Raw genomic sequence first — 56125 nt, 5'->3', positions numbered from 1 at the left:
AGCACCCCCCCACATGGCCGAGCCCCACAGTCCCTGGACCGTGGGGCTCGGCTGTCGGTCGTACGGGAGGTCACTCGACGGTGATTGCCCGCTCCGGGCAGGCCGACTCCCCTTCCCGGGCGTCCCGTTCGAGGTCTCCCGGGACCTCGTCGTCGAAGGGCAGGGCGTAGCCGTCCTCGTCCAGGCGGAACAGCCCGGGTGCCGCCGCCGCGCACCGGGCATGGCCGGAGCACGACGACCTGTCGATGGTGATCTTCACTGAACGGCTCCGTTCTACGGCTTGTTGGTCGATCCTGCGTCGACGGTGAACTGAAGGCCGGTGACATATCGCGCCTCTTCCGAGGCGAGGAACAGGACCGCGTTCGACACGTCCCGCGGCTCGACGTACGGGGCGTGGGTGTTCATCGCGGCCAGGGCGAACATCGGCTCCCGCGCGGAGAGTTCCTCGATCGGCACGCCCACGGTGATGCCCGTGTCGCTGACGCCGGTGGGGTGGACGGTGTTCACCCGGATGCGGTGCGTGCCCAGTTCGTTGGAGAGGGCCTTCATCAGACCGACCACGCCGTGTTTGGCGGCGACGTAGTGGGCGTACGGCACATGGCCGCGGATTCCGGCCGCCGAGCTGATCATGATGACCGAGCCGCCGTTGCCCGCCTCGATCATCCCCGGGAGCGCCGCCCGTGCCGTGTTCCAGGCGCCCTTGAGGTTGACGTCGACGACGACGTCCCAGGCCTCCTCGGTCAGCTGCCAGGCGGAACCCGAGCTCATGACGCCTGCGTTGGCGACGACCACGTCGAGGCGCCCGAACTCCTCGTGCGCGGCGTCGACGGCGGCCCGCATCTCGGTGATCGAACGGACGTCGGCCTGGACGGCGACACATCGCCGGCCCGTCGCCCGCACCAACTCGGCGGTCTCCTCCAGCTGTTCCTTCGACGCGAGCGAGTAGGGCAGCGCGTCGCTGATGTCGTGGCAGACGTCGGTGACGACCACGTCCGCGCCTTCCTCGGCCAGCCGTACCGCGTGGGAGCGGCCCTGGCCGCGCGCCGCACCCGTGATGAGCGCGACCTTGTTCTCGACTCGCCCCATGGCAACCTCAGTTCTTCGAGTGGTCGGTCAGGTTCGTGGAGTGCGTCGGGTTCGTCAGATCCTCGGCGGCCTCGCGCAGGGCGCGCAGCCGCCTCCGGAGGAGCTCACGCTCGGCCTCGGCCTCGTCGTCCGTGCCGAGTCCGGCGAGGCGTACGTCCGTCTCGGCGATCTCCGCGAGGAGCCTGCCGTGGGCCTCCTCGCGGGTGAGCAGGTCCAGGTCGGTCCAGTCGGACCGCTCGGACTCCGGCCGCCTGCTCATGCGGGGAGGTTGTAGAGGCGGCGGGCGTTCAGCTCGACGATCTTGTGCACCTCGTCGTCCGGTACGTCGGCGAGGACCTCTGCGGCGTAGGCGCGGCTCTTGGGCCAGTACGAGTCGGAGTGGGGGTAGTCGCACTCCCAGGTGATCTTGTCGACGCCGACGTGGTGGCGGACCTCGACGCCGAAGCGGTCGTCGATGAAGCAGCCGTGGAAGTGCTTGTGGAACAGCTCCGAGGGCCGGACGCTCTGGTTGACGTTCTGGTAGAAGCGGTGCCGCTCCCAGGTGCCGTCACTGCGCTCCAGCAGGTACGGGATCCAGCCGATGCCGCCCTCGGACAGCCCGATCTTCAGCTTGGGGTGCTTGTGGAGCACCGGGGAGAAGAGCAGGTCGGCGGTGGCGTACATGGCGTTGGTGCCGAACAGGGCGATGGTCACCGCGAACGGCGCCTCCTCGGCCGTCTTCGGCGCCTTGCCCGAGGTGCCGAAGTGCAGGCACAAGGGCATGTCGGTCTCCTCGGCCGCCGAGAACACGGGGTCCCAGTGGTCGGTGTGGAAGGAGGGCAGGCCGCGCGGGGCCGGGTTCTCCGGGAAGGAGATCGCCTTGGCGCCCTTGGCTGCGGTCCGGTGGATCTCGGCGACGCACGCCTCGACGTCCCACAACGGCAGGATCACCAGGGGGATGAGCCGGCCGGGCGCGGTGGCGCACCACTCGTCGAGGACGAAGTCGTTCCACGCCTTGACGCACAGCAGCGCGAGTTCGCGGTCCTTGCCGTCCATGAAGACGTGGCCCGAGAACCCCGGGAAGGACGGGAAGCACAACGCCCCCCAGACCCCGTCGAGGTCCATGTCGCGCAGACGGGCCTTCGGGTCGTAGCAGCCCGGGATCATCTCGTCGTAGCGCGTCGGTTCGAGGCCGAAGTCCTCGGGGTCCTTGCCCGCCACGGCGTTGAGGCCGATGTAGGGGTAGATCCGGTCCTCGTAGACCCACACCTCGGCGGGCGCCCGGCCCTCACCGCGTGGCTGCTCGACGCTCCGTGGGCCCGCCTCCCGGTACTTCGCGGGCAGGCGGTCGGACCACAGTCGTGGGGGCTCGATCAGGTGGTCGTCGGTCGACAGCAACTTCATCCATGGCTGCAGCGGCATCCTTGCGCTCCCTCGGTCTCGGAGACTCTCCAGCATCGACACATTGCGTGTACTGATCGGGTCTCACTCAGTGGAAGAAGAAGATGAAACCCCTTGCTTCTCACGGATCATGGATGTGAGCCAGATCCCTCCACAAGGATTCAGGCTACTCTTTTATTCGACGGAAGGAGACCCCATGGGTCGAGTGCAGGGCAAGGTCGTCTTCATCACGGGGGCGGCACGCGGCCAGGGCCGGGCCCAGGCGATCCGGCTCGCCGCGGAGGGCGCCGACATCATCGCGGTGGACCTCTGCGAGGACATCGCCACCAACGGCTACGCGCTGGCCAACGAGGCGGACCTGGACGAGACGGTGCGTCAGGTCGAGAAACTCGGGCGGCGCATCGTCGCCCGCAAGGCCGATGTGCGCGAGCCGTCGGCGCTCAAGGCCGCCGTCGCCGAGGGGGTGGCCGAACTCGGGCGGCTCGACGCGGTCGTCGCGCAGGCCGGCATCTGCCCGCTGGGTCCGGGGCAGACCGCCCAGGCCTTCCTGGACGCCGTCACCGTCGACTTCAACGGGGTGGTGCACGCCGTCGACGCGGCCCTGCCCCATCTGCCCGACGGTGCCTCGATCGTGGCCACCGGGTCCATCGCCGGGCTGATCCCGGCGACCACGGACAACCCGGCCAACGGTCCGGGCGGCCTGGGCTACTCCTTCGCCAAGCGCCAGGTCGCCGCGTTCGTTCACGACTTGGCCACGGTGCTCGCGTCCCGGAAGATCCGGGTCAACGCGCTGCACCCGACGAACGTCAACACGGACATGCTCAACAGCGACCTCATGTACCGGTCGTTCCGCCCCGACCTGGAGAACCCGACCCGCGAGGACGCGCTGCCCGGCTTCCCCGCGACGACCGGCTTCGGCATCCCCTACGTCGAGCCCGAGGACATCGCCGACACGGTGCTCTTCCTGGTCTCGGACGAGTCCCGCTACGTCACCGGTATGCAGATGCGCGTCGACGCGGCCGGATACGTCAAGCGGCGCCCCCAACTGCCCACCTTCTGAACGGGTTTCAGGCGGACGGGGGTCATGCCCCGCCCGTCGTGTCGATGACGACCTTCCCGGTGGTCCGGCGTTCCGCGACGTCGGTGAGGGCGGCGGCAACGTCGCTGAGGGGGTGGACGCGGGAGACGAGCGGGCGCATCCCGTCGCGGACCATCCCGGCGAGCGCCCGGTCACCGGCTGCCACCGTGTCCGGGGCGTACTGGCGCAGCATGCGGATCTCGAAGCCCCGTACCACCGCGTCCTTGAGCAGGACCAGGTTCAGCGGGATCCGCGGGATCCTCCCGTCGGCGTAGCCCACCGTGACGAACCGGCCGCCCCGCCGCAGTGCGCGCAGGGCGGCCTCCGCGTGGTCGCCGCCCACCGGGTCGACGACGAGGTGGACGCCGCCGTCGGTGAGTTCACGGATCCGCGTCTTCAGGTCCTCGCGGACGTAGTCGACGCCCGCCACCGCGCCGAGCTTTCGCGCGACCGTCAGCCGTTCCCGGCTCGACGCCGCCGCGACCACCCGCATCCCGAGCCTGGTCCCGACGTCGACGGCCGCGGAGCCGACCCCGCCCGCGGCACCGAGCACCGCCGCCCACTCCCCCGCCTCGCCCCGTCCGACGGTGGTCAGGGCGTGGTAGGCGGTCGCGTAGGTGACGTGGAACGCGGCGGCGTGGACCATGTCGAGTCCGTCGGGGACGGGCCGCAGGCCGGACACGGGCACCACGACCTGCTCGGCGAAGGCGCCGGTGAGGACCGCCCCGGCCACGGGTGAGCCGACCGGCGGGCCGGACACCCCGGGCCCCAGCGCGGCCACGACGCCGGCGAACTCGCTGCCGGGCGTGAACGGCAGGGGCGCGGGGACCTGGTAGCGGTCCGCCACGAGCAGTACGTCGGGGAAGTTGACGGCCGCGGCGTGCACCCGGACCAGGACCTCCCCCGGGCCGGGTTCGAGGTCGCCGAGTTCGACGACGTCCAGGCCGCCCGGGGGCCCGTACTCCGTGCAGCGTGCGGCTCTCATCGTGTCCTCTCGGCAGTGTGCGCAGTGGGCATCGCCGGGTCACGGGGCAGGCCCAGTACCTGTTCGGCGATGGTGTTGCGCTGGATCTCGGCGGTGCCCGCCCCGATCGACGAGGCCCGGGTGCGCAGGAAGCCCCACACCCAGCGCCCACGCTGGACGGCGTGCGGATCCCGGCGGCCGAGGACGCCGTACGGTCCCAGCAACTCCAGGGCGAACTCGTGCAGTTCCTGTTCGAAGGTCACGATGAAGAGCCGTGACGTCGAGGACGCCGGTCCGGGTTCGCCCTTCGTCATGATGTCGGCGATGGTCCGCATCCCGGTCAGGCGCATGATCCGCACGCGGATCTCGAAGTCCGCGAGGCGGTCGCGCACCAGCGGGTCCGCAGTCGCCCCGCGTTCGCGCGCCAGCTCGATCAGCTCGTCGAGGACGCGCCGGTACAGGGCCGCCTGGTTCATCGCTCCGGCCGCGCGTTCATGGCCGAGGCTCGTCCTGACGAGGGGCCAGCCGCCGTTCTCCGGGCCGATCCTGTCGGCCACCGGCACGCGTACGTCGTCGAAGAAGATCTCGCAGAAGTGCGCGTCGCCGGTCAGGTCCCGCAGCGGGCGCACGCTCACTCCCGGGGCGCGCGCGTCGATCAGCAGGTAACTGATGCCCTCCTGGCGGGAGTCGGGTGGTCCGGTACGGACGAGGGTGAAGAGAATGTCGGCGATGTCGGCCGAACTGTTCCACACCTTCTGCCCGTTGACGACGTACACGGCACCGGGGTCGTCGGGTCCGCCGCCCTCCCGTCGCGCGGTCGTCCGCAGGGCGGGCAGGTCCGAGCCCGCCTCCGGTTCCGAATAGCCCTGCGCCCACACGGAGTCGCCGCGCAGCATGGGGCGCAGGAAGCGCTTCTTCTGTTCGGGGGTGCCGTACTTGATGAGGGTCGGCGCCGCGATGCCGAGTCCGGTGCCGAGGGGGCCGGGCACCCGGGCGCGCGCGTACTCCTCCTGGTAGATCACCTGTCGGGCGAAGTCCAGTTCCATGCCGCCGTACTCGCGCGGCCAGCTCGGGCCGGCGTATCCGGCGTCGAACAGGGTGGCCAGCCAGGCCTTCTGCCACGGCAGCCGCTCGGCGGGGGCCTTCGGGCGGCGGCCGGGGTGATGATCGGCCAGAAAGGCTCGGAAGCGGGCCCGGAAGTCCACGTCGGTGACCACCTCTTGGGCCGGCGAGGTCACCGCGGAGCCATGCGGATGGCGCCGTCGAGGCGGACGGTCTGGCCGTTGAGGTAGGGGTTCTCCAGCATCTCCACGGCGAGGCGCGCGTAGTCGTCCGGGGTGCCCAGACGCTTGGGATGCGGGACGGACGCGGCGAGTCCGTCCCTGATGTCCTCGCGGAGGCGGCCGAGCATCGGGGTGTCCATGACGCCCGGCGCGATGGTGTTCACCCGGATCTGCCAGCTGGCCAGGTCACGGGCGGCGACCAGGGTGATGCCGTGCACGCCCGCCTTGGCCGCGGTGTAGGAGGTCTGGCCGATCTGGCCGTCGAACGCGGCGACCGACGCGGTCAGCACCATCGCGCCGCGGTCGCCGTCGACGACCTCGTTGGCGGCGAGACGGGCGGCGGCCAGCCGCAGCACGTTGTAGGTGCCGATCAGGTTGACCCGTACGACCTCGGCGAACGTGTCGAGTTCGCCGGGGTTGCGGTCGCGGTCGATGATCCGGGTGCGGTCGCCGCCGCGGCCCGCACAGTGCACGACGAAGCGCAGCGGGCCTAGTTCGGCGGCGGTGTCGAGGGCGGTCGTGACCGCGGCCTCGTCGGTGACGTCGGCGCGGACGAAGCGGGCGGCGTCACCGAGGTCGGCGACCGCCTTGACGCCCTGCTCCTCGGAGATGTCGGCGAGGACGGCCTTGCCGCCGCGCTCGATGATCCGGCGGGCGGTGGCCAGGCCCAGGCCGGAGGCGCCTCCGGTGACCAGCGCCGATGAACCGTCGATGTTCATTCCCCACTCCTCACGGGACACTTCTTGATCGGGACGGATCTTGAATGGGGCGGGACTTGAGGGGACTGGTCCTGAGCGGACGCGTCCTGAGGGGACGGGTTCACAGTCCCAGGGATTTGCTGATGATGGTCTTCAGGACCTCGCTGGTGCCGCCGTAGATACGGGTCACCCTGGCGTCCGCGTACAGCCGCGCGATCGGTGATTCGAGGATGTAGCCGTAGCCGCCGTGCAGTTGGAGACAGCGGTCGACCACCCGGCCCTGTGTCTCGGTGCAGAACAGCTTGGTCCTGGCCGCGTCGACGGGACTCAGGTCGCCGGCGACGAGTGCCGTGATCGCCGCGTCCAGCAGAGCCTGGGCCGCTGTCACCTCGGTGTCCAGAGCGGCGAGTTCGAACTTCGTGTTCTGGAAGTGCGCGACCGGTTTCCCGAACACGGTCCGGTCGCGTACGTAGGTGACGGTCAGGTCGATCGCCGCGCGGGCCTGGGCGACGGCGCCGACCGCGATGGCCAGCCGTTCCTGGGCCAGGTTGCGGCCGAGGAGGGAGAAGGCGGCGCCCTCCTCGCCGAGCAGGTTGGCGGCGGGGACGCGGACGCCGTCGAAGGACAGCTCCACGGTGTCCTGGACCTGGAGGCCGATCTTCTCCAGCCTGCGCCCGACGGTGAACCCGGGCATTCCCTTCTCCACCACCAGCAGGGACAGCCCGGCGCGCCGGTTGTCCGGATCGGTGGCGGTGCGGGCCACGACGATCACCAAGTCGGCGTGGTGGCCTCCGGTGATGAACGTCTTCGCCCCGTCGAGGACGTAGTGGTCTCCCCCGCCGGCTACGCCCTCACTGGCGGGGGTACCCCCACTTTCGCGGACCGCCTTCGTCGTGACGCCGGCGAGGTCCGACCCGGTGCCGGGTTCACTCATCGCGACCGCGGTGTACAGCTCTCCCGAGGCGAGCCCCGGGAACCAGCGGGCCCGCTGCTCGGCGTTGGCCAGCCCGGTGAAGTACGGGACGACCACGTCGAGATGGGTCCGCAGGCCGCCCAGTGTCACGCCGGCGCGGGCGCACTCCTCCTGGATGACGACGTTGAAGCGGTAGTCGTCCGAGCCGCCTCCGCCGTACTCCTCGGGGATCGCCGTGCCGATGATGCCGAGCTTGCCCATCGAGGTGAACAGTTCACGGGGGACGAGTTCGGCGCGACGCCAGTCCTCGTACACCGGGAGCACTTCGCGGGCGATGAAGTCGCGGACCAGGAGACGGAAGTCCTCATGATCCTGTTCGAACAGGGTCCGGCGCATCGAAGCTCCTTCAGTGGACCCTATTGAGTATACGTAATTACCATCCTCGGTCCAGAGCGATCAGGAAAGTGGCTGTACATGACCTCCCGCGACCGCTGCCGGTCAGTGCCACCAAGGAATGAGTGCATCCAAATGTCGCCCCATCCGGTGCCGGGCGACCCCCGCGTCGCCCTGCACGATCGCGTCGAGGATGCGCTGGTGCACGTGCTGGACCTCCTCGGCCGCCATGTCGCCGGGCAGCGGGCGGTCGTGACCGGAGGCGTGACGGCGGAACAGTTCGGTGATGATGGAGAGGAAGAGCGACAGCACCGGATTGTCGGCCAGGGCGGCCAGTTCGGAGTGGAACAGGTCGGCCTTGCGGAGTTCGTCGGCCGGGCCCTCGGTGGGCCACCGGACGGCTCTCGTGAGGCGTTCGACGACCTCGGTGTCCCCCGTCGCGTGCCGGGTGGTCACTCTGGCGATGATGCCGAGTTCGATGGCGTTGCGGACGATCCGCAGGTCGTCGGCCGTGACGCCCTGGTATTCGAGGAAGAGCGCCATCGTGTCGATACTGGCCTGCGGTTCCGGCGCGGTGACGACCAGGCCGCCGCCGGGGCCCCGGCGCATCCGGGCGACCGAGTGGTACTCCAGGAGCCGGACGGCCTCCCGCAGAACGGCCCGGCTGATGCCGTAGCGGGCCAGCAGGTCGGCCTCCGAACCGAGCACCATGCCGATCTGCCAGCCCCGCGCCGCGATGTCGTCGTGGATACGGGCGGCCACCACCTCGGCGAGCTTGGCCCGCAGACCCTCGACGAGTTCGGGCTCGATCACGTTCCCCGCGATCCGCTGCCCGCGGCGCACCCGGTGCTTCTCGATCCAGGCGGCGACCGACTCCAGGTGCGCGGTGAGCTCCGTCTGCGCGCGAGCGCCGTCGTCGGCGATCACGGCTTCGACGACGGCGCGGTGGGCCCGGTGCGAGGTCTCCTTCGCCGCGTGCATCTCGGCCTTGGTGACCCGGCGGGACGTGTGCGCGTACCGGGCGGTGAGACGGGTGAGGACGTCGATGAACAGGTGCAGCACCGGGTTTCCCGACAGCTGCCCGAGCACCGGGTGCAGCGGGTCCTGCGAATGGACCGACGGGTCGTCCCAGTGGGCGATCTCGCCGTCGAGGGTGGCACGGAGAGTGGCGATGCCCTCTTCGGTGATGCGGTCCGCGGCGAGGCCCGCGGCGATCGGTTCGAGGAGCTGGCGGGCCTGGAGCAGGTCGGTGACGCTGGTGCCGACGAATTCGAGGTAGATCACCATGGCCCGGGTCGCCGGTCCCGCGTCGGGGGCGCAGACGATCAGGCCGCCGTTCGGGCCGCGCCGCATCCGGGCGACCTGGTGGTGCTCGACCAGACGGACCGCCTCGCGCAGCACCGCGCGGCTCACTCCCAGGCGTTCCCGCAGGTCCACCTCCGAGCCGAGGGACTCCCCGACGGGCCAGCCCTGGCGGATGACGGTCGCCTCGATGCGGTGCGCGGTCTGTGCGGCGAGTTTGCCGACCGGGACACCGGCCTCGCCGTCGGCGGGTTCGCGGTCGACGGCAGTCGCCATGGGGCCAACTCCTCAGAGGGGATATTGCGGATCCCCAGTCTATTCGTCGGTGGCGCGAGTCACGTGCGAGCCCGGTGCCCGACGCCGTGACCGGATCGGTGATTCCCGGTCCGCTCCTGGTTGTCGACGGGAGACAACAGACACACTTAGAGTACCCTCATTTCGAGATCGTGCGCATGACGACGACGTTAAGGAGCCGACAGCGATGCGACTGGAGCCCACACCCGAAATCGAGGCGTTCCGGCGGAAGGTGCGGGCCTTCGTCGCCGAGCACGCACCCGGCGGCAAGACCCACTCCGGTGTGCGCTCACCCGACCCCGCGCTGATGCCGGCGATCCGGGAGTGGACCGCGAAGCTGTACGCGGCGGGCTTCCTCGGCATCGACTGGCCCGCCGAGTACGGCGGCCGGCCCGACGCCCATCCCCTCGAACCGTTCGTCGTCGCCGAGGAGATCGCCCGCGCCCGCACCTGGCCGCCGGTCGGCGCGGCCTCACTGGCCTCGGGGGCCCTGCTCGACTTCGGTACCGACGAACAGCGGGCGCGCTTTCTGCCCCGCATCCGCGCCTGCGAGGACGTGTGGTGCCAGCTGTTCAGCGAGCCGGAGGCGGGCAGCGATCTGGCGTCCCTGCGGACGCGGGCGCGCCGGGAGGGCGCCACCGACGACGACGGCGCCGTGTTCGTCGTCGACGGGCAGAAGGTGTGGACGACCAACGGTCAGCACGCCGACATGGGTTACCTGCTCGCGCGCACCGACGGTGACGCGCCCAGGCACAGGGGCATCACCGCGTTCGCGCTGGACATGCGCAGTCCGGGTGTCGGCATCCGGCCGCTGCGCGAGATCACCGGGACCACCGACTTCAACGAGGTCTTCCTCGACGGCGTCCGGATCCCGGCCTCGAACGTCATCGGCCGGGTGAACGACGGCTGGCGGGTGGCGATGAGCAGCCTCGGCCGCGAGCGTTCCGGGGTGGCCGCGCGCGGCGCAGAGCTGTCCGCCGTACTGGACGACCTGGTGCGGCTCGCGGAGGAGACGCCGGTCGGCGGCCGGCCCGCGCTGGAGGACTCCGCCACCCGGCAGACGATCGGGGAACTGGCGGCGCGGGTGCAGGTGAACGCGGCGATGATCTCGCTGGCGCAGTCACGGATGCTGCACGGCACGGAGGGGGCCGGTGACGCCCTGCTGGGCAAGATCTTCTTCAGCGAACTCAACCATGACCTGGCCGAGTTCGGGCTGCGTATGCAGGGGACCGACGGACTGCTCGTCGAGGGCGACGCGGAGGTGGTGGCGGGCGGGTGGTGGCAGGACGCGCATCTGTACTCGCGGGCGTACACCATTGCTGGTGGGGCCAACGAGGTTCTGCGGACTCAGGTTGCCGAGCGAGGGCTCGGGTTGCCTCGCTGAGCGCTCCGACGGGGGTGCGACTGGTCGTCGATCGACTGCGGCGCCGTCGTGGCCTGTCGCGCGGTTCCCCGCGCCCCTGAACGCAGCCCCTTACCGGGCGCCCCTCGTCAGCATCGCGCCCCTCCGGGTCACAACAGCTCGATGATCGTCGCGTTCGCCGTGCCGCCGCCCTCACACATCGTCTGGAGGCCGTACCGCAGGCCCTGTTGGCGCATGCGGGCCAACAGGCGGGTCATCAGGATGGCGCCCGAGCCGCCGAGGGGGTGGCCCACGCCGATCGCGCCGCCCAGGGGGTTGAGGCGCTCGGGGTCGGCGCCCGTCTCGGCCAGCCAGGCCAGGGGGACGGGGGCGAACGCCTCGTTGACCTCGTACACGCCCATGTCCTCGATGGACAGCCCGGAGCGGCGCAGTACCTTCTCGGTCGCGGGGATCGGGCCGAGGAGCATGGTGATCGGGTCCGCGCCGCTCACCGCTCCGGTGTGGTAGCGGGCGATCGGCGTGAGACCGAGGTCGCGGGCGCGCTCCGGGGTGGTGATGAGCAGGGCGGCGGCACCGTCGGAGATCTGGGAGGCGTTCCCGGCGTGGATCACGCCGTCCTCCTTGAACGACGGTTTGAGCTTGGCCAGGGTGTCGGGGGTCGTGCCGCGCCGCAGGCCCTCGTCGACGGTGAACCTGGTGCCGTCGACGTCGATCGGCACGACGTGGTCGTCGAAGACGCCCGAGTCGATCGCGGCGGCGGCCTTGGCATGGGACTCGGAGGCGAACTCGTCCAGCCGGTGGCGGCTCAGCTTCCAGCGCTCGGCGATGAGTTCGGCGCCGGCGCCCTGGCTGAACTCGAACCCGTCGTAGCGGGCGATGGCCGCGGGTCCGTACGGCTGTCCGGTGGTCCGGTGCGAGCCGAGCGGCACCCGGCTCATGGTCTCGACGCCGCCCGCCACCACCAGGTCGTACTGGCCCGCCATGACGGCGTGCGCGGCCTGGTCGACCGCCTGCTGGCTGGAGCCGCAGGCCCGGTTGACCGTGACGGCCGGGACGTGTTCGGGCCAGCCCGCGGCGAGTACGGCGAACCGCCCGACGTTGCTGGACTGGTCGCCGATCTGGGTCACACAGCCCCAGACCACGTCGTCCACCGTGCCGGGGTCGATTCCGGTGCGCTCAGCGAGGGCCTTGAGCACCTCGGCCGACAGGTCCGCCGCGTGCACCGGGGCCAGCGAGCCGTTGCGCTTGCCGATCGGGGCGCGTACGGCGTCGACGATGACGGCGTCTCGCATGGAAGGGTCCTTTCAGTCGGGGCTGTCGGGGCTGTCGGGTCAGGCAGGTCGGTCGAGGGGGGACTGTGCCGCGGCGCCGCCGGCGAGCAGTTCGTCGATGCCGTCGACCTGCCAGTCCCGGAACACCGCGCGGGTGTCCGCGCCGACGGCGGGTGCGGTCGTCGCGGGTCGGGTCGGGGTGTCCGAGAAGCGGGGTGCGGCGGCCGGCTGGACGACGCCGTCCGGCGCGGTCAGGGTCGAGCGGGCGGCCAGGTGGGGGTGGGCCGCCGCCTCGGTGAGGCTCAGGACGGGGGCCACGCACGCGTCGGTCCCCTCGAACAGCGTCGCCCACTCGTCCCGGGTGCGCTCCGCGAACCGCTTCTCCAGCAGCTCCCGCAGTTGCGGCCAGGTCGAGCGGTCGTGTTGCCGGTCCGGGTCGACGCCCAGGTCGAGCAGCTCGACCAGACACCGGTAGAACTTGCGTTCCAGCGCGCCGACGGCCATATGACGGCCGTCCCTGGTCTCGTACACGGCGTAGAAGGGCCAGCCCCCGTCGAAGCGGTTGACCCCGCGTTCGTCGCTCCACTCGCCGCGTCCGAGCTTGGCGAAGGTGCTGGCGAGGAGGTGGGCGGTGCCGTCGACGATGGCGGCGTCGACGACCTGGCCCCGCCCGGTGCGCTCGGCGGCGTGCAGGGCGGCCAGGACGCCGATCACGAGGTAGCAGCCGCCGCCCCCGAAGTCGCCGACGAGGTTGAGCGGGATCCGTGGCGGACCGCCCGCTTCCCCGATCGCGCCGAGCGCGCCCGTCAGCGCGATGTAGGTGATGTCGTGTCCGGCGGCGGCGGCCAGCGGCCCGTCCTGGCCCCAGCCGGTCATCCGGCCGTAGACGAGGCGGGCGTTGCGGGCCAGGCAGTCGTGCGGGCCGATGCCCAGCCGTTCGGTGACACCGGGACGGAATCCCTCGATCAACACGTCGGCGCGCGCGGCCAGTCGGAGGAGCGCGTCCGCTCCGGCCGGCTGCTTCAGGTCGAGGACGACCGACCGCTTCCCCCGGTTGAGCACGTCCGCCGGTCCGCCCGCGTCCGGTTCGTCCGCCCGCCCGGGCCGGTCCACGCGGACGACCTCCGCCCCGAGGTCGGCGAGCAGCATTCCGGCGAACGGACCCGGTCCGATGCCACCGAGTTCGACGACCCGGCAGCCGACGAGAGGTCCCGTCGTCATGGTCACCCTCCCAGCCCAGCTCAATTACGGATACTCAATTATGGCCACATGGCTGCACCACTGACTGAACCCACTGGCTGCACCACTGGCTGCACCGCTTGACCGCGTACGGAGTACGGCGGTCTCAGCGGCCCTTCCAGACCGCCGCCCGCTTCTCGGCGAACGCGGCGGCCCCTTCACGGGCGTCCTCCGACCGGAAGACGGGTGCCGCGATCTCGAACTGCCGCGCCCACCCCTCCTCCAGCGTCCAGTCCGAGGCGTGGCTCGCGATCTCCTTGGTGGCCGCGACGGCGAGGGGGCCGTTCGCCGCGATCGCCGAGGCGAGTGCGAGGGCGCCGTCGAGCGAACCGCCCTCGTCCGTCAGCCGGTTGACGAGGCCGACCTCGGCCGCCCGTACCGCGCTGATCGGTTCGCCGGTCAGCAGCAGTTCGAGCGCGACGGCGTACGGGATGCGGCGCGGGAGGTGGAGGGCCGCCCCGGCGCGGGCGACCAGGGACCGGCGCACCTCGGGGACGCCCAGCCGCGCGGTGCGGGAGGCGACCACCAGGTCGCAGGCCAGCAGGAGTTCGAAGCCGCCGGCCAGGGCCCAGCCCTCGACCGCGGCGACCAGGGGCTTGCGCGGCGGTGTCAGGGTGATCCCGCACAGTCCGCGGCCCTCGATCGCGGGCGACTCGCCGCGCAGCCACGCCTTGAGGTCCATCCCGGCCGAGAACGTGCCCCCGGCCCCCGTGAGGACGCCCGCCCGCAACTCGTCCGACTCGTCGAGCTCGTCCACCGCCGCCGCCACTCCGGCGGCCACCCCGGCGTCCAGCGCGTTCTTCACCGCCGGGCGGTTGATCGTGATGACCTGGACCGCGCCACGGCGCTCCACCAGCACCTCGTCGGACACGTCTACCTCCTCGAATCGTTCAACTGATCGCCGGTGACGGCGAATTGGGCAAGTTCATGGGCGACCATGCCGTCCAGGTCCCCGGCGGGCGGCGCCGGGAGGTCGACGGCGCGGTCACGGGTCGGCAGCAGCACGACGGCCGTACCGGGCGTGGTGACCTCACCCCGCTGGTTCTCGCACCGCACCTCGATGTGCACCTCGGCCCGCCCGTCCACCCGGCGTTTGTCGACGACCGTGCCGCGCACCCAGGTGGTGTCGCCGAGATAGTTGAACCTGCGGTGCTCGCAGCGCAGTTTCCACAGCCAGCCGTCGTCGCCGATCCAGTCGGTGAGCAGATGGCACAACCAGGTCTCACGCATCCCGCCGTAGTCGTACGAGTTCGGCAGCCCGAGTTCCTTCGCCCGCTCGGGTTCCCAGTGCAGCCGCTGCACGGTGTCCGGGACGTTCAACGGGTTCGGCGGATACAGTCCGGGAGCCTTGCGTCGGACGCGCGCGGCGATCCCGAAGGCGCCCGGCGGGGTGAGCTGCATGCCCCAGCCGAGATGCCAGACGACCACGTCCGTGGTGGTGAGCGGCCCCTTCACCCGGGGCTGGAGTTCGTCGCCGATCCCGACGTCCTCCCAGAAGCGGGGTTCGGCGCCGCGCCGGGTCTCGGCCGCGTAGGCGACGTCGATCCCGGCGAGCTGCTCTGGGGTGTAGGGCTCCTGCGCCAGGTGTTCCTTGGCCCGCTTCTTCGACGTGTGCCGTTCGGCGTTGATCCAGGTGCCCCGGCGCAGGGCGTGCATCTCGCCCCGCCCGTTGGCGTAGAGGTAGTCCTTGACGACGTGTGCCGTGCGTCCGCCGAAGCTGCTGGGCTTGAGGTGGACGCCCACCTGGGTCTGCAACACCCGGCAGCGGTCGCCCAGTCGGAGCGGACGCCACCACTCGAACTCCATCACCGCCTGGTAGGAGCCGAGCCCGGCGAAGGGGTCGCCCCTGAGCAGTGCCTTGGTCTCCGGGTCGGGCTTCGGGGCGGCGTCCTCCCCCATCGTGTAGAGGAAGGTGGGCGGTGCGACGAGCGCGCCCCAGCGGGTGCCGGCCGCGTGGTCCGGGTCGCAGTACAGGGGGTTGTCGTCGCCGTAGCCGTACGCGAAGTGGCGTACGCCGTCCCAGGTCACCTCGTAGTTGTGCGGGGGGTTGTGCTGGGGCTGGGGCACGCCCAGGCGGCGCCGGGAACGCTCGACCGCCTCGTCCGTCAGTACGCCGAACCGCTCGGCGGGCTTCTCCCGCGCACCCGTCCGCGTGCCTGTCCGTGCGGGCGTCTGTGTGCCTGTCTGTGTCTCTGGCTGCGTACCCGTCATCGCTGTTCCTCCTTGACGCGCTCCTGCTGTGCGAGCCGGACGCGGACCAGTTCCAGCAGTTCCACGCGGCTGACCTTGCTCGACGGGGTCCGGGGCAGCGCGTCGACGACGACGATGTGCGCCGGCACCTCGTACGGGGTGAGCCGGGAACGGCAGAGGGCCACGAGTTCGGCGGTGTCCGGGACGGGCAGGTCCGGCTCGGTCTCGACCGCCGCGACCGGTACCTCGCCGAGCCTCGGGTCCGGCAGCCCCGCGACGGCCGCCTCACGGACGGCGGGGTGGGTCTCCAGGACGCGCTGGACGGTCCCCGGCTGCACCTTGAAGCCGCCGCGGATGATCGCGTCGTCCGCGCGGCCCTCGATCCAGACGAACCCGTCGGCGTCGATCCGGGCGAGATCGCTGGTCCGCGTCCAGGCCCGGCCGCCGCGGGTGCTCTGCTCGGTGCGGACCTCCAGGATGCCGGACCGGCCGGCAGGCAGTTCGGCGCCGTCCTCGCCGGTCACCCTCAGTTCGACGCCGGCGAAGGCACGGCCGGCGCTGCCCGCCTTCCGCTCCCACCAGCGCTCGTGCAGCGGCAGGGTCCAGCCGACCACCGCTCCGGCGAACTCGGTGGCCCCGTAGGTCATGAGGACGGGGATGCCGTACTTCCGGAAGAACGCGTCGGCGAGTTCCGCCGGGCAGGGGGCGGTGCCGGACGTGACGACCTGGAGGCTCGCCAGCCGTTCCCCGGGGACGCCCGCGTCGAGCACCGCGCGGATGGCGGCCGGTACCAGGCTCGCCGCCCGCAGCCGGTGCCGTTGCACGGCGCCCACCCAGGGTTCGACGGCGAACCTGGGCATGAGAAGCATGCGGCGTCCGGTCGCGAGACAGGCGAGCGCCCGCCACAGGCCGCTGATGTGCACGAGCGGGGTGGCCACGAGCGCCGCCGACCGCGACAGCAGGCGGGCGTCCTTCGGGGTCTGCCCGCCGGAGACGAGAGCCTGGTCCAGCTGCCCGGTGCGCAGATTCACGCGTTTCGGCGGGCCGGTGGTGCCCGAGGTGAGCATCTCCACGGCGATGTCGGGACCGGCTGCCGGTGCCCCGGCGGACGGCGTGCCGCCCGCGAGCCCGATGGTGCCGTCGGTGCCGGCCTCCAGAGCCGCGCCGTGACCGGTCACCGTGCCCAACACGCCCTCACGGGCCAGGACTTCCGCACCGGCCACGACGACGGGCGGCGCGCAGCGCGCGATGTCGGCGGCGAGGCGCGCCGCGGGCTGCAAGGGGCTCAGCATCACCAGGCAGCGCCCGGAGGCGATGACCGCGGCGACCACGGCCACGTGCTCGGGCCGGTTCTCCAGGACGACGCCGACACGGCCTCCGGCGGGCAGTCCCAGTGCGTCGAGCGCGTCGACGACACCGCGCGCGGTCTCCTGGATCTGCCCCCAGGTCCACCAGTCGCCCTCGTACTCGATCGCCTCGGCGTTGGCCGGAGCCTCGGTCAGCAGCCGGGACAGGCGGTCGCGAATTCCCACGGGAGGAGCCTTTCGTCACCAGACCAGAGCTATAAAGTACACTGAATTAACGACCGTCAAGCCATGGGTCCGCATGCTTGCCGTCCAAAGTGACGAGAACCACGCTATTAAGTGACCTGAACTTGTGATGTGCGGGCGGCTGCGGAGGCCGTGCTCAGATCCCGACCAGGTTCGCCAGCCGGGCCCGGTGGGTCGCCGGGCTGCCGAAGAGCTGCTCGGACGACTTCGCGCGCTTCAGGTACAGGTGCGCGTCGTGTTCCCACGTGTAGCCGATGCCGCCGTGGATCTGGATGTTCTCCTTGGCGGCATGGGTGAAGGCGTTCGCGCAGTACGCGGCGGCGAGCGCGGCGGACACCGGCAGTTCGTCCGGTTCCCCGGCGGCCACGGACATCGCGCGGTAGGCCGCCGAGCGGGCGGCCTCGACCTGGAGAAGCATGTCGGCGCACTTGTGCTTGACCGCCTGGAACGACCCGATGGGACGGCCGAACTGGACCCGGACCTTCGCGTACTCGACCGCGGCGTCCAGACATGCCTGCGCCCCGCCGACCTGCTCGGCGGCCAGTGCCACGGCCACGAGGTCGACGACGGCCCGCAGATACCGCGTGGCGTCCCCCTCCGGACCGACCCGCACGGCGCTCGCCGCGTCGAGATCGATCCGCGCCAGGCGCCGCGTCGGGTCGAGTGCCTCAAGCCGGGTGCGGGTCACGCCGGTCGCGGCGCCGTCCACGGCGAACAGCCCGGGGCCCGTGTCCGCGCGGGCTGCGACGAGGAGCAGGCCGGCGCTGTGGCCGTCGACGACGAACATCTTGGTGCCCGACACCCGCCAGCCCTCGCCGTCGCGCGTGGCCGAGGCCGCCACGTCCTCGACGCGCCACGACCCGCCGGCCTCGGCCAGGGCCAGGGTGCCGGTCAGCGAACCGTCGGCGATGGCGGGCAGCCAGCGCGCCTTCGCCGTGTCGTCGCCGGACGCGGTGAGGGCCTGGCCGGCGAGGGCCACGGTGGCGAGGTACGGCGAGGGCAGCAGGACCCGCCCCAGTTCCTCCATGACGATCCCCAACTCGACCGGGCCGCCGCCGAAACCGCCGTACTCCTCCGGCAACGCTATTCCGTGCAGGCCGAGTTGGGCCGCCATCCGGCGCCAGAGCACCGGGTCGTGGCCCTCCTCGGACTCCATCGAGCGGCGGACCGCCTCGCTCGGTGCCTTGTCCGCCAGGAAGCGGCGCAGCGTCGAACGGAGTACCTCGTGCTCCTCGGTGAAGGTGGTGAAGGTCGGTGCCACGTGCGTCGTGTCCTTCTCTGTCACTGAGGCGTCTGCCGGGGCGTCTTCGACCGCAGGTAGGCGGCGAAGTCCGGCATTCTGGCGCGGTCCACGATCTCTATGCGCAGTCCGGAGGGAGCCAGGTGGTAGGCGAAGATCGACGGTTCGCCGTCGACCACGGCGCAGGCCTCCAGGGCGAAGCCCGCCTCCGCCAGCCGTTTCGACGTCACCGGGACGTCGTCGCAGAAGTAGCCGAGGTGGTGCGTGGCGATGTGTTCGGCCGCCGTCCACGGTGTCCCGGGAATCTCCTGGACGAGTTCGATGTGCGGGGCGTCGAGCGAGTACGCGTAGCGCAGGGGCAGTACGCGTTCGCCGTCGGCGAGGCGGACCGGCAGTTCGGCGTACATGGTCCCGGTCCACCGGTAGCCGGCGACCTCGGTCATCCGGGTCTTCCACTCGTCGACGTCCGGGACCACGATCCCCGTGTGGTAGAGGTCGGCCGCACTGAGCGGACGGTCCGTCGCGGCGCTCACCAGGCGAGCCGGAGCTGCTTGATGCCGTACATGTTGCCGTGCGCCTCGATGTCCTGGCCGGGCTCGACCTCGTAGTCGGGGATGCGCCGGTGCCATTCCTCGATCGCCACGTTGAGTTCGAGGCGGGCGAGGTGCGAGCCGAGGCAGCGGTGGGGGCCCGAGCCGAAGGCGATGTGGTTGGTGGTCGCCCGGTGCAGGTCCACCTCCAGCGGGTTGTCGTACCGTCCGGGGTCGCGGTTGGTGACCGCGACCGGGAGCATCACCATGTCGCCGGCGCGGACCGGGCAGCCGCCGATCTCGACGTCCCGTGTCGCCTTCCGGGCCGGGACGACGGGCGAGTAGACGCGCAGGATCTCCTCCACGGCGGTGGGGACGAGCGAGGGGTCGGCGACGATCGCCGCACGCTGCTCCGGGTGCGTGGCGAAGTGGTAGAGCGCCCAGCCGACCGAGATCGGGACGGTGTCGAAGCCCGCCTGGAAGAACAGGACGCAGAACGCGTGCATGTCCCGGTCGCTGATCTTCTCGCCGTCGATCGTCCAGGTCATCGCACGCGACAGCAGGTCGTCGCGCGGGCTCTCACGGCGCAGGGCGATCTGCTCGTCGAAGTAGTCCGACACGGCGTTCATGGCCGCCAACTGGCGCTGCCCGTCCGGGTCTTCGCCGTAGGTCAGGTGCAGCAGGTCGTGTGTCCAGTGCAGGAACTGGCCCAGGTCCTCCGCCGGCAGCCCCATCAGATCCATGAAGATCCGGGTCGGGAACTGACGGGCGAAGGCGTCGAGGACATCGGCGCTTCCGGCGTCCTTCAGACCGTCGACCAGGTCACCGGCGATCCTCCGGATCTTCGGCTCGTCGGCGGCGGCGGCCTTCGGGGAGAAGTGCTTGCCCAACAGCCGCCGCCACTCGGTGTGCTGGGGCGGATCCAGCATCTCCGGTATCCACAGGAACCGCGGATTCGGGTTGAGCACCGTCACCGACTCGCTGGAGAAGGTCCGCCAGTCCTGGAGGGCCCGCTGGATCGCCTCACTCTCGGTGACGACCCAGTAGCCTTGCGCGATGGTGCTGCGGAACCCCGAGTGGGTGACGGCGAGTTCGTCCCATCGCTGCTGATGGCTGAGCACCGGCCCGCTGAGCCGGTTGTCGAAGTGGTAGGCGGGGACTCCCTCGTGGGTTCCCTCGGGTTCGAGTGTCGTGCTCATCACGGCTCCTCTCGTCGTACGTTCGTCACGTCGTCCGCCGTCACGCCGTACAGGGGTCATGCCGTACGACGGTCATGCCGTACGGGGTCATCTGGTACGGGGGGTCACGTCACCGCGCCGTCGATCTTGAGCGCGATGAGCTCCTCCTCGCCGATGCCGAGCGAGCGCAGGACGTCGTCGGTGTGTTCCGCGAACAGGGGCGCCCGGGTCAGGGTGGCCGGGGTCTCGTCGAACTGGACGGGACTGGCGACCAGTTCACGGTCGACCCCGTCCGCGTCCACGACGGGGGCGATGAGACCGTTGGCCCGCAGCGCCTGGTCCTGCCCGACCTCCCAGGCGCTCTGCACGGCCGCCCACTGCCCCTCTCCCCGGGAGAGGATCTCGACCCACTCGTCGTACGGGCGGGACGCGATGAGTTCCGCGACGATCCCGGCGGCCTCGCCGGCGTTGGCCATCAGCTTCTCGGTGCTGTCGAAGCGTTCGTCGCGGGCGAGTTCCTCGCGGCCGGACAGCTTGCAGAACTCGGCCCAGTACCGGCCGGGTTGCAGCATCGACAGTTCGATCCAGCGGCCGTCCGAGCTGCGGTAGGCCCCGATGAGGGGGTTGGTGGCCGAGCCGTACCGGGGCTGGACGTTCACCGGGAGCGGGCCGCCGTTCATCAGCGCCATGTTGACCGTGAACTGCGTCGCCCAGGCGCCCACGCCGAGCAACGACACGTCCACGACGGACGGTTCGCCGGTCGTGGCGCGCGAGTAGAGGGCGGCGGCGATGCCTCCGGCGATGGTCATGCCGCCGATCGCGTCGCCGTAGGCACCGGCGGGCATGCGGATCATCCGCTCCGCACCGGCCGGGGTGACACCGGCGGCGCTGCCGCCGCGCGCCCAGAAGGCCGTGCTGTCGTAGCCGCCCTTGCGCGCCTCCTCCCCACGGGCGCCGAAGCCGCTGCCCCGGACGTAGATGATGTCCGGGTTGACCGCCCGGACGTCCTCGACGTCGATACGCAGCTTCGCCCGCGCGTCGGGCAGGAAGTTCGTGAGGAACACGTCGCTGTTGCGGATGAGTTCGTCCAGCACGCGCCGTGCGGACGGCTTCTCCAGGGCCAGACCCACACTGCGTTTGCCGCGGTTGGGCCCCTCCACGATCGGGAAGAACGACGAGTCCTTGCTGACGGCGTCGTACCCGAGCACCCGCACCAGGCCGCGCTGGCCGTCGCCCCGTTCGGCGTGCTCGATCTTGATCACGTCGGCACCCCAGTCCGCGAGTACGGCACCCGCCGCCGGGACGAAGGTGAACTGTGCGACCTCGAGAACCCGCACACCCTCCATGGGCCGCTGCATCGGACCAACTCCTCCGAGCCTGAAGCGCTATTGCGCATACCCAATCAACGAAGAACGCGCTCCAGTATGGACCGTGGGTTGTAAAAAGTATACTGTTTTCGTCATGCTGGATTTCTCGATCGAACCCGATTTCCAGGCCAAGCTGGACTGGGCGACGACCTTCGTACGCGAGGAGGTCGAGCCGCTCGACCTCCTGTTCCCGCACGGGGGCGACCCGTACGACACCCGCAACGAGAAGGCCCGTGCGATCCTGCGGCCCCTCCAGGACAAGGTCAGGGCGCAGGGCCTGTGGGCCTGCCACCTCGGCCCCGAACTGGGCGGCGCGGGATACGGACAGGTCAGGCTCGCGTATCTCAACGAGATCCTGGGCCGTTCCTACTGGGCCCCGACCGTCTTCGGCACCGCCGCCCCGGACACCGGGAACGCCGAGATCCTCGCCATGTTCGGCACCGAGGAGCAGAAGGCCCGCTATCTGCGGCCCCTGCTCGACGGGGACATCGTCTCCACCTTCTCGATGACCGAACCGCAGGCGGGCGCCGACCCCAAGGAGTTCCGCTGCCACGCGCGGCGCGACGGGGACGAGTGGGTGATCGACGGCGAGAAGTGGTTCTCGTCCAACGCCCGGTACGCGGCCTTCCTCATCGTCATGGCCGTCACCGACCCGGACGCGCCGCCGCACGCCCGGATGTCGATGTTCATCGTGCCCGCCGAGACGCCGGGCATCGAGATCAAGCGCAACGTCGGCACCATGGACGAACGCGACAACCTCGACGAGGGCATCCACGCCTACATCCGCTACGACCAGGTCCGGGTCCCGCTCGACGCCATGCTCGGCGGCCCCGGCGAAGGCTTCAAGGTCGCGCAGGCACGTCTCGGCGGCGGCCGGGTCCATCACGCGATGCGTACGGTGGGCAAGTGCGCGCGCGCCTTCGACATGATGTGCGAGCGGGCGCTGTCCCGTCGTACGCAGGGCACCCTGCTCGCGGAGAAGCAGGCGGTGCAGCAGTTCATCGCCGACTCCTGGGTCGAGTTGCAGCAGTTCCGGCTGCTCGTGCTGCACACCGCCTGGATCATCGACACCCAGCCGCACGGCGCGGCCCGCACCCAGATCGCGATGTGCAAGGTCCAGACGGCGAAGGTGCTGCACGACATCATCCAGCGCGCCCTGCATGTGCACGGATCGCTCGGCACGACCAACGAACTGCCGCTCGCCAAGTGGTGGATGGCCGCACCGAACCTCGCCCTCGCCGACGGCCCCACCGAGGTGCACCGCACCACGATCGCCAAGCGGCTGCTGAAGAACTACCGGCCGGCGGAGGGCCTGTTCCCCAGCGAGCACATCCCGCCGAAGCGGGAGGCCGCCCGCAAGCGGTACGCGCACATCGTCGAGGACGACAGCCTCACGGGCCGGGCGGACATATGAGCGGCGACCGCGACGCGAAGTCCATCGCCCCGGCCGACCTGTTCGACCTGTCCGGCAAGGTCGCGCTCGTCACCGGCGGCAGCCGGGGCCTGGGCCGCGAGATGGTGCTCGCCTTCGCCACCGCCGGTGCGGATGTGGTGATCGCCAGCCGCAAGGCCGACGCGTGCGAGGCGGTCGCGGCGGAGGTGCGCGACCTGGGCCGGCGGGCGCTGCCGGTCGCGGCGCACGTGGGGCACTGGGGCGACCTCGGCCTGCTCGCCGACGCGGCGTACGGGGAGTTCGGGAAGGTCGACGTCCTCGTCAACAACGCCGGGATGTCACCGTTGGCCCCCTCGTCGGCCGCGACCAGCGAGGAACTGTTCGACAAGGTGATCGGGGTCAACTTCAAGGGACCGTTCCGGCTCGCCTCGCTCGTCGGCGAGCGGATGGCGGCCGGGGACGGCGGATCGATCATCAACATCTCGTCGTCGGGAGCGTTGTTCCCGCAGCCCAGGTTCGGGCCGTACGCCGGGGCCAAGGCCGCGTTGAACGCGCTGACGACCGTCTTCGCCCTGGAGTACGGGCCGACCGTACGGGTCAACACGATCTCGGCCGGGCCCTTCCTGACCGACATCTCCAAGGCCTGGTCGGAGGAGAAGCGGGAGAGCACGCGCAGCGCGGTGGGGCGGCCAGGGCGGCCGGAGGAGATCATCAGTACGGCGCTCTATCTGGCCAGTGACGCGTCCGGCTACACGACCGGGGCGTTGATCCGGGTGGACGGCGGGCTGTACTAGCCGCGGGTGGATGCGGGTGGATGCCGCCCCGCGCCCCGGTCGGGGTGCGGGGCCGCCCGCACGCTCAGCCCAGCAGTTCCGTCGCCTCGGCCAGAAGCACCGGGAGTGCCGGCAGCATGCGGTGGTGCATGTCGTTCAGGTGGTCGGCCTTGCGGCCACGCTTGATCAGGAGTGCGGTGGCGGCGGACTCCTTGTACTTCGTCAGGGCCTCGAACCACCGGAGGTCCGGGAGCCGTTCGCCCCGCGTCTCCTCGTAGGTGTCGATGAGTTCGGCCTTGGCCGGCATGCCGGTCGGCTGCTCCGACAGGGACGCCGGGTGGCGGGCCTCGTCGGTGAAGAAGGTCAGCCAGGTGATGTCGACCCGGGGATCGCCGAGCGACCAGATCTCCCAGTCGATGACCGCGTTGACCGAGTCCGCGTCGCACAGGGTGTTGCCGAGCCGGTAGTCGCCGTGGGTGAACACCGGCATCATCGTGGCGGGCACGGTGGCGAGCAGCCGTTCCGCGACCGCCTCGTAGCCGGTGCGCAGGTCCTCGGGGACCGTGGTGAACGCCCGGGTCCAGCGGTTGATCTCGGCGGCGGGCGTGACAACCGGCTCCACGGCGAGGGCGGTCCGTTTCGGGTCCGCGCGGTGCAGGTGGGCGAGCATCCGGGCCGCGTCGAGGGCACGAGCCCGCACCTGTGCCGCCGGCAGTGTCCCTCGGGGCACGAGCACCGGTTCCACGCAGTCCCCGGGTACCAGCTCCATGGCCACGAAGGGCTGGCGGGCCGGGGGCGCGCCCTTCTCCCAGAACAGCACCTTCGGGACCCGTACCCCGGGCACGCCCGCCAGTACGTGCATGAGCCGCGCCTGGCGCAGCACGTCCCGGTTGCGGACCGGTTGGAGGCCGGGCGGGGCCACCTTGAGGACGACGCGTTCGTATCCGGCGGGGACACCCGACAGTCCGGCGACGTAGGTGAGGCTCGATGTGCCGCCGGTGAGCGGTTCGACCGACTCCACCGTGCCCTCGGGTGCCCAGCCGCGCAGTGCCGCGGCCGTGCGCTGCGTCAACTCCGCTATCGGATCGGTGCTGTTGGCTACGGTGCTCATGACCGGTCTCTCATCCTTGTCGGTCGGCCGACGGCCTCGCGGCGTACGTCGGTCAGCGGTCGGCGGTCAGGGCCTCGACGATGTCCCGGCGCACGAGCTTGCCGGTCGGGGTGCGGGGCAGTTCGGGCCACCAGGTGATGCGCTCGGGCGTCTTCGAGCCGCGCAGAGTGCCCCGCACCTGAGCCCGCAGGTCCCCGGCGTCGAGCTCCGCGCCGTCCCGGACCACGACCACGGCCTCGATGCGCTGGCCCCACTCCTCGTCCGGGACACCGACGACGACCGCGTCCAGCACGTCCGGGTGACGCAGCAGAACGTCCTCGATCTCGGCGGGCGCGATGTTCTCGGCGCCGCGGATGATCGTGTCGTCGGCCCTGCCCTCGATGTGGAGGTAGCCGTCGGCATCGATCCGTCCCTGGTCACGGGTGTGGAAGAACCCGCGTTCGTCGACCGCGGAACCCTGCCCCGCGTACTCCCCCGACACCTGGTCGCCGCGCACCCAGATCTGCCCCGTCCCCCCGGGGCCGACGACCGCGCCGGACGCGTCCCGGACCTCCAGTTCGACACCCGGCACCGGCAGACCGGCGGAACCGAGCCGGGCCCGTACGGCGGGATCGTCGCTCGCGACGGCCGTCCGGTGCTCCTGCGGGCCCAGGACCGTGATGGTGGACGAGGTCTCCGTCAGCCCGTAGGCGTTCACGAAGTCGACGTGCGGCCAGGCGCGCAGCGCGGTCTCGATCACCCGTACGGGCATCCTGGCCCCACCGTAGGCGAGCGCGCGCAGCGAGGGCACCGAGCGGTCCAGGCCGTCGGTGTCCATGATGCGGGCCAGCATCGTCGGCACCACCATCGCGTTGGTGACGCCCTGCCGGCGCACGAGGTCCAGCCAGCCCTCCGGGGTGAACTGGTCGAGGCTCAGGGCGCGGCGCCCCGAGTACAGGTTGGTCAGCACGTTGGACACGGCGGCGATGTGGTACGGCGGCACGCTCACCAGGGCCGCCTCGTCCGGGCCCGCGCCGGCGAACTCCACCGTGCCGAGCACGTACGACACGAGGTTGTGGTGGCGCAGGACCACGCCCTTCGGCGTCGAGGTCGTGCCGCTGGTGTAGATGAGGACCGCCGGGGAGTCGGGTGACGGCGCCGGTTCCTCGTCGCCCGGGGCGGCCGGGGCCTCCGCAGCCCGGGTGAGCCACTCCTCCGGGCTTCGTACGGCGAGCCCGGCCCGGCGCAGTGCCTCGGCGTGTTCCGGGTCGGCGATGCCCAGGGCGCGCGGGTGGTTCGCCAGCAGCGCGTCCAGCTGTTGCTCGCCCAGGCGGTAGTTGACCGGGATCAGCGGGACTCCGGCGCGGGCCGCGGCGAACAGCGCGACCGGGAGGGCCGGGCCGTTCACCGCGAGGTACACGATCGCGTCGGCGTCGGCCGAGCGCACCAGCCGGGCGCCGCCGACGGCCAGTTCACGCAGTCGTGGGGCGGTCAGCCCGTTGTCCGCGCGTCCGATCAGGACCCGGTCGTCGAATCCCTCGGCGGCCATGTCCAACAGCATCGATATGTTCATCGGCCGCTCCCGCCCCTCAGTCCGAGGCCGGGAGCGGCTTGGCGCTCTTCATCGGCATGGGGACGCCGTTCACCGCCAGCGTGCCCTGCCCCTGCTTGGTGCAGAGCAGTTCCAGGCCGAGTTCCTCGGCGGCGTACCGCTTGCCGAGCAGGGAACCGCCCATCAGTCCGGGGTCGGCGGTGCCGGTGGCGGCGGGCCCCGGGCCGTTCCCCTCGGCCATGGCGGCCCCGCCGCAGGTGATCTCCAACTCCTGCTCCGGGCACCGAACGACGATCACCGCCGTGGTGTCGACCGTACTGGCGAGCATCTGTCCCACACGTGCCCTCATTGCAGGTCCCTCCGCGGATCTTGGTCCGTTCCGACGCCCAAAGTCCAGAAAAAAGTATACTACTTACCTCGATCACGTCGAGATGCCGAACTGAGACAACATGACGAACGGAGTTGGCGGATGGAACTCAGGACCGTCCTGTTCGAGGTGGCCGACCACGTCGCCACCATCACCCTGAACCGGCCCGAGGTCATGAACGGCTTCAACCAGCGGATGCTGGAGGAGTTCTCCGCCCTCTGGCAGACCGTCAAGGACGACGACGACGTGCACGTCGTCGTGTTGCGGGGCGCGGGCGAGCGGGCCTTCTGCACCGGCATGGACGTGAAGGAGGGCATCGACCGCCACCCCAACGTCTGGTCGCAGACCGACCCCGGCGAGTACCTCTCGCCGAAGCTGAACCAGGTGTGGAAACCCCTGGTCTGCGCGGTGCACGGGATGGCCGCCGGCGGCGCCTTCTACTGGCTCAACGAGGCAGACATCGTGATCTGCTCGGACGACGCCACGTTCTTCGATCCGCACGTCAGCTACGGGCTCACCGCGGCCATGGAGCCGATCGGCCTCGCCCGGCGCATCCCCCTCGGCGAGGCGCTGCGCATCGCGCTGCTCGGCCTGGACGAGCGCGTGTCGGCCACGCGCGCCCTTCAGATCGGCCTGGTCAGCGAGGTGCTCCCGCGTGCGGAACTGTGGGACCGCGCCGACGGCATCGCCCGCGTCATCGCCGCCAAACCGCCCGCCGCCATCCAGGGCACCGTCCGGGCGATCTGGGAGTCGCTCGACTCGACGCGCACCCAGGCGCTGCGCACCGGACTTTCGTACACGCAGCTCGGCAATCCCATCGGCAAGGCCGCGATCGACCGCGCCGAAGTGCCCCGGAGGCAGTGGACACTGCGCTGACACTCCCCTAGCCTGCATGAAAAGAGTGCACTTTATAGAAGTTCCGAAGGGGAGGCTTCCATGTTGTTCGGCATGCCCTGGCCGGGCCGGGACGTCGCACGGGAGGCCGAGCAGGCCGGGGTCGGCGCCTTCTGCGCCGGGGAGTTCGTCGACCACGACTCCTACCTCACGGTGGCCGACATCGTGGCGAACACCGAACACGCCCTGGCGGGCCCCGCCATCGCCTACGCGTTCGCCCGCACCCCCTACGCCCACGCCACCGCCATGCGACAGCTGCACGCCCAGGCGCCGGGCCGGGTGTTCCTCGGCCTGGGCAGCGCCGCGTTCCGGATCAACCGGGACTGGCTGGGCGTACCCGGCGAACGCCCCGTGGCCCGCATCGCCGAGACCGTCGGCGCGGTGCGGGCCTGGCTGCACGCGGAGAACGGCGAGAAGGTGCGCTACTCCGGGGAGTTCTACTCCCTCGACGCCGATGTGCGGGCGCCGGTGCTCGGCCGGCTGGACATCCCGGTCCTGCTCGCCGCGTTCAACACCGGTATGGCCGCGACCGCCGGCCGGGTCGCCGACGGGGTGGTCGGGCACGGCCTGTTCACCTCCTCGTGGTGGAACGACGTCGTACGGCCCTCGGTGGCACGCGGCGCGGGCGACGGCGACCCGGGCACGCACTCCCTCGAACACGGCTGGATCATCACGGCGGTCGACGACTCCGCGCCCGAGCGCGCCGTCGCGGACGCCCGCCGGATGATCGCCTTCTACCTCACGGTGAAGACGTACGACCCCTATGTGGCCCACCACGGCTGGGAGGAACCGGTCGCCCGGCTCCGCGCCGCGTTCCGGGCGGGCGACACCGACGCCATGGCGCGGGCGGTCACCGACGAGATGGTCACCGGGATAGCCGTCTGCGGGACGACCGCCGAGGCGAAGGACGCCCTCGCCCGCCGCGCCGGCTCGCTCCCCCGCGACGTCGGCTACTTCGCGCCCCCGAGCTTCATGGTGAGCGGACGGCGGCGGGCGGCGTACGCCCGGGCGGCCCTCGCCCTGATCGGCGCGGTGCCGGACACGCAGGAGACGCGGGACACGCCGGACGCACCGGCAGGCCCCTGACGTACGCGCGCCATGGACCGGCCCCCGGAGCGCGGACGCTCCGGGGGCCGGTCCATGGCGCGACCGTCCGTCAGCCGCGGATCAGGCGCGGTTCGGACGGGGTTCGGGGGAGGCTCAGGCGTCCTGCGGAAGCGGCGCGAGCTTCCTGCTCTTGTCGAAGTGCACGATGTCGGCCAGTGTGCCGCCGAGGATGGCCGCGCGGTCCTCGTCCGGGACCCCTTCGAAGTTCTCCGCGATGCACTCGGCGCTGTCGCGGAAGGTGCCCTCGGCGTGCGGGTAGTCGTTGCCCCACATGACCGTGGAGAGGCCGGTGATGTGCCGGGCCTTGACGGCCGTCGGGTCGTCCGCGAACTGCACGTGGATCTGGCGCCGGACGTACTCGGTGGGCTTGAGCGGGTAGGGCCACTTGTCGTTGATGGCGAACAGCCGCCCCATGGAGGGCTGCTCGGTCGGGGGACGGTTGTCGTCCCAGAAACCGAGCCACCAGTCGGGGTCCTGGCCGGTGCCGGTCTTCCACGCCTTGTCCATGTAGCCCATGAAGGAGACCAGCCAGCCGGCCGTGTACTCGATCAGGTTGAAGTGCAGGTCGGGGAAGCGCTCGCACACTCCGCCGCCGACGAGGCTGGCGATGATGCCCTGCGGACCGGCGACGGCCGACCCGACCGCGAAGCCCATGGTGCGGCCCGCCACCATGTCGTCGGTCAGGTTGCCCTTGCCCATGTTCATGGCGTTCATCAGGCCCCGGACGGTCACCGCCGTCTCGGACACCTCCTCCTTGACCTTCACCCCGCCGGTCGCCACGTGGATGAAGACCGGCAGTCCGTGCGCCTGCGCGGCGGCCCAGACCGGGTCGTACTCCCGCGAGTAGAAGGGCATCGGCGGGATCTCCGGCACGAGTATCGCCCCGAGGCCCAGCCGTGCGATCCGCTCGATCTCCTCGACGGCCTCGGGCACGTTCGTGAGGGGGATCGCCGCCGTCGGGCGCAGCCGGTCCTTGTACGGCAGGTACCGCTCGACCAGGTAGTCGTTCCAGACGCGGGCGTGCGCCATGGACAGTTCGTGGTCGTCGGTGAACAGGACGAACAGCGAGAGGTTCGGGAACATCACCGAGGCGTCGACGCCGTCGATGTTCATGTCCCGGAGGATGTGCTCGGGATCGCCGTCCGGTGTCTCCCCACCGGTCTGACGGTATTTGGAGATGGTCCAGCCGTCGAACCCGATGGTGTGCAGTTTCTTGAACTCCGTGTGCCCGCCCGGCACGATCGGCTCGTCGAGTGTGAACTCCTCTTCCCAGAGCGCCCGTTCACGCAGGTTTTTGGGGAGCCGGGTCTTGAAGAGATCAACCGGCTCGATGATGTGCGAATCGCCGGAGACGACAAATTCCTTGAACACAGGCGGTACCTCTTTCGAACATCGTCGTTCGCGCAGAATCCACCCCGCGGATGAGGCCGAAGTTACCTGTACCGATCGGTCTAGTCAATGATTCAGCATACGGATTGACGGCCCGAAGCGTTCAAGAATCCTGACAGACGCCTGACGCGGGGCCGATCAACACGCCCCCTTCCCTCAGGGCTGCAATTAAGTACACTCAACTGCATGACGACGGCTTACTCGTTCTCTTCCCAGCTCTACATTGACGGGCGTCGTACGGACGGTGATTCGGACGCGTCCCTCCTCGTACGCAATCCGGCGACGGAAGAATTGATCGCCGAGGTTCCCCAGGCCTCGCTCTCCGATGTGCGACGTGCCGTCGAGGCAGCGCGTCGGGCTTTCGACGAGGGCCCGTGGCCCCGGCTGAAGCCCGCCGAGCGGGCCGCGGTCCTGTTGCGCATGGCCGAGGAGATGGAGCGCAGACTCCCCGACCTCGTCGCCGTCAACATCGCCGAGGCGGGATCGGTCCGTCCGCTCGCGGAGAGCCTGCAGACCCGCGTCCCGGTGGCGCACCTGCGCGACATGGCGGAGCGGGTCATGCCGGCGTTCGCCTGGGACCGCCCGATGCAGCCCACCGTCGCGCCGGGCATCGGAATCTCCCAGGGGGTGCTGCGCCGCGAGGCGTTCGGCGTGTGCGCCCTGATCTCCGCCTACAACTTCCCCTTCTTCCTCAGCATGATGAAGGTGATCCCGGCCCTCGCGGCGGGCTGCACCGCCGTACTCAAACCGGCGCCCGCGACTCCTCTGGAGTCCCTCCTGATCGGCGACTTCGCCGACGCCGCCGGGCTGCCGCCGGGCGTGCTGAACATCGTGACCGGCGACATCGAGGCCGGCCGCGAGCTGACCACCCACCCCATGGTGGACCTGGTCAGCTTCACCGGGTCGGACACCGTCGGGCGCACGGTCTACGCCCAGGCGGCGGCCTCCCTGAAGAAGGTCGTCCTGGAACTCGGCGGCAAGTCGGCCAGTGTCGTCCGCGCCGACGCCGACCTCGACGGCGCCGTACGGTCCGCGCTGGCGGGCATCACCACGCACGCCGGACAGGGCTGCTCACTGCTGACCCGAACGCTCGTCCACGAGTCCGTCCACGACGAACTGGTCGCCCGGCTGAGCGAGGGGCTCGCCGCGGTCCGGGTCGGCGATCCGGCGGACCCGGCCACCACCATGGGCCCGCTGATCAGCGAGGCCCAGCGGGACAAGGTCGAGAAGCTGATCCGCGTCGGCGAGGAGGAAGGGGCCCGGATCGTCCACGGCGGCAAACGCCCGGCGGGCCTGGACCGGGGCTACTTCATGGAGCCCACCCTGTTCAGCGGTGTCGACAACTCCATGACCATCGCGCGTACGGAGTTCTTCGGACCGGTCGGCGTCGTCATCCCGTTCGCCACCGACGAGGAGGCGGTACGGATCGCGAACGACAGCCCGTACGGCCTCGCCGGGGCCGTCTGGAGCGCCGACACCGTGGCCGCCCACGAGATCGCGGCGCGCATCCGGACCGGCGCCGTGACGATCAACGGCGGCAGCGCCGGAGTCAACTCGCGGGCCGCCTTCGGCGGATACAAGCAGAGCGGACTCGGCCGGGAGTGGGGCGAGTTCGGGCTCGACGAGTATCTGCAGACCAAGACGGTCAGCTGGGCCGCACGGTAGCGCTCCGCTGGAAGGGCGGGCGTGGATCCGCGGGTGGGCGGGGGGCTGGTCGCGCAGTTCCCCGCGCCCCTGTCGGGGCGCCGGCGCGCACCCGAATGCAGCAGGCCCGCGCCCGGGGAAGCGCCCTCACACCGTCAGCACCATCGCCGAACCCATGCCACCGCCCGCGCACATCGCCGCGACCGCCGTCCCGCCGCCCCTGCGGCGCAGTTCGTGCGCCAGGGTCACCACCATGCGGGTGCCGGTGGTCGCGATCGGATGGCCGAGACTGCATCCGCTGCCGAACGGGTTGACCCGCTCCGGATCGAGACCCAGTTCACGGGTCGTGGCCACGGCAACCGCCGCGAAGGCCTCGTTGACCTCGAAGAGGTCGACGTCCTCGACGCCGAGCCCGGCCCGGCCGAGCGCCTTGCGGATCGCGGCGATCGGCGCCAGCCCCGTCTCGACCGGGTCGACGCCGACGCTGGCCCAGGCCCGTACGGTCGCCAACGGCGTCAGTCCGTGCGCGTCGGCGACGTCCGAACCGGCGACCACGACCGCCGCCGCGCCGTCGTTGACCCCGCTGGAGTTGCCCGCCGTGATGGAGAAACCCTCGATCTCGGGGTGCAGCACCTTCAGCGCGGCCAGCTTCTCGCCGGTGGTGTCGCGCCGGGGATGCTCGTCGGTGTGGAAGAGCGAGGTCGCCCCGTCCCTGCCCGTGACCTTCACCGGCACGATCTCATCGGTGAAGCGGCCCGCGTCGATGGCCCGTACGGCCCGCTCGTGCGAGCGCAGCGCCCACGCGTCCATCTCCTCGCGGGTGAGGCCGGCCAGCCGGGCGGTGTTCCAGCCGACGAGGACGCCCATGTCGTTGTTGGGGGCCTCGGGCGTCGGTACGTGGGTCGGCGCCATCCAGGGGTCCTGCCAGTCGTCGGTGCCCGGGATCCGCCACCGGGCCACCGGCGCCGTGGACGACGAGTGCGTGCCGCCCGCGACGACCACACGGTCCATTCCGGCCCGTACGCTCCCGGCGGCGGTCGCCACGCTGGCCAGCCCGGAGGCGCAGTGCCGGTTGTGGGCCAGTCCGGGTACGTGGGTCAGTCCGGCCTGGAGAGCCGCGTACCGGGCGATGTCCCCGCCCCCGGCGAGGGACTCGCCGAGGACGACGTCGTCGATCAACTCCGGCGGAAGGCCGCTGCGGTGGACGGCCTCACGCACGACGACGGTGGCGAGTTCGAAGGCGCTCGTGTCCCGCAGGGTTCCCCGTCGGGCGGTTCCGATCGCGGTACGGCAGGCGGAGAGAAGTACGGCATCAACCATGGAATTAAGAGTACTTAAATCAAGGAGAGATCGACAGACTCTCCACGGATCCCCATCAAAATCTGCGGTCAGGCGCCGATCACCGGTCGAGCATCTCGACCAGATCCGTAAAAGAGGATACCTTGTTACGGTGAACTTCGAGCTCAGCGCAGAGCAGGGCATGTTGTGCGAAGCCTCGCGCGACCTGTTGGCGGACCGGGCCCCGATCGAGCACGTACGGGCGTGGCTGGACCGCGACGAGGACGTCGACCCCGAGGTGTGGCGGCTCACCGCCGACCTCGGCTGGCCCGGGCTCGGCCTGCCCGAGGAGTACGACGGCAGCGGCCAGGGGCTGGTAGAACTCGCCCTCGTCGCCGAGGAGTTGGGGTACGCCCTCGGGCGGGGTCCGTTCGCACCCACCGCGATCGTCGGCCGGGCACTCGCCGTCGAGGGCTCTCCCATCCTGCGGTCCGAGGTGCTGCCCGTCCTGGCCGCCGGATCGTCCTGGGCCACCTGGGCGTTCGCCGAGCCGCGGGCTCCCTGGTCGCTCGACGGCCTCCGCGCCACCGCCCGCGCCGTCGACGACGCGTACGTCCTCGACGGGGTGAAGACGGCGGTGCAGGACGCCGGCGGCGCCCACTGGCTGCTCGTCACGGCACTGCACGACGGCGTGCCGGCCTCGTTCCTCGTCGACCGTGACGCCCCGGGCGTCACGGTCCGGCGCCAACGCACCCTCGATCCGACCCGCGCGTTCCACGAGGTCCGCTTCGAGGGCGTACGCGTTCCGCACGACCGCCGCCTCACCTCCGGGCCCGCCGGCATCCAGCGGCTGCTCGACGAGGCGTCGGTGCTGCGGTGCGCCGACGCGCTCGGGGTGATGCGGCGCCTGTTGGAGCTCACGGTCGAACACACCACGACCCGCGTGCAGTTCGGGCAGCCCATCGGCACCTTCCAGGCCGTCAAGCACTCCGCCGCCGACATCGCACTCCTCGTGCACGGTGCCCGCGCGGCCACCCACTACGCGGCGATGGCCGCCGACGCGGGCACCGACGACGCCGCCCGCGCTGCCTGTGCCGCCGCCTCGTACGTCTCGGCGGGTTCCGGCGAGGCCGCGGCCCGGGCGCTCCAGCTGCACGGCGGCATCGGCTTCACCTGGGAGCACGACCTCCATCTCTTTCTGCGCCGCGCCAGGGCCGACAGCGTCCTGTACGGCGACGCGGCCGTACACCGCGACCGGCTGTGCGCCCTGGTGCAGGCCTCTCCCGCAACCGCATCCTCCTGAGCGCACAGACCCGAAAGGTTCCCGATGGAGATCAAGGGCAAGAAGGCCGTGGTGTTCGGCGGCGCCTCCGGCATGGGCCGGGCCACCGCCGAGCTGCTCGCGGCCCGCGGCGCCGAGGTCGCCGTACTCGACCGTCCGGCGTCGGCGGGCGCCGAGGTGGCCGCCGCGTTCGGCGGAAGCTTCCATCCCGTCGACGTGACCGACTTCGAGGCGACGGAGAGCACGCTGGGCGACGCCGTGGAAGCCCTCGGCGGGCTGCACGTGTCGATCACCACCGCGGGCGGCGGCAGCGTACGGCGGACGCTCGGCAAGGACGGGCCGCACGACCTGGAGACCTTCCGTCGAGTGCTCGACCTCAACGCCGTCGCCACCTTCAACGTCAGCCGGCTGGCCGCCGCGCACATGAGCCGCAACGAGCCCGAGGAACCGGACGGTGAGCGGGGCGTCATCGTCAACACGTCGTCGATCGCCGCCTTCGAGGGCCAGATCGGCCAGGTCGCCTACTCGGCGGCCAAGGCGGCGATCGCCGGCATGAGCCTCACCATGGCCCGCGATCTCGGCTCCCTCGGCATCCGCGTCGTCGCCATCGCGCCCAGCCTTTTCGAGACGGGTGCCACCGAGCGGATCCCCGCCGAGGTACGGGCCGCCCTGGTCAAGGACGCCGCGTTCCCCCGCCGCCTCGGCCACCCGGAGGAGTACGCGAAGCTCGCCCTCGCCGTCGTCGACAACCCGATGCTGAACGGCCAGTGCCTGCGTCTGGACGCCGGCCAGCGGTTCGGCCCGAAGTGAGGTCCTGATGCCGGAAATCTCCCAAGACGCGGAACACCGGGGCAAGGTCGCCCTCATCACCGGCGGCGGCCGGGGCTTCGGCAAGGCGTTCGGTGAGGCCCTGTCCGGCCTCGGCGCGCATGTCGTGCTCGCCGACCTCGACGGCGACGCCGCGACCGGGGCCGCCGCCGAACTCACCGCGAAGGGCCTGGGCGCGACCGGGGTCACCTGCGACGTCGCCGACGAGGACGCGGTCGGCGCGGTAGTGAGCGCGATCGTCGAACGCCACGGCGGACTGGACATCCTGGTGAACAACGCGGGCCTGCACGCCGCCTACAACAGGCCGTTCACCGAACTGGGCCTGGCCAAGGTCCGGCGAGTCCTCGACGTCAACGTCATGGGCACCGTCATCTGCACGCTCGCGGCCCAGCAGGCCATGCGGGGCCGGCCCGGAGCCTCGATCGTCAACATCTCGTCGTCGGCGGCCTACGCGAACCGCAGCATCTACGGAGTGTCCAAGCTGGCCGTGCGCGGCCTGACGGTCTCCTTCGCGCGCGAGTTCGCCGCCGACGGCATCCGGGTCAACGCGATAGCGCCCGGCCTGATCTTCACCGACGCCGTACGGGCTCAGCTGTCCGCCGCCGAGGCCGAACGCGTCCTGGGCGAGCAGATCCTGCGGCAGGAGGGCCGCGAACAGGACATCGTCGAGGCGCTGCTGTACCTGGTCTCGTCGAAGTCGTCCTTCGTCACCGGCGAGACGCTGCGCGTGACGGGCGGGTTCGCGCTCTCCGTCTAGCCCTCTTCACCCCTCAACACGGCTGTGGCCCCGCGACATTCGTCGCGGGGCCACAGCCGTTCCGGCCGTCCTACACGGTCACCGGTTCGTCGGCCGGCTTGTCGGCCAGCTCCTTCTCATCGTCCGTGATCGCTTTCAGCAGCACGTACGGTGTGGCGATCTTCCACACGGCATAGGCGACCGAGGGAATGATGTTCGCGAGAAGTCCGTTCCAGGCGAGCGGCCCGTCCTGGTTGAGGAAGATGAAGGCGCCCGGGATGAGCGTCACTCCCAGCACGACGCTCAGCCAGCCGTACCAGCGCGGGAAGAGCGGCTTCTCCCGGGTGTGGTCGATGAACGCGGCGTATCCGATCGACCAGACCTGGAGGACGAAGACGCAGGCGTTGCCCACGAACATCAGCCAGAAGATGTCGACCATCGCGGTCAGGACGTCGGCGGAGTGGGCCTCCGGACGGTAGGCCGCGGCGGCGAGGATCGCCAGCGGGAAGAAGAACCCCGCCGGGGCCATGATGCCCGTGGTGAGCTGGGTCATGGACAGCAGCCCCCAGCCGCCCTCGACCCGGCGCAGCTGCATGCTCGTCACGATGACGTACGGGTACTCGAACGGGATGAGCAGAACCATCAGGGCGACACAGGTGAGGATGCCCGTGCGATGGTCCTTGAGGAAGGCGACGACGTCCTCGGGGCTCTCCGTCGGGCTCATCGGCGGCGTGAGGTGACCCACGGCGAACGCGACGAGGAATCCCACGAAGAGGATCACGCCACACCACGCCGAAATTCTCTGGAGTCTTATGTAGAGGTCTTTCTTCATTGCGGCTCCCTTGTGTGCCGACCGGTTTCCACCGGTGTCTACCGACCGATCTCGTCCCAGCCGACGAGCCTGTCCATGAGCACGCTCGCGCTCGACAGGTAGTCGCCGTATCCGCTCCGGAAGAACAGCAGCGGGGTTTTCATCGACTCGACGCGCAGGTCCCGGACCCGCCCGACGACCAACAGGTGATCGCCGATCTCGACGACCTGTTCGACCGTGCAGTCGACCCACGCGATGATCCCGTCCAGCACGGGATTGCCCAGGTCCGACGCCTGCCATGGGACGCCTTCGAACCGTTGTCCGGCCGGCCCCGTCGCCAGTTGCCGGGACAGCCGTTCCTGGTTGCCCGCGAGCGCGTTGGCGCAGAAGCGGCCCGCGGCCCTGATCGTCCGCAGGGTCGCGGAGGAGCGGTCGGCCAGGAAGGACACCAGGGGCGGGTCCAGCGACACCGAGGTGAAGGTGCCGACGACCATTCCGTGCGGCCGTTCCCCGGTGTCCGTGGTGGTGATCGCGACCACGCTCGTGGGGAAGTTGCCCAGGACGTCACGGAACCGGCGCCCGTCGATCGCGTGCGCGTCCACCGTCCGGGAGTGCGTCGCGCCCTCGCTCATATCAGGATGCGCATCGGTTCGGGCAGTTCGAGGCCCATCGCGGCCAGCGCGTTCGCGTGATACGCGGCTCCCGGCACATGGATCATGTGCTGGAGTCCGACGTGCGCGTCGCGCCAGTACCGCTGCATCGGGTTGCCCTTCCGGATCGCGTTGCCGCCGGAGCGGGCGAAGATCTCGTCCAGGGCGGCGACGGCCCGCCAGGCACAACGGACCTGGTTGCGCCGGACGTCGGCCCGGTCCTCCAGGCTGATCGGCTTGCCCGCCTCGACCTGGTCGTACAACCGGCTGATGCCGTCGAGGAGTTGCACCCGGGAGGCGGCGATCTCGGCCGCGGCCTCGCCCGCCGCGTAGAGGACGTACGGGTCGTCGCGCACCTGGACGCCGGTCACGGCGACCCGCTCCTTCTGCTGCGCCAGGTGCAGGGCGAGGGCGCCCTCGCAGATGCCGACGACGGCGGCGGTGATGCCGAGCGGGAACATCGAACTGAACGGCAGCTTGTAGAGGGTGTCGGTCAGCCCGACCGCCTCCGCCGCGGTGCCCTCCTGGACCATCTCCTGGCGGACCGTGCGGTACTCGGGGATGAACGCCTTGTCGACGACGACGTCCTTGCTGCCGGTGCCGGACAGGCCGACCACGTCCCAGGTGCCGTCGATGATCTCGTAGTCCTCGCGGGGCAGCACCACGTGCAGCACCGTGATGGGGCCCGCCGGCCTGCCCTTGCCGTCCCCGAGCAGCGCGCCGAGGAAGTCCCACCCGCAGTGGTCGCTCCCCGAGGAGAACGGCCAGCGACCGCTGAGGACATAGCCGCCGTCGACCGGGTCGGCGATGCCGTTGGGCATGTACGGCGAGGCGATCCAGGTGTCCGGGTCGTCGTTCCAGACCTCCTGCGCCAGCTTGGGGTTCATCTGGGCGAGCTCCCACGGGTGCACGCCGACCACACCGCACACCCAGCCCGCGGCACCGTCGTGCCTGGCGACCTCCATGACCGCCTCGGCGAACTCCCGGGGGTGGGCCTCGTAGCCGCCGTACGCCTTCGGCTGCAGCATCCTGATCACACCGGCCGAGCGGAGCAGTTCCACCGTCCGGTCGCTCAGTTTGCCGAGTGACTCGTTCTCGTCGGCGAGTGCGGCCAGTTCTGAACCCAGCTCCTCGACACGACCGACCACTTCATGCGTCACTCCGCACACCTCCTGGTGACTGATCCATCGCGTACGCCGCACGTCCCCTGCGGCGGGATGTCCTCAGTGTCGTGACGCCTCCCGGGGCCCGCTGAGCGCTTTCCGCTGACCGGGACAGGCCGGCTTCGCTCAGGTTCGCCTGGCGATGTCAGCGCCGGTCACCGCTTCGGACCTGTCTTTCTGCCGGGGGTCCGGGGGGTTGTCCCCCGGGAGAACGCAGCGCGGGTGACGCGGGGCCGCAGCGCGGCGGTGGAACGGCCCTTGAGGGCGGAGAACCACACGCCGGCGCCGTACGCGAGGTCGTCGAGGCGGCGGGCGACGCCGTAGCGGAGCGGGTCCAGTGAGTCGTCACCGCGCCGGTACTCAAGTGCGATGTCGGCCAAAGCGGCGACCGCCGCGGCCCGGCGCATCCGCCGGGACACCAGACAGCCGACGGCGGTGAGCGGCCACCAGTGCCGGGTGAGCAGCGCGGAGGTCTGCGTCAGGGTGGCGAGCGCGCCGTTTCCCGCGAGCGGCACGGCCAGCCGGTACGGATGCCGGGTGCCGTCGAACTTACGGCCGATGCGCAGGACGACGACCCCGAGGACGGCCCCCGCGACCGGTGCCGACCAGCGCCGTTGGGCGAGCAGCGCGGCGGCGAACGCCGCGCTCCAGGGCGCGAACACGGCCGGTGCGATGAACTCGGGGTGCCGCAGGGCGAGCGGATGCGCCCCCGTCCCGTACACGGCCTTGCGCAGGAACCAGTCGCCCACGCGCGCCCGGTGCTCGTGGGAGGCCCGGACTGCGGGCTCGTAACGCACCCGCAGCCCCGCCCGGACCAGCCGCCAGCACAGGTCGACGTCCTCCCCCACCCGCATCCCCTCGTCGAATCCGCGCCCGTCCCGCAGCGCGTCCACCCGCACCACCGCGCAGGCCGTGGGCGCCCAGGAGACGGGCGTGCCGGGCCGCACCGCGGCCGGGTGGGCGCCGAGGTCGAGGGAGGACCGGGTGTTCTCGTACCGCTCGATCCAGGTGGTGGCTCCACCGGTCAGACCGGTGATGCGGGGTACGGCCATGGCGACCCGGGGATCGGCGAAGTGCCGGAGCAGGGTCGGCACCGTGTCGGGGTCCAGCACGATGTCGGAGTCGGCAAGGACGGCGTACGGCGTGGTCACGTGGCGGAGCCCGGCGTTGCGCGCACCGGCGGGGCCGGCGTTCGTGTCCAGGGCGACCAGCCGGGCGCCGTGCCGGGCGGCGACGGCCGCCACGGCCGCCGGGCGCCGCGAGGCGTCGTCGACCACGATCACTGGAGGTCGCGTGCCGCCCGTACCGCCGGGCTCTCCTGCGCCGATGCTGCCCAGGAGCCGGTCCAGTTGACGTGGACGGTCGCGGACCGGGATCACTACCGTGTACCGGGGATCGGGCGGCAGCGGCAGTGAGCCGACGACGGGATGGGCCAGGCCGCGCTCGACCAGCCGGTCCGCGAGGAGGGCGCTCGCCGCGTCCCGTACGGGAACCGTCCGGCCGACGAGGAGTCCGCGGGCCCGTGGCGTCAGCCGCAGCAGCCGGGTGGGGAATCCGCCGACGAGCGCGCGGCCCCCGTCGACGACCCTGGTGTGCCGGTCGAAGGCGACGACCACGCCGGCTCCGACGGGAAGCGTCATCGGCGTACGGCCCCGGACGTGCGGGCCGGATCGGCGAGGCGGCCCCGGTCGTCGACCGTCCAGGCGCCGATCCGGCGGACCGTGGCCGACACCATCGCGTCGAGCGTCCGGCGGCCCTCCTCTGCGGAGGCCCCGGCGGGATCGCCGAGTACGCCGGAGGGCGAGACCGCGCGGACGCCGTGGGCCACGAGGTCCGGCAGGAGGTCGACCACGGGGCGCGTGTCGCCCGCGACGGCGGCGCCGAGCCGTACGCGCTCGGGGTCCAGGTGCAGCATGAGGGAGGTCTCCGTGCGGCCGGCGTGCGCGTCGCCGCCTGGTGTCCCGCAGCCGGTCCAGGCGATGTCGTGACCCTCGGCACGCAACAGGCCGAGGGCCGTGTCGAGGGTGGCGGTGTTGCCGCCGTGCCCGTTGACGAACACGACACGGCCCGCCCACAGGGCGAGGGAGCGCGTCAGTTCGACGACCACCGCGCACAGCGCCTCGTGGCCGATCGAGACGGTCCCCGGGAAGTGCGCGTGTTCGCCGCTGGCGCCGTAGGCCACCGGCGGCGCCACCCACGACCCGGGCAGGGCCTCCGCCGTGCGCTGTACGACGGCACGGGCGACGACGGTGTCGGTGTCGAGCGGCAGATGCGGACCGTGCTGCTCGGTGGACCCGACCGGGACGAGGACCGGCGCACCGGACGGTACGGCCGGCCAGACGGCGTCGGCCAGGACGCGCGCCGCCATGCTCAGGCGACCGGGGCGGGACCCGGCAGGTCGGCGCCCCCCAGGGTGAGGGGGAAGCCGGGCGGGATCACCAGGTCCTCGGGCGACAGATCGTGGACGGTGGAGTGGCCGAGGCCCAGGACCGCCGAGTCGAGGCCGCCGCGCAGGATGTCCAGCACGTTCTCCACGCCCGCCTGCCCGTTGGCGGCCAGGCCCCACAGGTAGGCGCGGCCGATCAGGACGGCACGGGCACCGAGGGCGAGGGCCTTCGCCACATCGCCGCCGCGCCGGATGCCGCCGTCCAGGAGGACCTCGACCTGGTCGCCGACCGCCTCCGCGACGGGGGCGAGCACCCGGATCGTGGCCGGGGTCGTGTCCAGGTTGTTCCCGCCGTGGTTGGACACGGACAGGGCCGACACCCCGGCGTCGACCGCCCGCCTGGCGTCGTCGACCCGCGTCACCCCCTTGAGCAGGAACGGGCCGCCCCACTCCGCACGCAGCCACTTGACGTCCTCCCAGGTGGGCGGCGCGGTCTGCATCCACTCGCCGTACGCGCCGAAGAAGGTGGGCGCCTCGCCGCCGGGTGCCCGCAGGTTGGGCACGGTGAGGTCGGGGACGCGGCCGGACCTGGCGTGCCGCCACAGCCACCCGGGCCGGGGCAGCACGTCGGGGGCGAACTTCAGCATGGTCCTGAGGTCGAGCTTCTCCGGGATCGCGGGGCTGCCCCAGTCGCGGCCGTGGGAGAACGACCAGTCCAGGGTGACGACGAGTGCCTTGGCGCCCGCCGCGCGGGCCCGGTCCATGCGCTGGACCATCGTGTCGCGCGTGCCGCTCCAGTACATCTGATAGAAGAAGTCCGGCTGGGCGTCGGCGACCTCCTCCACCGGCTTGCTCGCGAACGAGCTGAGGCCCATGATGACGCCCCGGTTCGCCGCGGCCCGGGCGACGGCCACCTCTCCGTCCGGGTCGACGGCCTGCACCCCGGTCGGCGAGATGAGCACGGGCAGCGCGGTGGGCACGCCCAGTACCGTCGTCGACAGGTCGCGCTGCGCGTGATGACCGACGACGCGCGGGGCGAAGCCCAGTTCGGCGAAGGCCGTGATGTTGTCGTCGATGGTGCGCCCGCGCTCGGAGCCCGCGACGAGGGCTCCGTAGACCGAGCCCGGCAGCCGCTTCCTGGCCCGGCGCTGTGCCTCGGCGACCGTCTCGAACCAGGGGTTCCTAGGCATGTGCCGCGTCCTTTCCGGTGGGCCTCAGGTCAAGCCCGGCCAGCGGGTGTTCGTCGCAGTCGCTCACCGGAGGCCCGACCGGTGGTGACCCGGCCGGTTCTCGACGGGTGAGGACGAGGTCCACCGTCGTCCTGCTCCCGCGGGAGTGGTCACCGGACGGCTTGGGCACCCCGGTTCCGTCCCGGCGGGCCAGCAGTTCCTCGCCGTGTCCCTGTACGCACTCGGGGTCGGGGCCGTCGAGCGGCAGCCCGGTGAAGAACTTCGCGGCCATGCAGCCGCCCTTGCAGGTGTCGTAGAAGGCACAGGAGGCGCAGGCTCCGCCGTGCTGCGGGGTCCGCAGCCTTCGGAACAGCTCCGAGTCGCGCCACACTCCCGAAAAGCCGTCCGGTTCACGGACGTTGCCGGCGAGGAACTCGTCGTGGATGGCGAACGGGCAGGCGTAGACGTCGCCGACCGGGTCGATCAGACAGACGACGCGTCCGGCACCGCACAGGTTGAGACCGGGCAACGCCTCGCCGTAGGCGGAGAGATGGAAGAAGGAGTCCCCGGTCAGCACGTTCTCGCCATGGGCCAACAGCCAGTCGTACAGCTCGCGTTGCTGCGCGGCCGTCGGATGCAGGTCGTCCCAGACGTCGGCGCCGCGTCCGGAGGGCCGCAGCCGGGTCAGGCGCAGTTGGGCGCCGAAGCGGTCGGCGAGCGCCTTGAAGGCGTCCAGCTGCGGGATGTTGTGCCGGGTGCAGACGACGGAGATCTTGAAGTTCCGCATTCCGGCGTCGGCGAGGTTCTCCAGGGCGCGCAGGGCCGTGGCGTACGAACCGGTCCCCCGCACCGCGTCGTTGACGTCGGCGGTCGCACCGTCGAGGGAGATCTGGACGTCCACGTAGTCGTTGCCGGCCAGCCGGGCGGCGGCGTCGGGGGTGATGCGGACGCCGTTGGTGGAGAACTTCACGCCCACGTGGTGTGCGGTGGCGTAGTCCAGGAGTTCCCAGAAGTCGGCGCGGACGGTCGGCTCGCCGCCGCCGATGTTGACGTAGAAGACCTGCATGGCCTCCAGCTCGTCGATGACGGCCTTGGCCTCCTCGGTGCTCAGCTCACGGGGGTCGCGCCTGCCGGAGCTGGACAGACAGTGGGCGCAGGCGAGGTTGCAGGCGTAGGTCAGCTCCCAGGTGAGGCAGATCGGCGCGTCGAGCCCGTGCTCGAACAGGTCGACCAGCCGTGACGGGGCAGCAGCGGGGGTGGTCATGGTGTCCTTCCGACGACCATCGACGACTGGACGAGGACCGCCAACGCCCGCCCGTAGCGCGGGAGTTCGTCCTCCCCGAGGCCCGCAGCCAAGCAGGCGGATCGGGCCGTGGGCGCCTGTGCGAGGGACTGGACGACGGCCAGCAGGCGACGGTCCTTGAGGAACGAGAGCTTGCGCGTCCCGAAGTGGTAGAGCAGCGCACCGAAGGGTTCCGGGCGCACGGAGACCTGAGGATGCAGGTCCCAGGCCCGGTCGAGGTCCACCGGGCGGCCTAGTAGACGCCGCACATGCCGTCGATGGAGACCTCTTCGACGAGGTCGTCCGCCTCGATCAGCGACTCCAGGGACTCCAGGGACTCTCCGGCAGGGGTCTGCCCGCCGTGGATCCCGGTGGCCGGGACGGACTGGGTGACGTGGATCTCGGTCATGCGACTCTCCCTGTACATCGCTCCCATCGGACATCCGGAGAATAATGGCACCGGGTGCCGAAAGTGAAGGGGCCGGGCACCACGAGAACTGCGAGGGACACAGGAGAAGGTCAACTCACCATGAACCAGGCGCAGATGACGCCCGACGTCATCGTCATAGGGGCCGGCGGCAGCGGCGCGGCGCTCGCGGCCCGGCTGTCCGAGGACCCCGACCGCACCGTGCTGGTACTGGAGTCCGGCCCTGTTCCCCGCCAACTCTCGGCGTTCCCGGCCGAGTTGCTGGACGCGCGGCTTGTGCCCGGCGCCCGGCCCGGCAGCCCTGCGGTGCGGCGGTACCCGGCGCACCTCACACCGCGGCGGCCGTACACGGTCGTCCGGGGACGCTTTCTCGGCGGCTCGACCACCGTCAACGGCGGGTACTTCGTCCGCGCCCGGCGCGAGGACTTCGACCGGTGGTCGGCGGCAGGCGGTGCCGCCTGGTCGTACGACGGTGTGCTGCCGTTCCTACGATCACTGGAAACCGATCTCGACCACGGCACCGACGCGTCGCACGGGGCGGCCGGCCCGATGCGGGTACGGCGCACCGACCTGCGGCACCCCGCCGCCGTCGCGTTCCGGGACGCGGCCCGCCACCTGGGTTTTCCGCCGGAGCCCGACAAGAACGCCGAGCAGGAGCCGGGATTCGGACCGGTCCCGTGCAACGTGGTCGACGGACTGCGCCTCAACACCGGCATCGGCTACCTGCTCCCCGCGCTCGACCGGCCCAACCTGACGGTTCGGGGCGGCAGTACGGTCCGGCGGATCGTCATCGAGCACGGCCGCGCGACCGGCGTGGTCGTCCAACGCGCCGGACACGACGGACACCGCGAACTCGTGAAGTGCGGTGAAGTCGTCCTGTGCGCCGGGGCGTTGCGCTCCCCGCAGCTGTTGCACCTCTCGGGCGTCGGACCGCGCGGCGACCTGGACCGTCTGGGCATCCCCGTGGTGCGGGACGCCCCCGCCGTCGGTGTCCGGTTCGGCGACCATCCCCAGGTCGTCCTGGAGTGGAGGCCCCGCGCGCCCCTCCCCGAACCGGTCGGCTCGTGGCTCGGCGGGGCCCTGCATCTGCCGTCGTCGGACGGTCGCCACCCCGGCGGCGACCTGGAGATACTCCAGTCGCTCGTCCCCCTGTCCGGACTGGTCGGCGGGACGGTGACCGTGCCCGGAGCGCCTCTCCCGTTCCTCGTGTCCGTCCAGTCGCCCTGCCTCGGGGGCCGCATGCGCATCCGGTCCGCCGACCCCGACGTACCCCCGAGCCTCGACTACAACTACCTACGGACCCCCGAGGACAGGCGCCGGATGCGCGAAGCGGTCCGCACGGCCGCCGCGCTGCTCGCCACCCCGGCCTTCGACAGAGTGTCCGCGGGTCGCGTCGAGCCGATCCCCGGGACACTGGACGAGGACCGGTCGCTCGACACGTGGATCGACGCCCGCCTCGGCACCTCCCACCACACGTGCGCGACGGTCCCCATGGGCACCGCCGTCGATCCGTACGGAAGGGTGCACGGCATACGTGGCCTCCGGGTCGCGGACACCTCGATCCTCCCGTCGGCCCCGCTGCGCGGCCCGGCGGCGACCGCCGTTCTCATCGGCGAGCTGATCGCGGACGCGATGCGCTCCGCAGGATAGGCAGTGGGTCCGGGCGAGCCTGTCGGACTCCGGCGCAGCACAGCGCCCCCCAAGGGACGCGAGGAACGGCGCGACCAGCCACGACAGCGCCGCACCGTACCGCCACCCCCTCACCGCGCACATGGGTCACGGGCCGGGGACGGCCCCGTCGAACCCAACGGCGAGCTGCCGCATCGTCTGATCCAGCAGCACGCCAAGACTCGCTTCCTCATCCACCAGCCAGTGCTCGTACGCGGCGATGCACGCGGCCAGGGCGGCGTGCCCCAGCAGCCGCGGCAGCAGGTCGGACACCGGACGGCCCATGCGCCGCGCGGCGAACTCCGTGACCAGCGCACGCCACGTCGTGTAGCGCACGGTCGAGTCCGCCTGGAGCGTCGGCACCCGCAGGATCAGCGTCATCCGTTGCCGGTGCCAGGGCACCACCGCCGGGTCGAAACGGTTGAACTCGACCACCGCGCCGCGCAGCGCGTCCATCATCGGGACGCTCGGATCGGTCGCCGCCAGCAGGTGTTCGAGCCGTACCAGCTGGTCCTCGAAGTCGCCCCACACGAGGTCGTTCTTGGACGCGAAGTAGCGGAAGAAGGTACGCCGGCCGATGCCCGCGCCGGCCGCGATGTCGTCGACCGTCGTCGCGTCGAAACCCTGCCGCGCGAACAGTTCGAACCCCAGGCGTTCGAGAGCGGCCCGCGAAGTCGCCCTCGGCCGGCCCGTACGGGGCGCCCCTTCCCGGACGTCACCGCCCGCCCCGTACTCCGCCGACCGCACCCCCGCCGCTCCGCCCGTCACGCTCTCCCGCCGTCCCGTGTCAGCAACCACACCGCACATCATGCATCGGCCGAGCCCCCGGACACCCAACCCGGCGGCACCGCGGGGAATCATCGCAGGCGAGCCGCTGTTGTCCCGCACAACAGCGGCTGTGCGAATTCCAGGCACGAATCCCGAGGAGGCCGGACGTGTACGGCGACCCAGCGACGATCCGCAGGATCCTGACCGAGCTCGGTGACACCTGGGCGGTCGTGGGCCTGTCGTCGAACCAGCAGCGGGCCGCGTACCGCGTGGCCGAGGTGCTCCAGCTCCACGGCAAGCGGATCGTCCCCGTCCACCCGAAGGCCGAGACGGTCCACGGAGAGCGGGGTTACGCCTCGCTGGCCGACATCCCCTTCGACGTCGACGTCGTCGATGTGTTCCTGAACAGCGGCCTCGCCGGCCAGGCCGCCGACGAGGCCGTCGCCATCGGCGCCAAGGCCGTCTGGTATCAGCTCGGGGTCATCGACGAAGCCGCGTACGACCGCACCCGTGCCGCCGGTCTCGACATGGTCATGGACCGCTGCCCGGCGATCGAGCTGCCCCGCCTCGGCTGACCCCCGAACCGTCCCGTTCCGGCCGGCTCACCGGGCCGGCCCGCCGGACCGCCCCCGCCGACGCAGCAGCAGAAGTCCGCCCGCGAGAGCGGTGATCCCGGTCGCGGCGGTCCAGGCGACGACGTCCGTCGTACCGGTCGCGGCAAGGTCCTCGGTCCTGCCGCCCCGGGCAGTCGCACCGGCCGACGGCGACGTGTCCGCTTCGCCGGCACCGGCGCCCGCCGCACTCTCCCCACTGGCGCCGGCACCGGGGCTGGAGCCAGTGCTCGGACTCCCGCTCGTCCTGGCCGCGTCTCGGGTGAACGCCAGTGTCCCGAAACCGAGTTGGTCGTATCCCCCGCTGTTGGGGCCGTAGTCGCCACCGCCGCCCTCGGGGGACGCCTGGGCGGCGATACGGGTCAGGTAGGCCGCGGACAGACCCCGGCGCTTGGTGTAGTGGTTGGCGATCATGGCCCAGATGGGGCGGGTCATCGCCGGGTCCACGGCGGCGGCGCCGGTCGCGGTCTCGCTGCCCGACCAGCCGTTCACCGCACCCTTCCTGCGGGTGTTCGCCGTGTACGGCACCTCGCCGCCCATGCTCCACTTGGCGACGTACTGGGCGCCCTTGAGGAAACGGCTGTCGTCGTAGCCGTACAGGTCGATGCCCTGGTTCCAGGCCATCTCGCAGACCGTGCCCATCAGGCCGACGCCGAGCAGTGCGTGTCCCTGGTCGCGGCCCGCCTCGACCCATTCGCCGAGCCCCTGGTCGTCGTACACGACCGGGATGGCGTTCTTGACGGAGCCCATGCCGGCGCCGTGCTTGAAGTAGTCGACGGCCCGGTCGACCTTCGCGCGGTCGTCGCACAGGATTCCGACGGCCAGGACGCAGGCGACGGCCGTGAGGTCCCAGTTGGCCCAGTAGTTGGTGATGACGGCGCCGTTGTGGTTCGTCAGGAAGTCCTCGCTGAGCGGACTGAAGACGTCCAGCATCATCTTCTGGAAGCGGGCGAGGTCGAAGTCGGCGTGGTCGCGCACGAGTTCGGCGGCGTTGGCGAACTGGTAGCCGTACAGGCCCGCCGCGAGGAACCGGTCGGCGGAACCCGCCACCTCGGTCAGCTTCGCCGACCAGGCGTTGAGGATCGCGACGGCGGTGTCCGCGTACGCGCTCTCACCGGTGACGTGCCCCCGCAGGGCGTTCTGGTAGGCCGCGTGGATGTCGTTGTAGAGGATCGCGTAGTTCTGCGGCGAGCCCGAGCCCCGGTAGACCGTGGCCTGCGGGTTGGCCGTCCAGCCGCTCTGCGCATGGCGGTTGGCGGTCAGCCGTGCGAAGCCCGCCGTGTACGGCGCCGCACCGGACCTCACCTTCTCCGCCATCCGTTCCAGATCCGTCCTGGTGTGCAGCATGCCCGGGTGGACGAGACCCGCGCCGGCCGCCGTGGCCCGCGGGGCGGCGAGGGTCGTACCGACGGTGACGGCGCCCGCCGTCGCGCCGGTGAACTTCAACATGCCGCGGCGGCTGATCCCTGTGTTCAAAGCTCCGGTCCTTGGCTCTGGGGGGTGAGTTGCTCTCGGAGTTGCGGAGGGGAGACGCGCGCCGGGTCCGCCGATAACGAAAAGTGCCGGTTGCCCAACCACGGCGGGCGGTCGACATAATGCTCGGGTGACTTTCGCCTCACCTCCCCCTGGCCCGCCGCCCAACTCCCCCTCCGCGCAACGGTTTCCGGTGGTGATCGTGGGCGCCGGACCCGCGGGGCTCACCGTCGGGAACATCCTGCGGGCAGCGGGCATCGACTGTGTGGTGCTGGAGACGGAGAGCCGGGAGTTCATCGAGCAGCACCCCCGGGCGGGGTTCATCGAGGAGTGGGCGGTACGCGCGCTCCAACAGCGGGGCCTGGCCGACACATTGCTGGAGCGGGCCGGTACGCACACGAAGTGCGAGTTCCGGTTCGACGGCCGACGCCATCGCTTCGAGTACGCCGAGTTGTCGGGGCACCGCCACTTCGCCTATCCCCAGCCGCTGTTGGTGACGGACCTGGTGCGCGAGTACGCCGACGTGCGCGGCGGAGACATCCGTTTCGGCGTGCGGGACGTGCTCGTCCACGACCTCGACACCGACCGGCCCGCGGTGTCCTTCGTATCGGCGGAGACCGGACAACGGGAGTATGTGCAGGGCGAGTTCATCGCCGGATGCGACGGCGCACGAGGGGTGACCCGTACGGCGATTCCGGCCGCGCACGCCCGCGTCGCGCGGCACGACTACGGCATCGGCTGGCTGGCCCTCCTCGCCGAGGCGCCGCCGTCGAACGACTGCGTGATGTTCGGCATCCACCCGCGCGGCTTCGCCGGACACATGGCCCGCGGCCCCGAGGTCACCCGCTACTACCTGGAATGCCCGCCCGGCGACGACCCGGAGAACTGGCCGGACGACCGGGTCTGGGCCGAACTCCGCGAACGGCTCAGCGCGTTGGGCGCTCCCCCGCTCAACGAGGGCCGCCTGATCGAGAAGCGCGTCCTCGACATGCACAACTACGTGGTCGAACCCATGCAGTTCGGGCGGCTGTTCCTGGCCGGCGACGCGGCCCATCTCACCGCGCCCATCGCCGCCAAGGGAATGAACCTCGCCCTGCACGACGCCTTCCTGCTCGGCGACGGGCTCGTCAGCTACCTCACGAAGGGCGACCCCGACGCCCTCAACGGCTACTCGAAGGCGTGTCTGCGGCGGGTCTGGCAGTACCAGGAGTTCTCCCTGTGGCTGTCCGACATCTACCACGGCGCGTCGTCGGGCGACCCGTTCCGCTCCGGTACGACCCTGGCCCGCCTCCGCCGCATCCTCAACTCCCCGGCAGCCGCAGCGGCGTTCGCCGACGTGTACATCGGCAAGGACGCCGACCACTGATTCGGGCAGCCGCCGACCTGTTCACATCGACCCGGGTGATGGAGAGGACGAGGCACGCCGACAGCCGTGGGCGGCCTCCCGGCCGGGCGTCTCAGCTCACCGGCGGGACCGACACCGACATCAGCATTTCCAGCGGCTCGGCGCCGTCATTGCCGTACGTGTGGGGGACGTTGGCCTCGAAGGTGGCACTCGCGCCCGCCGGGACTCGGTGTTCGACTCCGTCGACGGTGAGCGTCAGTTCGCCCGCCGTGACGTGGAGGATCTCGAACGTGCCCGCGGGGTGCGGGTCGGACGGGCTGCTGTCGCCGGGCATGAGGCGCCAGTCCCACAGTTCCAGCGGGCCCGGCGCCTCGGTGCCCGCGAGGAGCCGGTTGTAGCTGCCGGCGTCGGTGTGCCACAGCCGTACGGCCTGGTCGGCGGCGACGATACGGACCTTCGGGCCCTGTTCCTGGTCGAGCAGGGTGGTGATGCTGACGCCGAGCGCGTCACCGATCTTCACGACCGTGCCGAGGCTGGGGTTGGTGCGGGCCTGCTCGATCTGGATGAGCATCCCGCGGCTTACACCGGCACGGGCGGCGAGCGCCTCCAGGGTGAAGCCACGTTCGGCACGCCAGCGCTTCACGCTGCGCGCCAGCGACTGGGTCAGCAGGTCGAGGTCCGACAACGTTCCGTCCAAGTTCTCGTCCGACACTCTTGTCTTCAGCCTTGCCTTCGGCTTGTCTACGGCACCTCATCCTGCCGCACTATCCTGGGTACAGGATTATGGATGACAGAGTTCACTTCACTGCACTACCGTGTGGTGCACCGAACCGTTCACTCCACTGTACTGCGAGGCGCCCTCATGACCGCATTCTTCGCCCTGGTCACCAGCCTGCTCTGGGGGCTGGCCGACTTCGGCGGCGGCCTGCTGACCCGGCGCGTGTCCGCGTTGACAGTGGTGGTCGTCTCGCAGTCGATCGCGGCGGTCGTGCTCGGCACGATCGTGGTCCTGACCGGCGGCTGGAGCGAGGCAGGCCCGCGGCTGTGGTTCGCGGTCGCCGCGGGCGTCGCCGGACCGGTGGCACTGCTCTCCTTCTACAAGGCGCTCGCCCTGGGCCCGATGGGGGTCGTCTCCCCACTCGGCTCCCTCGGCGTCGCCGTCCCCATCAGCGTCGGCCTCTTCCTCGGCGAGCGTCCCGGGCTGCTCCAGTTCGCGGGGATCGCGGTCGCCGTCGTCGGGGTCGTGCTCGCGGGCGGACCGCAGCTCAGGGGCGCGCCCGTGCAACGGCGGGCGATCCTGCTCAGCCTGCTCGCGGCGTTCGGCTTCGGCACGGTGTTCGCCCTGATCGCGGAGGCGTCGACCACCCTCACCGGCCTGTTCCTCGCGCTCTTCGTGCAGCGCCTGACGAACGTGGCCGTCGGAAGCGCCGCACTGTACGTCTCGGTCCGGCGGGGCGGCACCGCCCTCCCGGCAGGCGGCTTCCCCTGGCGCCTGCTCCCCGCGCTCGGCTTCGTCGGCCTCGCCGATGTCGCCGCCAACGGCACCTACTCGGTCGCCGCCCAGCACGGCCCGGTCACCGTGGCCGCCGTACTCGCCTCGCTCTACCCGGTGGTCACCGCTCTGGCGGCACGCGGTTTCCTCAGCGAACGCCTGCGCGCGGTCCAGGCGGCGGGCGCCGGCCTGGCCCTGGTGGGCACGCTCCTGCTGGCGACGGGCTGAGCGGGCGGCCCAGGAAGGGGCGGGCACCCTTCCGGGACGCGGGAAACCGCGCGACCAGCCACGACGCACCCGCAGCGTCAAACACCACACCTCCCGCGGCGCGTCGGGCAGCGCTCACCGCGATCGCCGGATCAGGACTCGGCCCGGTCCCCGGCCCGTCCCAGCTCCGCCAGCCGCGCCACGGCCCCCTCGTCCAGCTCCGCCAACGCCCGCAGCTGGTCCGGGGTGGTCCCCTCCGGTATCGGCGTGGGAGCCGGTGTCCGCAGCGGTGGCCGCCAGCCCCCGGCCGCCGTCCAACGGCGTACGACCCTCGCGGGAGCCCCCGCCACCACCGCGTGGTCGGGCACCGTCCCGCGTACCACCGCACCGGCGGCCACCACCACGTTCCGCCCGATCCGCGCCCCCGGCAGGATCACCGCACCGGTGCCGATCCAGCACCCCGGGCCGATCTCCACCGGCTCCATACGCGGCCACTGCTTGCCGATGGGCTCGTGCGGATCGTCGTACGAATGATTGGTGGACGTCACGTACACATACGGCCCGAAGTAGCAGTCGCTGCCGATCGTGACCGTCGTGTCGGCGATGACATGGCTGCCGCGGCCGAGGACGACACCGTCGCCGATGCGCAGGATGGGGTCCGGCCCCATGTCGAGGTCGGGCATCAGCCCGGCCGTCAGGGTCACCTGCTCCCCGACGATGCAGTGCGATCCCAGCTCGATCCAGGGTTCACCGAAGACCGTGCCCAGCGGGAAGGCGAGCCGGGTGCCTGTTCCCATCGCCCGGAAGGCCAGCCGCCCGGGGTTCTCGGCCGTGACGGAACCCGTGCGCTGCACCCAGGCCCAGCCCGCGTGCACCGCGCGCTGCGCCAGCCGACGCCGCCATGACGAGAACGTGTTCTTGGGCTTGGGCACCCGCACACCGTACTCACGGCCGGGCGGACCCAGCATGCCGAGCACCTGTGATCTTCGCCCCACGGAGGTGGCGTACGGTCTGACGTACTCGAGGACCAGGAGGCGAGATGACGCACAAGGCGTTGATCACCGGCATCGGCGGCAGGGAACCGAAGGTGGACGGGGAGGCGTTCGTGGCGCCCACGTCCTCGGTGATCGGGGACGTGACCCTTCACGCGGGTGCGAGCGTCTGGTACGGCGCGGTGCTGCGCGGCGACGTCGAGCGGATCTCCGTCGGCGCCCGGAGCAACATCCAGGACAACTGCACACTGCACGCCGACCCCGGCTTCCCGGTGACCATCGGCGAGCGCGTCTCGGTGGGCCACAACGCGGTGGTGCACGGCGCGACGGTCGAGGACGACTGTCTGATCGGCATGGGCGCGACGGTCCTGAACGGCGCGGTGATCGGCACGGGCTCACTGGTGGCGGCCCAGGCTCTGGTGCCGCAGGGGATGGAGATCCCGCCGGGTTCGCTGGTGGCGGGGGTACCGGCGAAAGTACGCCGCGAACTGACGGCGGAGGAACGCCAGGGAGTGACCCTCAACGGCACGCACTACGCGGACCTGGCCAAGGCCCACAGGGAAATCTACGAGTAGAGCGGCTCGCCCGGGGGCGCGGGGAACTGCGCGACAGGCCACGGACACCCCGCGCCCGAGCCCGAAGTCACTCCATGGCCCCTACGGTCTCGACCTCGGCCTTCCGTGCGGCGGCCTTCGACTTGCGCTTGAGCACCAGCATCGACGTAAGACCGAACAGCACCGCCAGCACCAACCCCAGCCAGGAGAACCGCTTCAACCACGACTCGGCGACAATCCCGAGGTAGTAGATGACGGCGGTGGTCCCGCCCGCCCACACGATCCCCCCGAGCACGTTGGCGATCAGGAACTTCCAGTACGGCATCCGCAGCACACCCGCCAGCGGCCCCGCGAAGATCCTCAGCAGAGCGACGAACCGCCCGAAGAAGACGGCCCACATGCCCCACTTCTCGAACGACCGCTCCGCCGTCGCGATGTGCCCCTCGCCGAAGTGCCGGGGGAACTTCCCGCCGAGCCAGGCCAGCAGCGGCCGACCGCCCTTGCGGCCGATGGCGTAGCCGATGGAGTCACCGATGATCGCGCCGGCGCTCGCGCACGCGCCGAGGACGAACGGGTTGATCTCACCGTGCTGGGAGGCGAGCAGTGCGGCGGAGACCAGAATGATCTCTCCCGGCAGCGGAATGCCCAGACTCTCCAGCCCGATGACCAGTCCCACCAGCGCGTAGATACTGACCGCGGGGATCGTCTCCAGCCATTCCTGCACGTGCAACGCCGGTTCCTTCCGATCTCGCCGTACGCCCGGTACGTCTGTGTCCCCGGCGTGCGCCCGGCCCCGGGCGCACGCCAAAAGCCTACCGGGTCAGGGTGACACCGCCGTCCGCGCACGGGACACCCCCACACACACCCGGCGGGGAGATCAGAACCGTCGATGACTCGTGTCAGTCACCGGGGAAGGAACGCACCGACGACCCCTGTGACCGAACCGACCGCCTGCACCACCGTGACGACGGGCTGCGCCACGTTCAGCGGCTGCGGCGGCAGGGCCATCACCGGAGTGGGCGCGGACTGCTCGCTGCCGCCGTTGCCGCCGTCCGTGACGTACCGGGTCTCAAACTGCTGCTCGGACGTGGCCTCGGGTGAGGGTGCGGGCGCGGGCGATCCTCCGGATCCGGAGGTCCCGGCCCCCGCATCGGGCGCGGGCCCCTGCTGCGAACCCTCCGGACCGCTCTCGCCCTTCTCCTCCGGCCTCCGGCCGGACTCCCCGCCCGTCGCCCCACCGCTCTCCTGCGGGTCGCTCCGCCTGGCGGAGTCGTCGGACGCGGACGGCTCGGAGGCGATCGTCCACATCTCCCCCGCCGATCCGGACCTCGTCCTGACCACCACGTCCGCGCCGGCGCGCAGCGAGACGGGCACGACGGCCAGTTGCTCGCGCCCCTCGGGCAGCAGTTCGCCCTGGACAGTGAGGTCGTAGCGAACGTCGTCGGCGTCGGACCCGACACACCCGGAGAGGACGACGTTTCCCTCGCCGGCGCGGGAGTCGAGGCACAGGCTGGGGTCGGCGAGGCTGCGCAGGAGGCCGTCGTACTCGTACGACCACTGCTGGGTCTCGGCGGACGAGCAGGTGGCCAGCCGGGTCCCGGCGCCGGCCACGACACGGCCGCCCCGGATGTCCAGGCACAGGCCGGTGGCGACGTGGCGCAGCCTGCCGCGTTCCGTCACGCCGGGATAGGCGGCAGGCGTGGCCGGCGGCGAACCCTCGGCCTGCGACGGGGAGGCCGACCCGTCGGCGGGGCTCGGGGAGTCCGTGTCCGGGGCGGCCGAGTAGCCGCTCGCCGTGCCCCAGGTGGCCGTCGGCACGGTGCTCTCGTCCGACCAGTTGCGGGCGCCGAGCACGCTCGCGAACAGCGCGAAGGACATGACACCGACTCCGACAGCCACCGCCCGCCTGCGTCTTCCCGGGAGGACGAACCGCTCGTCGGACAGCGGGAGATGGGCCATGAGCCGATGGCGGCCACCGGCCCGTCCGCCGCCCCGGCCGGCCGGGCCGCGGGGAGAGGCGCCCTGACCGCCGCGCCCCGGGCGGGAGTCGAGATAGCGGCGGGCTCCCCAGCCGAGCACCGCCTCGGCGAGGAGAGTCCCCAGTTCGCCTTCGAAATGGCCGAGTTGCTCGGCGGCGTGCCGGCAGTGGGGGCACACCAGCAGATGCTGCTCGACATCGGGAAGCAGGGCGCCGCCGCGCCGAATCGAGACGTCGAGGAGGCGGTTGTAGAAGCGGCATTCATTGGTCGGCGCGAGTTCGCGATGGGCACGTACACAGGTGGAGCGGAATTGCTCACGGGCCTGCTCCAGGGCTGCCGAAGCGCTTGTGGAGTCCACCCCCAGCAGACCGGCCGTTCCGGAAATGGGCTCGGCCTCGACCTCGGTGTGCCAGAGCAGACACTGGGCGGCTCTCGGCAGGGCGCGGAATGACCGCTCGGCCAGTAGCCGCCTTTCGGAAGTCCGGGCCCTCGCCGCGCGTAGACCACGTGCGCCAGTGGGTTTGCGAAGTTCCGGAAGCACCACCGAAATACCGTCTTCGGCGGACCACTCCCGGACCGTTTCCCTTACCGCCACGAGGAGTTGGGGCCGCAGCGCCTGATTCGACTCGCTGCGCTCCAGTCGGCCGAACACCCGGTGAAAGGCCGACGTGGCCGCCATGCCGGCGAGGTCCCCCTCGGCCGCGAGACAGATGGCCGCGTAGTCGTACGTCGACTGCCAGTGCCGCGCCAGGAGCAGTGCGACGGCGTACGCGCTCTCGCCCTCCACCCGCCCGCGCAGTTGCGCGGCGAGGTTCATGTCGGATTCGGCCGGGCTCGCGCCAGGGCGGGGAGGGTAGGGGGGACGTGGGGGGTGAGGGGATTGCACAGAACCAATTCCTTCCAAGCCGCAGGACGGCGCGAGCGAAATTGCACATCCACGGGAAAGAGGTGCTTGATTGGTGCGTACCTACGACTCGTCAGCTGTGGGACTTCGGGTCGACCGGCACGGAATCCCGAGCGGGAAAAGGGGTCTGACCTCCGCCCCCGCGCGAGTTGGCTCACACTCGCACACACGTCTCACCATAAACAAGCAGTGCGAGTGACCAAAGTTCAAAACGAAGAGAATTCAGATGTGTTACCGGCGGTATCCGTACCGGTATTCGAAAATGCACCCCGGCCGCCCGCCGAGTTGTGTGCACGAGCACCCGGATGGCACACACAATCTTCAACTTCCGGCCTCGCGGGGACGGTAGCGGGCGCACGCGCCGAGAGCACCCCCCGGCAGTGCCGGGCCGCGACAGCCGGACCCAACCGGCGCCAGCCCGGCAGGAGTTGGCCACCGACACCGGCCGCGCCGGCCGAAGACGGCCACCGGTAACCCGGGGCGCCCCGCCCTCGTCGGGTCGGGCACCGCACCCAGGACCACATGTTACCTGCGAGTAACCAACTCCGGCCGGATGCGGCCCGTCAACCGCCGTATCGTTACCGGCCATGTG

55 protein-coding genes (2 of these 55 only partly in view) are annotated in these 56125 nt (G+C 71.2%); 17 read left to right on the top strand and 38 right to left on the bottom strand.

Going from position 1 to position 56125, the window contains the following annotated elements; all coding sequences use genetic code 11:
• On the top strand, position 1 holds a 1-nt sliver of the coding sequence (locus OG595_RS37055) for a VOC family protein (protein ID WP_329279858.1). It extends 872 nt beyond the left edge of the window; a 1-nt sliver of its 873-nt coding sequence is all that appears in the window; the start codon falls outside the window, past its left edge; only part of the stop codon is in view: it crosses the left edge, with 1 base visible at position 1.
• Between the two features lie 69 nt (positions 2-70).
• On the opposite strand, the gene OG595_RS37050 is transcribed toward OG595_RS37055, so the two are convergent.
• Genes OG595_RS37050 through OG595_RS37035 form a run of 4 tightly spaced genes read right to left on the bottom strand, consistent with a single transcriptional unit; the run spans position 71 to position 2487 of the window.
• Complete coding sequence (locus tag OG595_RS37050) at positions 71-259, bottom strand: ferredoxin (RefSeq protein ID WP_329279857.1); 189 nt, start codon at positions 257-259, stop codon at positions 71-73.
• A gap of 14 nt (positions 260-273) precedes the next feature.
• Entirely contained in the window at positions 274-1086 is an 813-nt protein-coding gene (locus tag OG595_RS37045) for a mycofactocin-coupled SDR family oxidoreductase (RefSeq protein WP_329279855.1), read from the bottom strand.
• Between the two features lie 7 nt (positions 1087-1093).
• Positions 1094-1345, bottom strand: coding sequence for a hypothetical protein (locus tag OG595_RS37040; RefSeq protein ID WP_329279853.1), 252 nt, complete (start codon positions 1343-1345; stop codon positions 1094-1096).
• Positions 1342-2487 carry an amidohydrolase family protein gene (locus OG595_RS37035; protein WP_329279851.1) on the bottom strand — a complete coding sequence of 382 codons (1146 nt, stop codon included), beginning with the start codon at positions 2485-2487 and terminating at the stop codon, positions 1342-1344. Before OG595_RS37035 ends, OG595_RS37040 begins: the two co-directional genes overlap by 4 nt.
• Positions 2488-2662: 175 nt before the next feature.
• Between OG595_RS37035 and OG595_RS37030 the strand changes: the two genes are divergently transcribed.
• Positions 2663-3526: a mycofactocin-coupled SDR family oxidoreductase gene (locus tag OG595_RS37030; RefSeq protein WP_329279849.1), complete on the top strand. Its 864-nt coding sequence runs from the start codon at positions 2663-2665 to the stop codon at positions 3524-3526.
• 22 nt (positions 3527-3548) lie between these two features.
• Here OG595_RS37030 and OG595_RS37025 read toward each other — a convergent pair whose 3' ends face one another.
• From OG595_RS37025 to OG595_RS37005, 5 genes are all read right to left on the bottom strand, one after another.
• On the bottom strand, positions 3549-4529 hold the full coding sequence (locus OG595_RS37025) for an NADPH:quinone oxidoreductase family protein (protein WP_329279847.1): 981 nt from the start codon (positions 4527-4529) through the stop codon (positions 3549-3551).
• Positions 4526-5746 (bottom strand): acyl-CoA dehydrogenase family protein, encoded by a 1221-nt coding sequence (locus OG595_RS37020; RefSeq protein WP_329279845.1) that lies wholly within the window; start codon positions 5744-5746, stop codon positions 4526-4528. Before OG595_RS37020 ends, OG595_RS37025 begins: the two co-directional genes overlap by 4 nt.
• On the bottom strand, positions 5743-6510 hold the full coding sequence (locus tag OG595_RS37015) for an SDR family NAD(P)-dependent oxidoreductase (protein ID WP_329279843.1): 768 nt from the start codon (positions 6508-6510) through the stop codon (positions 5743-5745). The genes OG595_RS37020 and OG595_RS37015 overlap by 4 nt, the downstream gene beginning before the upstream one ends.
• A gap of 100 nt (positions 6511-6610) precedes the next feature.
• Positions 6611-7798 carry an acyl-CoA dehydrogenase family protein gene (locus tag OG595_RS37010; protein ID WP_329279841.1) on the bottom strand — a complete coding sequence of 396 codons (1188 nt, stop codon included), beginning with the start codon at positions 7796-7798 and terminating at the stop codon, positions 6611-6613.
• 102 nt (positions 7799-7900) lie between these two features.
• Positions 7901-9373 (bottom strand): FadR/GntR family transcriptional regulator, encoded by a 1473-nt coding sequence (locus tag OG595_RS37005; protein ID WP_329279839.1) that lies wholly within the window; start codon positions 9371-9373, stop codon positions 7901-7903.
• Positions 9374-9578: 205 nt separating this feature from the next.
• On the opposite strand from OG595_RS37005, the gene OG595_RS37000 reads away from it, so the two are divergent.
• Positions 9579-10775, top strand: a complete 1197-nt coding sequence (locus OG595_RS37000) for an acyl-CoA dehydrogenase family protein (RefSeq protein WP_329279837.1) — start codon at positions 9579-9581, stop codon at positions 10773-10775.
• A 128-nt stretch (positions 10776-10903) separates the two neighbouring features.
• Here the strand turns inward: OG595_RS37000 and OG595_RS36995 are convergent, their stop codons facing one another.
• The 9 genes from OG595_RS36995 to OG595_RS36955 all read right to left on the bottom strand — a co-directional run bounded on the left by OG595_RS36995 (position 10904) and on the right by OG595_RS36955 (position 21310).
• A complete protein-coding gene (locus OG595_RS36995; RefSeq protein WP_329279835.1) occupies positions 10904-12046 on the bottom strand; it encodes a thiolase family protein in 1143 nt (380 codons plus the stop codon).
• Positions 12047-12085: 39 nt separating this feature from the next.
• Positions 12086-13246, bottom strand: coding sequence for a CaiB/BaiF CoA transferase family protein (locus OG595_RS36990; protein WP_329279832.1), 1161 nt, complete (start codon positions 13244-13246; stop codon positions 12086-12088).
• Between the two features lie 124 nt (positions 13247-13370).
• A complete protein-coding gene (locus OG595_RS36985) occupies positions 13371-14135 on the bottom strand; it encodes a crotonase/enoyl-CoA hydratase family protein (RefSeq protein ID WP_329279830.1) in 765 nt (254 codons plus the stop codon).
• Positions 14136-14137: 2 nt separating this feature from the next.
• Complete coding sequence (locus OG595_RS36980; protein WP_329279828.1) at positions 14138-15475, bottom strand: FAS1-like dehydratase domain-containing protein; 1338 nt, start codon at positions 15473-15475, stop codon at positions 14138-14140.
• Positions 15472-16986 (bottom strand): class I adenylate-forming enzyme family protein, encoded by a 1515-nt coding sequence (locus tag OG595_RS36975; protein WP_329279826.1) that lies wholly within the window; start codon positions 16984-16986, stop codon positions 15472-15474. Before OG595_RS36975 ends, OG595_RS36980 begins: the two co-directional genes overlap by 4 nt.
• A 154-nt stretch (positions 16987-17140) precedes the next feature.
• The gene (locus tag OG595_RS36970) at positions 17141-18265 is read right to left on the bottom strand and encodes an acyl-CoA dehydrogenase family protein (protein ID WP_329279824.1); all 1125 of its coding nucleotides are present in this window, start codon (positions 18263-18265) and stop codon (positions 17141-17143) included.
• A 20-nt stretch (positions 18266-18285) separates the two neighbouring features.
• On the bottom strand, positions 18286-18777 hold the full coding sequence (locus OG595_RS36965; protein ID WP_329279822.1) for a VOC family protein: 492 nt from the start codon (positions 18775-18777) through the stop codon (positions 18286-18288).
• The gene (locus tag OG595_RS36960) at positions 18774-19973 is read right to left on the bottom strand and encodes a cytochrome P450 (protein ID WP_329279820.1); all 1200 of its coding nucleotides are present in this window, start codon (positions 19971-19973) and stop codon (positions 18774-18776) included. Before OG595_RS36960 ends, OG595_RS36965 begins: the two co-directional genes overlap by 4 nt.
• A 104-nt stretch (positions 19974-20077) precedes the next feature.
• Positions 20078-21310 (bottom strand): CaiB/BaiF CoA transferase family protein, encoded by a 1233-nt coding sequence (locus OG595_RS36955; RefSeq protein ID WP_329279818.1) that lies wholly within the window; start codon positions 21308-21310, stop codon positions 20078-20080.
• Positions 21311-21413: 103 nt separating this feature from the next.
• On the opposite strand from OG595_RS36955, the gene OG595_RS36950 reads away from it, so the two are divergent.
• On the top strand, positions 21414-22733 hold the full coding sequence (locus OG595_RS36950) for an acyl-CoA dehydrogenase family protein (protein ID WP_329279816.1): 1320 nt from the start codon (positions 21414-21416) through the stop codon (positions 22731-22733).
• A complete protein-coding gene (locus OG595_RS36945; protein WP_329279813.1) occupies positions 22730-23506 on the top strand; it encodes an SDR family NAD(P)-dependent oxidoreductase in 777 nt (258 codons plus the stop codon). The genes OG595_RS36950 and OG595_RS36945 overlap by 4 nt, the downstream gene beginning before the upstream one ends.
• A 64-nt stretch (positions 23507-23570) precedes the next feature.
• On the opposite strand, the gene OG595_RS36940 is transcribed toward OG595_RS36945, so the two are convergent.
• Genes OG595_RS36940 through OG595_RS36930 form a run of 3 tightly spaced genes read right to left on the bottom strand, consistent with a single transcriptional unit; the run spans position 23571 to position 26476 of the window.
• Positions 23571-24596, bottom strand: a complete 1026-nt coding sequence (locus tag OG595_RS36940; protein WP_329279811.1) for a phosphotransferase family protein — start codon at positions 24594-24596, stop codon at positions 23571-23573.
• A 52-nt stretch (positions 24597-24648) separates the two neighbouring features.
• Positions 24649-26148, bottom strand: a complete 1500-nt coding sequence (locus tag OG595_RS36935; RefSeq protein ID WP_329279809.1) for a class I adenylate-forming enzyme family protein — start codon at positions 26146-26148, stop codon at positions 24649-24651.
• 16 nt (positions 26149-26164) lie between these two features.
• Complete coding sequence (locus OG595_RS36930; RefSeq protein WP_329279807.1) at positions 26165-26476, bottom strand: hypothetical protein; 312 nt, start codon at positions 26474-26476, stop codon at positions 26165-26167.
• A 120-nt stretch (positions 26477-26596) separates the two neighbouring features.
• Between OG595_RS36930 and OG595_RS36925 the strand changes: the two genes are divergently transcribed.
• Together OG595_RS36925 and OG595_RS36920 are read left to right on the top strand one after the other, a co-directional pair.
• On the top strand, positions 26597-27370 hold the full coding sequence (locus OG595_RS36925) for an enoyl-CoA hydratase/isomerase family protein (RefSeq protein WP_329279804.1): 774 nt from the start codon (positions 26597-26599) through the stop codon (positions 27368-27370).
• A gap of 60 nt (positions 27371-27430) precedes the next feature.
• On the top strand, positions 27431-28474 hold the full coding sequence (locus tag OG595_RS36920) for an LLM class flavin-dependent oxidoreductase (protein ID WP_329279802.1): 1044 nt from the start codon (positions 27431-27433) through the stop codon (positions 28472-28474).
• A gap of 114 nt (positions 28475-28588) precedes the next feature.
• On the opposite strand, the gene OG595_RS36915 is transcribed toward OG595_RS36920, so the two are convergent.
• On the bottom strand, positions 28589-29866 hold the full coding sequence (locus tag OG595_RS36915) for an amidohydrolase family protein (RefSeq protein ID WP_329279800.1): 1278 nt from the start codon (positions 29864-29866) through the stop codon (positions 28589-28591).
• Between the two features lie 204 nt (positions 29867-30070).
• On the opposite strand from OG595_RS36915, the gene OG595_RS36910 reads away from it, so the two are divergent.
• Positions 30071-31549: an aldehyde dehydrogenase family protein gene (locus tag OG595_RS36910; protein ID WP_329279798.1), complete on the top strand. Its 1479-nt coding sequence runs from the start codon at positions 30071-30073 to the stop codon at positions 31547-31549.
• A 126-nt stretch (positions 31550-31675) separates the two neighbouring features.
• On the opposite strand, the gene OG595_RS36905 is transcribed toward OG595_RS36910, so the two are convergent.
• Entirely contained in the window at positions 31676-32848 is a 1173-nt protein-coding gene (locus OG595_RS36905) for a thiolase family protein (RefSeq protein ID WP_329279795.1), read from the bottom strand.
• A 130-nt stretch (positions 32849-32978) separates the two neighbouring features.
• Between OG595_RS36905 and OG595_RS36900 the strand changes: the two genes are divergently transcribed.
• From OG595_RS36900 to OG595_RS36890, 3 genes are read left to right on the top strand one after another with little or no spacing between them, the layout of a single operon-like run.
• Positions 32979-34109, top strand: a complete 1131-nt coding sequence (locus tag OG595_RS36900) for an acyl-CoA dehydrogenase family protein (RefSeq protein ID WP_329279793.1) — start codon at positions 32979-32981, stop codon at positions 34107-34109.
• Positions 34110-34133: 24 nt separating this feature from the next.
• Complete coding sequence (locus OG595_RS36895; RefSeq protein ID WP_329279791.1) at positions 34134-34898, top strand: SDR family NAD(P)-dependent oxidoreductase; 765 nt, start codon at positions 34134-34136, stop codon at positions 34896-34898.
• A 7-nt stretch (positions 34899-34905) separates the two neighbouring features.
• Positions 34906-35673 carry an SDR family NAD(P)-dependent oxidoreductase gene (locus OG595_RS36890; protein WP_329279789.1) on the top strand — a complete coding sequence of 256 codons (768 nt, stop codon included), beginning with the start codon at positions 34906-34908 and terminating at the stop codon, positions 35671-35673.
• A gap of 70 nt (positions 35674-35743) precedes the next feature.
• Here OG595_RS36890 and OG595_RS36885 read toward each other — a convergent pair whose 3' ends face one another.
• From OG595_RS36885 to mftA, 9 genes are all read right to left on the bottom strand, one after another.
• A complete protein-coding gene (locus OG595_RS36885; RefSeq protein WP_329279787.1) occupies positions 35744-36433 on the bottom strand; it encodes a hypothetical protein in 690 nt (229 codons plus the stop codon).
• Between the two features lie 89 nt (positions 36434-36522).
• Positions 36523-37095 carry a flavin reductase family protein gene (locus tag OG595_RS36880; protein WP_329279786.1) on the bottom strand — a complete coding sequence of 191 codons (573 nt, stop codon included), beginning with the start codon at positions 37093-37095 and terminating at the stop codon, positions 36523-36525.
• Positions 37092-38273: a hydroxylase gene (locus OG595_RS36875; RefSeq protein WP_329279784.1), complete on the bottom strand. Its 1182-nt coding sequence runs from the start codon at positions 38271-38273 to the stop codon at positions 37092-37094. The genes OG595_RS36880 and OG595_RS36875 overlap by 4 nt, the downstream gene beginning before the upstream one ends.
• Positions 38274-38431: 158 nt before the next feature.
• Positions 38432-39916: a mycofactocin biosynthesis glycosyltransferase MftF gene (gene mftF / locus OG595_RS36870; RefSeq protein ID WP_329279781.1), complete on the bottom strand. Its 1485-nt coding sequence runs from the start codon at positions 39914-39916 to the stop codon at positions 38432-38434.
• Positions 39913-40644, bottom strand: coding sequence for a mycofactocin biosynthesis peptidyl-dipeptidase MftE (gene mftE, locus OG595_RS36865; RefSeq protein WP_329279779.1), 732 nt, complete (start codon positions 40642-40644; stop codon positions 39913-39915). The genes mftF and mftE overlap by 4 nt, the downstream gene beginning before the upstream one ends.
• A gap of 2 nt (positions 40645-40646) precedes the next feature.
• Entirely contained in the window at positions 40647-41852 is a 1206-nt protein-coding gene (gene mftD, locus OG595_RS36860; protein WP_329279777.1) for a pre-mycofactocin synthase MftD, read from the bottom strand.
• Complete coding sequence (mftC, locus tag OG595_RS36855) at positions 41845-43095, bottom strand: mycofactocin radical SAM maturase (RefSeq protein ID WP_329279775.1); 1251 nt, start codon at positions 43093-43095, stop codon at positions 41845-41847. Before mftC ends, mftD begins: the two co-directional genes overlap by 8 nt.
• The gene (mftB, locus tag OG595_RS36850; RefSeq protein WP_329279773.1) at positions 43092-43382 is read right to left on the bottom strand and encodes a mycofactocin biosynthesis chaperone MftB; all 291 of its coding nucleotides are present in this window, start codon (positions 43380-43382) and stop codon (positions 43092-43094) included. Before mftB ends, mftC begins: the two co-directional genes overlap by 4 nt.
• Entirely contained in the window at positions 43367-43522 is a 156-nt protein-coding gene (gene mftA, locus OG595_RS36845) for a mycofactocin precursor MftA (protein ID WP_329279771.1), read from the bottom strand. The genes mftB and mftA overlap by 16 nt, the downstream gene beginning before the upstream one ends.
• A 120-nt stretch (positions 43523-43642) precedes the next feature.
• Here mftA and mftG point away from each other — a divergent pair, with 120 nt between their 5' ends.
• Positions 43643-45190, top strand: a complete 1548-nt coding sequence (mftG, locus tag OG595_RS36840) for a mycofactocin dehydrogenase MftG (protein WP_329279769.1) — start codon at positions 43643-43645, stop codon at positions 45188-45190.
• 126 nt (positions 45191-45316) lie between these two features.
• On the opposite strand, the gene mftR is transcribed toward mftG, so the two are convergent.
• Positions 45317-46006, bottom strand: coding sequence for a mycofactocin system transcriptional regulator (gene mftR, locus OG595_RS36835; RefSeq protein WP_329279767.1), 690 nt, complete (start codon positions 46004-46006; stop codon positions 45317-45319).
• A gap of 137 nt (positions 46007-46143) precedes the next feature.
• Here mftR and OG595_RS36830 point away from each other — a divergent pair, with 137 nt between their 5' ends.
• The gene (locus OG595_RS36830) at positions 46144-46551 is read left to right on the top strand and encodes a CoA-binding protein (RefSeq protein WP_329279765.1); all 408 of its coding nucleotides are present in this window, start codon (positions 46144-46146) and stop codon (positions 46549-46551) included.
• A 27-nt stretch (positions 46552-46578) separates the two neighbouring features.
• Here OG595_RS36830 and OG595_RS36825 read toward each other — a convergent pair whose 3' ends face one another.
• Positions 46579-48036, bottom strand: a complete 1458-nt coding sequence (locus OG595_RS36825) for an alginate lyase family protein (RefSeq protein WP_329279763.1) — start codon at positions 48034-48036, stop codon at positions 46579-46581.
• Positions 48037-48253: 217 nt separating this feature from the next.
• Between OG595_RS36825 and OG595_RS36820 the strand changes: the two genes are divergently transcribed.
• Positions 48254-49426, top strand: a complete 1173-nt coding sequence (locus OG595_RS36820) for a 4-hydroxybenzoate 3-monooxygenase (protein ID WP_329283492.1) — start codon at positions 48254-48256, stop codon at positions 49424-49426.
• Between the two features lie 91 nt (positions 49427-49517).
• Here the strand turns inward: OG595_RS36820 and OG595_RS36815 are convergent, their stop codons facing one another.
• Entirely contained in the window at positions 49518-50090 is a 573-nt protein-coding gene (locus OG595_RS36815; protein WP_329283490.1) for an XRE family transcriptional regulator, read from the bottom strand.
• Between the two features lie 177 nt (positions 50091-50267).
• On the opposite strand from OG595_RS36815, the gene OG595_RS36810 reads away from it, so the two are divergent.
• A complete protein-coding gene (locus OG595_RS36810; protein ID WP_329279761.1) occupies positions 50268-51125 on the top strand; it encodes an EamA family transporter in 858 nt (285 codons plus the stop codon).
• A 131-nt stretch (positions 51126-51256) separates the two neighbouring features.
• Here the strand turns inward: OG595_RS36810 and OG595_RS36805 are convergent, their stop codons facing one another.
• A complete protein-coding gene (locus OG595_RS36805; RefSeq protein ID WP_329283488.1) occupies positions 51257-52036 on the bottom strand; it encodes an acyltransferase in 780 nt (259 codons plus the stop codon).
• Between the two features lie 107 nt (positions 52037-52143).
• On the opposite strand from OG595_RS36805, the gene OG595_RS36800 reads away from it, so the two are divergent.
• A complete protein-coding gene (locus OG595_RS36800; protein ID WP_329279758.1) occupies positions 52144-52671 on the top strand; it encodes a gamma carbonic anhydrase family protein in 528 nt (175 codons plus the stop codon).
• A gap of 67 nt (positions 52672-52738) precedes the next feature.
• On the opposite strand, the gene OG595_RS36795 is transcribed toward OG595_RS36800, so the two are convergent.
• Both OG595_RS36795 and OG595_RS36790 read right to left on the bottom strand, forming a co-directional pair.
• Complete coding sequence (locus OG595_RS36795; RefSeq protein ID WP_329279756.1) at positions 52739-53380, bottom strand: DedA family protein; 642 nt, start codon at positions 53378-53380, stop codon at positions 52739-52741.
• A gap of 173 nt (positions 53381-53553) precedes the next feature.
• A complete protein-coding gene (locus OG595_RS36790) occupies positions 53554-55446 on the bottom strand; it encodes an RICIN domain-containing protein (RefSeq protein ID WP_329279754.1) in 1893 nt (630 codons plus the stop codon).
• A 674-nt stretch (positions 55447-56120) separates the two neighbouring features.
• Between OG595_RS36790 and OG595_RS36785 the strand changes: the two genes are divergently transcribed.
• Positions 56121-56125, top strand: partial view of a hypothetical protein gene (locus tag OG595_RS36785; RefSeq protein WP_329279752.1) — the start only. It continues 1087 nt past the right edge of the window; the window shows 5 of its 1092 coding nt (coding positions 1-5); it begins with the start codon at positions 56121-56123; the stop codon falls past the right edge of the window.

Source organism: Streptomyces sp. NBC_01451, assembly GCF_036227485.1.
Lineage (GTDB): Bacteria > Actinomycetota > Actinomycetes > Streptomycetales > Streptomycetaceae > Streptomyces.
The sequence above is the reverse complement of the archived record's forward strand: the minus strand, read 5'-3'. Positions and strand labels throughout refer to the sequence as shown.

Bases quoted from the DNA above. Each gene is read 5' to 3' on its own strand.
- OG595_RS36940 (WP_329279811.1), bottom strand. From the start codon at position 24,596: ATGAGCACCGTAGCCAACAGCACCGATCCGATAGCGGAGTTGACGCAG.
- mftE (WP_329279779.1), bottom strand. From the start codon at position 40,644: ATGGCGGCGCGCGTCCTGGCCGACGCCGTCTGGCCGGCCGTACCGTCC.
- OG595_RS36945 (WP_329279813.1), top strand. From the start codon at position 22,730: ATGAGCGGCGACCGCGACGCGAAGTCCATCGCCCCGGCCGACCTGTTC.
- OG595_RS36790 (WP_329279754.1), bottom strand. From the start codon at position 55,446: ATGAACCTCGCCGCGCAACTGCGCGGGCGGGTGGAGGGCGAGAGCGCG.
- OG595_RS37015 (WP_329279843.1), bottom strand. From the start codon at position 6,510: ATGAACATCGACGGTTCATCGGCGCTGGTCACCGGAGGCGCCTCCGGC.
- OG595_RS36905 (WP_329279795.1), bottom strand. From the start codon at position 32,848: ATGGTTGATGCCGTACTTCTCTCCGCCTGCCGTACCGCGATCGGAACC.
- OG595_RS37035 (WP_329279851.1), bottom strand. From the start codon at position 2,487: ATGCCGCTGCAGCCATGGATGAAGTTGCTGTCGACCGACGACCACCTG.
- OG595_RS37005 (WP_329279839.1), bottom strand. From the start codon at position 9,373: ATGGCGACTGCCGTCGACCGCGAACCCGCCGACGGCGAGGCCGGTGTC.
- OG595_RS36910 (WP_329279798.1), top strand. From the start codon at position 30,071: ATGACGACGGCTTACTCGTTCTCTTCCCAGCTCTACATTGACGGGCGT.
- OG595_RS36980 (WP_329279828.1), bottom strand. From the start codon at position 15,475: ATGACGGGTACGCAGCCAGAGACACAGACAGGCACACAGACGCCCGCA.
- OG595_RS36960 (WP_329279820.1), bottom strand. From the start codon at position 19,973: ATGAGCACGACACTCGAACCCGAGGGAACCCACGAGGGAGTCCCCGCC.
- OG595_RS36950 (WP_329279816.1), top strand. From the start codon at position 21,414: ATGCTGGATTTCTCGATCGAACCCGATTTCCAGGCCAAGCTGGACTGG.
- mftG (WP_329279769.1), top strand. From the start codon at position 43,643: ATGAACCAGGCGCAGATGACGCCCGACGTCATCGTCATAGGGGCCGGC.
- OG595_RS37010 (WP_329279841.1), bottom strand. From the start codon at position 7,798: ATGCGCCGGACCCTGTTCGAACAGGATCATGAGGACTTCCGTCTCCTG.
- OG595_RS36930 (WP_329279807.1), bottom strand. From the start codon at position 26,476: ATGAGGGCACGTGTGGGACAGATGCTCGCCAGTACGGTCGACACCACG.
- OG595_RS36995 (WP_329279835.1), bottom strand. From the start codon at position 12,046: ATGCGAGACGCCGTCATCGTCGACGCCGTACGCGCCCCGATCGGCAAG.
- OG595_RS37030 (WP_329279849.1), top strand. From the start codon at position 2,663: ATGGGTCGAGTGCAGGGCAAGGTCGTCTTCATCACGGGGGCGGCACGC.
- mftA (WP_329279771.1), bottom strand. From the start codon at position 43,522: ATGACCGAGATCCACGTCACCCAGTCCGTCCCGGCCACCGGGATCCAC.
- OG595_RS36825 (WP_329279763.1), bottom strand. From the start codon at position 48,036: ATGTTGAAGTTCACCGGCGCGACGGCGGGCGCCGTCACCGTCGGTACG.
- OG595_RS36920 (WP_329279802.1), top strand. From the start codon at position 27,431: ATGTTGTTCGGCATGCCCTGGCCGGGCCGGGACGTCGCACGGGAGGCC.
- OG595_RS37000 (WP_329279837.1), top strand. From the start codon at position 9,579: ATGCGACTGGAGCCCACACCCGAAATCGAGGCGTTCCGGCGGAAGGTG.
- OG595_RS36925 (WP_329279804.1), top strand. From the start codon at position 26,597: ATGGAACTCAGGACCGTCCTGTTCGAGGTGGCCGACCACGTCGCCACC.
- OG595_RS36990 (WP_329279832.1), bottom strand. From the start codon at position 13,246: ATGACGACGGGACCTCTCGTCGGCTGCCGGGTCGTCGAACTCGGTGGC.
- OG595_RS36800 (WP_329279758.1), top strand. From the start codon at position 52,144: ATGACGCACAAGGCGTTGATCACCGGCATCGGCGGCAGGGAACCGAAG.
- mftF (WP_329279781.1), bottom strand. From the start codon at position 39,916: ATGACGCTTCCCGTCGGAGCCGGCGTGGTCGTCGCCTTCGACCGGCAC.
- OG595_RS36895 (WP_329279791.1), top strand. From the start codon at position 34,134: ATGGAGATCAAGGGCAAGAAGGCCGTGGTGTTCGGCGGCGCCTCCGGC.
- OG595_RS36810 (WP_329279761.1), top strand. From the start codon at position 50,268: ATGACCGCATTCTTCGCCCTGGTCACCAGCCTGCTCTGGGGGCTGGCC.
- mftD (WP_329279777.1), bottom strand. From the start codon at position 41,852: ATGCCTAGGAACCCCTGGTTCGAGACGGTCGCCGAGGCACAGCGCCGG.
- OG595_RS36880 (WP_329279786.1), bottom strand. From the start codon at position 37,095: ATGAGCGAGGGCGCGACGCACTCCCGGACGGTGGACGCGCACGCGATC.
- OG595_RS37025 (WP_329279847.1), bottom strand. From the start codon at position 4,529: ATGAGAGCCGCACGCTGCACGGAGTACGGGCCCCCGGGCGGCCTGGAC.
- OG595_RS36935 (WP_329279809.1), bottom strand. From the start codon at position 26,148: ATGAACATATCGATGCTGTTGGACATGGCCGCCGAGGGATTCGACGAC.
- mftC (WP_329279775.1), bottom strand. From the start codon at position 43,095: ATGACCACCCCCGCTGCTGCCCCGTCACGGCTGGTCGACCTGTTCGAG.
- OG595_RS36890 (WP_329279789.1), top strand. From the start codon at position 34,906: ATGCCGGAAATCTCCCAAGACGCGGAACACCGGGGCAAGGTCGCCCTC.
- OG595_RS37045 (WP_329279855.1), bottom strand. From the start codon at position 1,086: ATGGGGCGAGTCGAGAACAAGGTCGCGCTCATCACGGGTGCGGCGCGC.
- OG595_RS36955 (WP_329279818.1), bottom strand. From the start codon at position 21,310: ATGCAGCGGCCCATGGAGGGTGTGCGGGTTCTCGAGGTCGCACAGTTC.
- OG595_RS37040 (WP_329279853.1), bottom strand. From the start codon at position 1,345: ATGAGCAGGCGGCCGGAGTCCGAGCGGTCCGACTGGACCGACCTGGAC.